We start from the raw sequence: 56,153 nt of genomic DNA on the forward strand, positions 1-56,153 counted from the left end.
GGCAGCCGTTGAGTGAGTTCACGCTTAGGCAGGCGGGCGGTCGCGATGTAGGCGCAGAGCCACCCACCAGCCGCATCGTCGACAGATGAAAGCGCGATCGTCTCCGAGTGCGTGCAGCTTCTTGCGTGGCAGATGTCGCCCGCAGCACGTGCACGCAACGTCCTCGTCAGTCGCCATGAGCGGAGAGCGCCTCTCGAATCTGTTCAACCGTTGGCATCCCGGCCAGCCCAGCAGGGGTGCTGTAAATACGGCAGGCGAGGTCATTGCTTCGCCCCGACCCCGGAAAGAGATCGTTGCCATCCAGGGTGATCGTGGGGGAGCCCGCGAACGAGACTGCGCCCGCGTCCTCCTCCGTCCGGATGAGTCGGTAGTGAACCTCCGATTCGTCGTGGCCTGTTTCTCGTAGCGCCTCAGAAACACGACGGCCAGCCTCAACCCAGCTGGGGCAACCGGCGATATAAAGCAGCTCAATCTCCACGACTCAATCATCCTCGACTTCGCTGTTGATGTCGTGCCCGGGCTACCACCGAAAACGATCGTTTGCGGCCGGGCACCCGTGGTGGTGCTGGGGAAGTGCGACACGCCGAGCGTCGCCCCGCCGTAACCCCCTGCCGAAACGTTAGGGCGCCGAAACGGGTGGTGTATGGGTTTCGGCGCAGGTTCTGCCGACCGCCAACCATCCGTATTCGGGGTCTGGATGTGCGCGCGTTTTGACCGTCGTCCTGCATGAGTCGGCCTGACGATCTGACTTTCCTCGCGACCGCAGCTGGCTTCATTGCCACTCCGAAGGGAGGCGGCCCCCAGCACTCTGCTTTAGATCGGACTCAGTCCGGCTCAGCCTCGGGTAGTCCGATGTAAAGCATCTAGTCCGATCTAAAGCCGCAAGTCACAAGGGGCTCTTGACGTGCGCCGAAGGCGGGTCTAACGTACAACCAAATGGTTGCACAAACGGAGTTGAGTGAAGCGGAGGTCGACCGTGTGTTCCATGCACTGGCGACGTCGACCCGGCGGGACATCCTGCGCCGGACGATCGAGCGGGAGCAGTCCGTCTCGACCCTCGCCTCCGAGTACGAGATGTCGTTCGCCGCGGTCCAGAAGCACGTGGCCGTGCTCGAGGCCGCGAACCTCATCGTCAAGCGCGCCGAGGGACGCGAGCGGCTCGTCCGCGCGAACCCCGAGATGATCGCCCGCGCCAGGGCGCTCCTCGCCCGATACGAAGAGCTGTGGCGGTCGCGCATCGCCCGGCTCGACGATCTCCTGGCCGAGCCGTCCCCGCCCGCGGGGAAGCGACCGGCCCCGACCGACCCCACCAGCAGTCAACGCAACGAATCGCAAGGAGACTGATATGCCTGTCACGGACATCATCACGGATGCCGAGAACCTCACCATGACCGTGGTCGCCGACCTCGCGGCTCCCGTAGAGCGCGTCTGGGCCGCGTACACCGACCCGCAGCAGCTCGAGCGGTTCTGGGGCCCTCCCGGCTGGCCGGCCACCTTCACCCAGTGGGACCACACCGTCGGCGGCCGGGCCGTCTACACGATGAACGGTCCGCGTGGGGAGAAGGCCTCCGGCACCTGGGAATTCCTGGAGATCGACGCGCCCCGCAGCTTCACGGTGCTCGATTCCTTCGCCGACGAGGACGGCACGCCGGATGCGAACCTCCCCTCCATGCGCATGACCTTCACGTTCGAGCCGACGGCCGAGGGCACGCGCATGGTCAACACGAGCCACTTCGCCTCGGCCGAGGCGCTCGAGCAGGTCGTCGCGATGGGCGCCGTGGAGGGCACCCGCATGGCGATGGCCCAGCTCGACGCGGTGCTGCAGGACCTCCGCGACTACGCGCAGGGCAAGGGCACGCGGGTGGAGCTGCTGGACGACACGCACGTGCGCATCACGCGGCTGGTCGAGGGTCCGCGCGAACTGGTGTGGCGCGCCCACTTCGAGCCCGACCTCATCCGGCAGTGGATGCTCGGCCCGGACGGGTGGGAGATGACCGAGTGCGTGTCGGCGACCGAGGTCGGCCAGTCGTACCGGAACTCCTGGGCCCCGGTGGGCGACACCGAGGGTGAGCCGTTCGGCTTCGAGGGGGAGGCGCTGCTGATCGACGCCCCGAAGCGCGCGGTCACCACGGAGCGCATGCAGGGCATGCCGACCGAGACGCTCAACGACCTCAACCTCTACGAGGAGGACGCCGCGACCCTCGTCACGGTGCTCATCGAGTACCCGGACAAGGAGACGCGGGACATGATCCTCGCCACCGGCATGGCCGACGGCATGGAGGCCTCGTTCGCGCGGCTGGAGCGGCAGCTGCTGTCCGTCTGACACGCAGGCACTCGCGCCGGAACAGGCGGTTCTCGTTGAGAGCCGCCTGTTCCGGCGCTTCTGCCTGTAGGAAAGCGGGATAAAGTGGCGGCACGATGAGGATCACGCGCCGTACCCTGCTCCTCGGCGCCGGAGCCGGTGTCGTCTCGGTGCTTCTCGCCTCCTGCACGCCGGAGCCGGAACCGACGCCGACCCCCACCCGCACGCGCGAACCCGAGCCGCCGCCCGGAGTCCCCGCCCCGAGCGGGAGCATCCGCAGCACGTGGACCACCGATCCGTTCGCCCGAGGCGCCGCGAGCTTCACTCCCGTGGGGGTGCTCGCCGCGACCCGCACGGCGCTCACCAAGCCCGTCGACGACCGGCTCTTCTTCGCGGGCGAGGCGACCGATGACGAGGCGCCGGGTACCGTCCGCGGTGCCCTGCGCTCAGGCCGCCGTGCCGCCCGCGAGCTCACCGTCGCCGCGGAGGACGGCGAGCGGGTGGCCGTGATCGGCGCCGGGATCGCCGGGGCGACCGCTGCCGCGCAGCTCGCGGAGGACGGCTTGCAGGTGACGGTGTTCGAAGCGCGCGACCGCGTCGGTGGCCGCATCCTCTCCCGGATGGACGACGACTGGCCGGTTCCGGTACAGCTCGGCGCCTGGCTGTTCGGCGAGGCCGACGCGGAGCTTCTCGAGACGATCGACGAGGGCGACGGGGACCTCGTCGACCTGGAGGGCGCACGGTGGCGATCCGCCGAGGGCGAGGTGGAGCCCGTCGATCAGCAGCCGGTGCAGGCCGCCGTGACCACGGCCCAGGCGGCCCCGCAGGACTCCTCGGTGGCGGACGCCCTGGTGGCCGCCGGCATCGACCCCGAGGATCCCGCGACCGCCGCGCTCCTCGCGCTCCTCGCCGCACGGACGGGTGCCGACGCCGCTGATCTGTCGAGCTGGTTCGCCCCGCCGCTGCCCGATACGGCGCTCCAGGGGGTCGGCGACGATCTGACCCCGTTCATCGAGAGCACCCTGGACGGGGTGAAGGTCGGACTCAGCTCTCCGGTCACCCGCCTCGCCTGGGACGACAGCGGCGTGAGCGTGCGCCTCGGCACCGGGGAGGCCCTCTCCTTCGACCGGGTGCTGCTGACGGTGCCCCTCGGGGTGCTGCAGGAGCAGGGTATCGAGTTCGATCCGCCGCTGCCGTTCGACAACCGTGGTGCCGTGTCCGCGCTCGGCATGGGTGCCATCGAGACGGTGTGGCTCCGATGGGACGAACCGTTCTGGGACGGCGACGAGTCCATCTGGCACGCGGTCGGTGCGGACATCGCGATCCCCACGTGGATCAACCTCCGCCCGTCAACCGGTGAGAACGTGCTCGTCGGGATCGTGGGCGGTGCGGCGGCGCGGGACTTCGCAGAGCTCGGGGACGCCGAGGCCGTCGAGGCGGCGCTCGCGTCCCTGGCTTTCTACGCCTGAACCGTCTCGCGCGGGGCCTCGGTCGGGGCGCTGTCCTCGGGTGACGGCTCCGAATGAGCACTGTCCCACGGGTCGGGCAGGCGGCTGATGAGCACGAGTGCGGTCGCCACAGCCGCGAAGACCGCCAGCGCGATGGCACAGGAGACCGTGAACTCGACCGGACCGCTCACCTGTCGCGGGTCGAGGAAGTAGTACGGGTACCAGCCGATCAGCGGTCCGCGGATGAGCGTCGCGACGCCCCACAGCACCGGGTAGGCCAGGGTCACCGGGATCACCCGCCACGGCACCGAGCGATGCCCGGGAGCCAGGGCCCAGGCGGCGACCGTCACCGCGGGGAGCCAGAAGTGCAGGACCTGGTCCGACCACGGCACGTCGATGCGGATCCCCCGGACGCCGGCCTGCCAGACGAGGATCGCGAACACGAGCCCTGCGGTGATGGTCCAGGTGAGGACGAGCGCGAGGGCCACGGTGAGCCAGCGCGGGTCCTGAGCCCGGCGCAGCGCGAGGACTCCGGCGACGGTCAGGAGAACGACGAAGGCGATGTTCGACTGATTGGTCAGGTACGCGAAGAAGTTCTGGCTCGCGATGGTGTTCGACGCGAGTCCCCACGCCAGGCGGTGGACGAGCGCGATGAGGCAGACGGCGGCGGCGGTGAGCCGGAGCAGGCCGAAGACGGTGCGCTTCTTCACCGTCGCCTCGTCCTCTCCGCCATCCGCCGAGTCTACGGAGCCGAGCCGTGCGCACGCCGCATCAGGCGGTCGCGCGGGGTCAGGAGCGGGCGGCCGTGGCGGCCTGGTCTCGCGTGGATGCCTGTTCTCGCGTGAGGGCCTGTTCTCGCGTGAGGGCCTGTTCTCGCGGGTGGGCCTGTTCTCGCGGGTGGGCCTGTTCTCGCGTGAGGGCTGATGGCGCGGGTGGGCCTGATGGCGCGGGTGGGCCTGTTCTCGCGTGGTGGGTCAGCGGCGCGGGGCGCGCGTGGACCACAGGGCCAATGCGATGAGGGCCGGCTGGAAGAACAATCGCACGAAGCGCTTCATGTCGGTGTCGAGACCGAAACCGTCCCGATGGTGCATCCACTGCGCCACGTTGCCGGGGAAGACCGCTGCGAAGAAGAGCGCGGCGACGGTGCCGACCGTACGACGGCGGCGGCGGCGGGCCAGGAGCAGAGCGGAGCCGAGCGCGACCTCGGCGACACCGGACGCGAGGACCGTGGTGTCCGGATCGAGCGGCAGCGATTCCGGCACCTGCGCCTGGAACTCCTCCCGGGCGAACGTGAGGTGGGAGATCCCCGCGAACACGAGCGAGGCGCCGAGGAAGATCCGGCCGATGGTGCGGGGAGTCGACATGGTGCGAGTGTACGCCTCGTACTCTCGGTCAGATCAGGCGGCGGAGCGCTTCTTCCAGCCCGACGCCCTGCGCCTCGGCGCGGTCCCGGAGACGGGCGTGCTCGTCGGGGGACAGCGGAACCCGGAGCACGATGGGGTCGTCCGGGGCGAGGTCGAGTCCGTCGAGGAGGTCGGAGGTCTCGGCCCACAGTGGCTGCGCGTCGTCCGCCTCAGCGAGGGTCGACGTGCGGGACGGGGCTGCCGTCGAGGGAGCGACCGGGGCCGCAGCGGCGACGGCGGCAGAGCCCGCGACGGCGGCGCCCGCATCGGTCGCGCGGGTGAAGCCGGGGCCTCGGCGCGGCTCCTGCTTCTGCTGGTAGGCCTTGGCGGCGGCGTTCGCGCGCTCGTCGGCGGCCTCGTTCAGGGGGTGTCCGGCATGACCTTTGACCCAGGAGAACTCGACGTCGCGCCCGCGCAGGGCTTCGTCGATGCCTTCCAGGAGGTCGCGGTTCAGCACGGGCCCGCCGTCGGACTTCCGCCAGCCGCGGCGCTTCCACCCCGGCATCCACTTCGTCACGGAGTCGATCACGTAACGGCTGTCGCACTCGATCAGCAGCTTCTCGTCGGTACCGGCCGTCGCCTGCAGCAGTTCGAGGACGGCGCGGAGCTCGCCCTGGTTGTTCGTGCCGTGCGGGGAACCGCCGGCCGCCCAGTTCGCGTCGTCGATGTACCAGGCCCAGCCGTTCGGGCCGGGGTTGCCCAGGGCGGAGCCGTCTGCGGCGGCGGTGATGGTCATCCGTCCACCGTATCGCTGCCCGCGGTCGGACTTTCGCGCCGCGGTCGCACCGAATCCCGGGAGTCCGGCGACGTGAGGGCGAGAGTGCGACGCCGTGCGGGGGTCAGTCCTCGGGATCGGAGTTCTCGGTGCTCTCGGCCTCGGGCGCGGGGGCGGCGACCGGGAACACGATGGAGCTCACCGAGGACGGGGAGTCGAGGCCGAGGCTCAGCGGGTCGAGCGCGGGCGCGGCGTCGAGCGTGTCGGCGGCCGACGTCTCGAGAGGCTCGGAGGGGAGTCCCCACTGCTTCTCTTCTTCCTCGGGTCGTTGCTGGAAGAGTCCCATGCGTCCATTCTCACCCCGGGGTGGCGTGAGGTCGCCGTTTCCCACCGAGGTCGCATCGATGCGGAGAGTTCGTGCGACGGGGGCGCGACTCTGCGACCGCGGGCTCAGGCGTCGCGCGCGGCCTCCCGCACGGCGTCGACGAGGGCGCGCCACGGGCCGTCCACGGCGGAGTCGGGTAGCTCTCGTTCCCGGCGCTCGGACGGGGTGCGGGCGCGGATGTTCCAGACGAACCGGTCGGCCCCGGGCTCGGTGTCGACGTCGTCGTCCCAGGGGCAGCTGTCGATGAGGCTGATCCACTCCTCGGCGTCCGGCGGCTCGGCCTCGACGCGCCACTGGCGACGGATGCCCGCGACGCCGCCCGAGCGCACGACCGCGATGATGACGGGGGCGTCAGGCGGAGTCGGGTCCTCGGTCATTCTCATAGACTCCCACGGCCGTCCAGGCGCGTCGAGCGGCGGCGACCGCCTCGTGGTCGACCGTGGCCGCCGCGGCGACCGTGGCGTCCGCGAAGTCCGTGAAGCTCGCGGTGCTCGACAGGCCGCCGGTGAGCGCCCGGTACCAGACCGTGCCGGCGCGCTCCCAGGCGTTGCCGCCGAGGTCGCGGGCGAAGAGGGCGAAGGCGCGGTTCGGGATGCCGGAGTTGATGTGCACGCCCCCGTTGTCCTCGGTGGTGCGCACGTACCCGCTCATGTGGTCGGGCTGCGGGTCTTTCCCGAGCTCGTCGTCGTCGTAGGCCGTGCCCGGCGCGATCATGGAGCGCAGCGCCGAGCCCTGCACCGCATCCGTGAAGATCTCCGCTCCGATGAGCCAGCTCGCCCGATCGGCGGACTGGCCCAGGGCGTACTGCTCGGTGAGGGCGCCGAACACATCGGCCACGGACTCGTTCAATGCGCCCGGCTGTCCCTGGTACTCCAGGTTCGCGGTGTGCTGCACGACACCGTGGGCGAGCTCGTGTCCGATCACGGTAAGGGAACCCGTGAAGTGCTGGAACACCTCGCCGTCGCCGTCTCCGAACACCATGCGCTCGCCGTCCCAGAAGGCGTTGTCGTAGTCGACGCCGTAGTGGACGGTCGCGTCGAGGCGGGCGCCGGCGTCGTCGAGCGAGTTGCGGCCGAACGCGGAGAGCAGCATCTCGAACGTCGCGCCCAGGCCGTCGAACGCCTCATTGACCGCGGTGTCCTCGACCGGCCCGTCGTCTTCCGTGCGGACCACGGCCCCCGGGAGCTGCTGCGTGTTGCCGGCGTCACTGATCGTGCGGTTCGGCGCATCGGAAAGCTGCGCGACGAGGTCGCCGTTCTCGTCGATCGAGAGGTCGATGCGGGCACGGAACGGCGGACGTCCGGCGGTGAGCGTCTGCCGGGCGGCGGCTGCGGCCTTCGGGAACCGGCCGGATGCCGCCAGGCGCGCGAGCAGGTAGGAGGGGACGACGCCGGGATGCGGGGAGGATTCTGCGCTGCTCATGCGTCGACCCTACGCCGGGGTGCGGACACGGCAGGAGACCCCCAGCGCACTCGCGTAAAATCGGCCCAATGACCGACGCGCCCGACGCCACCCCCGAGCTGGGCCCCGGCATCGACCCCGACGATCTCGCCACGACGCTGCGCGTCCTCGCCGAGCTGCACACGATCGACAACGAGCACCCCGACTTCGTGGCCGTGCGCCACGCGACCGCGGCGATGTTCAAGGCCGTCAAGCGCGTGCGCCGCAAAGAGATCCGGGATGCGATCGCCGAGGCCGACAAGGCCGTCGTCGCACGCACCGCGACCGGCGCCCCCGACCGCATCGACGACGAGACCCGCGGGCACGACCTCGCGTCGAGCGTGATCGACGCCCCCATCGCCGGCGAGCTGCTCAAGCCGCGCAACTGCTACATCTGCAAGCAGCCGTACACGATCGTCGACGCGTTCTACCACCAGCTCTGCCCGGACTGCGCCCGCTTCAGCCACGGCAAGCGCACCGCCCGCACCGACCTCACCGGCAAGCGCGCCCTGCTCACGGGCGGCCGCGCGAAGATCGGCATGCACATCGCGCTGCGCCTCCTCCGCGACGGTGCGCACACCACGATCACCACCCGCTTCCCGCGCGACGCCGTCCGCCGGTTCTCGGCCCTGCCCGACGCCGCGGACTGGCTGCACCGGCTGCGCGTCGTCGGCATCGACCTCCGCGATCCCGCCCAGGTGATCGGGCTCGCCGACTCGGTCGCGGCGCAGGGCCCCCTCGACATCCTCATCAACAACGCCGCGCAGACGGTCCGCCGCTCGCCGGGGGCCTATTCACTGCTCGCGGATGCGGAACTCCAACCGCTGCCGGACGGGCCGCTGCCGGAGATGGAGACCTTCGGGCATACCGTCGACCCGCACCCGCAGGCGCTGCAGGCGTCCGTCGACGCACACCCGCTGCTGTCGGTGGCCGCGCTCGGCGGCACGGTCGCCGAGCAGGGGGGCCAGGCGCTCACGGCCGAGGACCTCGCGCGCCTGGCGATGGCGCCCGGCTCCTCCTCGCTGGAGAAGCATGCTGATGGCACGGCGATCGACGCGGGCGGCCTCGTCCCGGATGTGAACCGCGTCAACAGCTGGGTGCAGTCCGTGGATCAGGTCGATCCGCTCGAGATGCTCGAGGTGCAGCTCGCCAACACCACCGCGCCGTTCCTGCTCATCAGCCGGCTGCGGGCGTCGATGGCCGCATCCCCCGCGCGCCGGAAGTACGTCGTGAACGTCTCCGCCATGGAGGGGCAGTTCTCTCGGCGGTACAAGGGCCCCGGCCACCCGCACACGAACATGGCGAAGGCCGCGCTCAACATGCTGACCCGCACGAGCGCGGGGGAGATGCTGGAGAAGGACGGCATCCTCATGACCGCCGTCGACACGGGCTGGATCACGGACGAGCGTCCGCATTACACGAAGGTGCGCCTGGCGGAGGAGGGTTTCCACGCCCCGCTCGACCTGGTGGACGGCGCTGCCCGCGTGTACGACCCCATCGTGCGCGGCGAGGCCGGCGAGGACATCCACGGCGTCTTCCTCAAGGACTACGAGCCCAGCCCCTGGTGACTCGCAGACTCGCCTCGACGTCGCAGGCACGGCTGCGGATCCTGCGACGCGCGTGCGAATCTGCGACCGCGGTCAGCTCGGGTAGGGGTGGGGGAACCAGACCGTCACGATGAGGCCGCCGCCGTCGCGGGGCGTCAGCACGAGCGTGCCGCCGTGGGTCTGGGTGATGCGCTGCACGATCGCGAGGCCGAGCCCGACCCCGGCGTGCTCCGTTCCCCGGACGCGGTCGGTGCCGCGCTGGAACGGCTCCACGAGGGTCGCGACCTGCGGGGCGGTGAGCTCCGCACCGGTGTTCTCCACCACGAGGGCCACCGCGTGCGGGAGCGCGTGCGTGCGCACCGCCACGGAGCCGCTGCCGTCGGTCCTGTTGTGGACGATCGCGTTCGCGACGAGATTCGTCACGAGCTGGGGCAGCAGCGCGGAGGAGCCGAGCACGGCCGCCGGGACCCCGCTCACCTCCACGGCGACCCCGAGGCGGTCGGCCAGGGGCACCAGCGCCTCGACGGACTCCTCCGCCAACAGCGAGAGGTCGACGAGCGTCCGCGGGAACGTGCGCTGTTCCGCCCTGCTCAGCAGCAGCAGCGCCTCGGTGAGGTCGATCGCGCGCGTGTTGACCTCGCGGAGCCGGTCGATCAAGGCATCGACGTCGCGGTCGGGGTCGGTGCGGGCCACGTCGAGCAGTGTCTGCGAGACCGCCAACGGTGTCCGCAGCTCGTGCGAGGCGTTCGCGGCGAAGCGCTGCTGCTCGGCGACGTGCGCCTCCAACTGCTCGAGCATCGTGTCGAAGACGTCCGCGAGGTCGCGGAACTCATCGCTCGGACCCTCCATGCGGATCCGGTGGGACAGAGAGCCCTGCGCCGCGAGCCGCGCCGCATCGCCGATGCGATCGAGCGGGGCCAGCATCCGGCCCGCGAGCAGCCATCCGCCACCCAGTCCGATCGCGAGCAGCGCGACCATCACCATCGCCGCGACGGGAACGAACGCCCGGATCAGGTCGGAGCGGTTCGGGACGAAGAACTCCACCACGGGGATCTGCACGTCCGGCACGTAGCGCAGCAGATAGAGAGCGACCGCGGCGAGCAGGAGCAGGCCAGACACGACGACGATCCCCGCATAGCTGAGCGTCAGCTTGAGCCGGGCGCTCATCCCGCGCCGCCTACGCATCCGCGTCCGTCCCGATGCGATACCCGACGCCGGGCACCGTGAGGATCAGCCCCGGATCGCCCAGGCGCTTGCGCAGCGACGAGACGGTGATGCGGACGGCGTTCGTGAACGGGTCGGCGTTCTCGTCCCACGCGCGTTCCAGCAGCTCCTCGGCGCTGACCACCCCGCCCTCCGCATCGACGAGCACCTCCAGCACCGCGAACTGCTTCCGCGTAAGGGCGACGTACCGGCCCTCGCGGTACACCTCCCGACGAAACGGGTCGAGGCGCAGACCCGCGAGCTCCAGCACGGGTGGTCGCACCCGCTGCCTGCGACGGTCGAGGGCACGCAGCCGCAGCACCAGCTCCCGCAGTTCGAACGGCTTGGTCAGGTAGTCGTCGGCGCCGATCTCGAAGCCGGACGCCTTGTCGTCGAGGCGGTCGGCTGCCGTGAGCATGAGGATGGGGATCCCGCTTCCCGAAGCGACGATCCAGCGCGCGATGTCGTCGCCGGACGGGCCGGGCACGTCGCGGTCGAGGACGGCGCTGTCGTACGTGTTGACGCTGAGGAGCTCCAGCGCGGTGTCCCCGTCGCCCGCGATGTCGGCGGCGATCGCCTCGAGCCGCAGCCCGTCGCGGACCGCCTCGGCGAGGTAGGGCTCGTCCTCGACGATCAGCACACGCATGGCAGCGATCCTACGCAGTGCGATATATCGGCGGTGTATCGAAAAAGCCATACGCCGTGGCAACCGCCCCCTCTCTTCACTGGAGGCATGAACGACCTCCGCAGTCCCCGAGCCGTCCGCGCACGGCGCCGCCGTCGGATCGCCACCACGGTCTCCGTGGCGGCGCTCGCCGTTGTCGGCGGGGTCGCCGTGCAGCAGTCGCTGTCGGCGGCATTCGCCGAGACCGCCCCGCACGTCGCCGGCCCCGCCCCTTCCTCCCATCCGCAGCCGCCGGCCGGGTCGGTGCTTGCCCGGAGCGACGCGGACGGCGTGGTCCGCGACGGCGACCAGCCGACCCCGTTCGACGTCGACAGGGTCGCCGTGGGCAACCTCGATGCGGCGCTGCTCGACGCCCTGCAGCGCGCCGCCGCGGATGCGGCGGCCGACGGGAGTCAGCGTCCTCGTGAACAGCGGATGGCGTTCGGCCGCGCTGCAGGACACCCTGCTCCGCGAGGCGATCGACGAGTACGGCTCGGAAGAGGAGGCGCGGCGCTGGGCGGCCACGGCCGAGACCTCGGCGCACGTCTCCGGGGAGGCGGTCGACCTCGGTCCCCTCCCGGCGCTCGACTGGCTCAGCCAGCGCGGCTGGCGCTACGGGCTGTGCCAGACCTATGCGAACGAGTCCTGGCACTACGAGCTGCGGCCGGAGGCCGTGGACAGCGGCTGCCCAGCGCCCTACGCCGATCCCACCGAAGACCCGAGGATGCAGCGATGACCACTCTGCTCACGGAAAGGACCACACCCTCCCGCCTGCAGGCTCCGACGCTGTGCACGATCACGGACTCCGTCGCCGAGAACCTGCGCCGGGTGCAAGCGGCCACCCCTGCGCCCGTCATGGCCGTGGTCAAGGCCGACGGCTACGGCCACGGGATGGTGACGGTCGCGACCGCCGCCGTGGACGCCGGGGCCGAATGGCTCGGGGTCACGGACGTCGCCGAGGGCGTCGCGCTGCGCGAGGCCGGGCTGCGCGTGCCGATCCTCGCCTGGCTGCACCCCGCGGGCATCGACGCGCCGCTCGCGGCCGCCGCCGGGATCGACGTCGCCGTCGGCTCCGTCGAGGAGCTGCGTCAGCTCGTGGCCGAGGCCGCGGCTCCCGTGCGGGTGCACCTGCAGCTCGACACCGGGATGACACGGGGAGGGTGCCCCGTGGACGACTGGAAGGACCTTCTGCGGACGGCGCGGGCGGCTCGCGGGCGCATCGAGGTCGTCGGGGTGATGGGTCACCTCCCCCGCGCCGACGCCGCCGACCCGCGAGCGAACGCGGCCGCGGTGCTGCGCATGCGCCAGGGGAGGGACGCGGTCCTGCGGGCCGGCTTCGGACCACTGCTCGTGCATCTCGCGGCGACATCGGGCGCCCTCACCGACCCGGCCACGCACTTCGATCTGGTGCGGGTCGGTGCGGCGCTCGTGGGGATCGACCCGTCGGGCACCGTGCCGCTGGTCGGCGCCTCCCGGTGGACGGCGCCCGTCGTGCACAGCGTCGCCGTGCCGCCGGGAACCGCGGTGGGCTACGGGGGGATGCACACGACGACGGCGGCCACGCATCTGAGCGTCATCGGTGTCGGGTACGCCGACGGCATCCCGCGTGAGCTCGCGCCGGAGGCGGGGGTGGAGATCGGCGGAGTGCGGCACCCGATCGTCGGCCGGGTGTCGATGGATCAGCTCGTCGTCGACACCGGGGGGAGGGCGTTCCCCCGAGGAGCGGTCGCGACGGTGTTCGGGCCGGACGGCGGCGCGGTGCCGTCGGTGCAGGAGTGGGCGCGGTGGGCGGGCACTATCCCGCACACCATCGTCACGGGCATCGGCCCGCGAGTGAAGAGGAGCGTGGCATGACGATGAAGGTCCTGGTCATCGGAGGGGGGCAGAATCCCGAGCACGAGGTGTCGCTCGCCTCGGCGGCAGCGGTCGCCGCGGCGCTGCGGTTGGGGGACACACCGTCACGACCGTGACGATCGACCGCGACGGCGTGTGGCGGGCGGACGGCATCCCGCCCGGCGCGAGTCCGGCGGCGTCGCTGCAGCACGCGCTCCCGCTGCTCGCGGCGAGCGATGTCGTGTTCCCTGCGGTGCACGGCGCGCTCGGGGAGGACGGCGCCCTCGCGGCGCTGTGTGCGCTCGCCGGGGTGCCGGTCGTCGGCTCCGCGCTGGGGGCGGGGGCGATCGGCATGGACAAGTGGGCCACGAAGCTCGTGGCCCAGGCTGTCGGGCTGCGGACCGCCCGCGGTCGGCTCGTCGCCGCCGACGACATCGGCGACGTGGAGTTCGACGGCGATGTCGTCGTCAAGCCAGTGACCGCCGGATCGAGCCACGGCGTGAGCCTCGTGACGGAGGAGCGCGACCTGCTCACGGCGCTGCGGGGGGCGGCCCGCCTCGATCGGAGGATCCTCGTCGAGGAGGTCGTGCACGCGCGGGAGATCGACGTCGCCGTGCTGCGGGAGAAGGGCGGGGTGCGGTGGGCCGCCCCACCCCTGGAGATCCACGCGCCCGGGTTCTTCGACACCGCGACGAAGTACGACGGCACGGCCCGGTTCACGGTTCCGGCGCAGCTCGATGCGGCGGCCACGACGGCGCTCAAACGCGCCGCGATCGCGATGTTCGACGCCCTGGGGTGCGACGGGGTCGCCCGCATGGACTTCTTCCTCACGGACGAAGGTCCGGTGCTCAACGAGGTCAACACGATGCCGGGGCTGACCGCCGCCTCCCAGGTGCCGCGGATGTTCGCGGCGGCCGGGGTGCACTACGTCGACCTCGTGGGCCGGCTCGTGCGCGCGGCCGTGTGAGAGGGGCTCGACACGGGGGGCGGACAGGCGGATGCTGGGGACATGGCAGCCTTCACAGCGGAGAATGCGTTCAGCGGTTTCAGCGTCGACGACATCGATGCGGCGAAAGAGTTCTACGGCACGACCCTGGGACTCGACGTCGAGGTCAATGCGATGGGGTTCCTCGAGCTGCGGTTGCCCCGCGGCGGGTCGATCCTCGTCTACGCGAAGCCGAACCACACCCCGGCGAGTTTCACGATCCTGAACTTCCCGGTGGCGGATGTCGACGCCGCCGTGGACGAGCTCAACGAGCGCGGGGTGCAGACGAAGATCTACGGCGACGACGAGTTCCCGTCCGACTCCCGCGGTATCGTGCGCGGGAACGGACAGGGGCCGGACATCGCCTGGTTCCGGGACCCGGCCGGAAACGTGCTCGCCGTCATGCAGGCGTGACGGGGCCCGTGGTCACAGCCGGTCGACCGCCGTCACCGTGACGACGGCTTCCCCCGCTTCGTCGGACGCGGCGAGGTCGACGGTGGCGCTGATACCCCAGTCGTGATCGCCCGCGGGGTCGTCGATGATCTGCCGCGCCGACCACTCGGCCGGGCCCTCGGTGAGCAGGAGCATACGGGAGCTGCGGGCGTCCGGTCCGATGCCGATGTCGTCGTGCTCGGCGAAGTACGCGTCCAGTGCGTCCGACCAGGCGTCGGCGCCGAACGTCGGGTCGAGTTCGGCCAGGGCGTCCACGTCCTCCCTGGCGGCGAGCTGCACACGCCGGAAGAGCTCGTTGCGCACGAGCGTGCGGAAGGCGCGGGTGTTGCTCGTCAGGCGCTTCGGCGCGGGCGGGACGATCGGCTCGTCCTCTTCTCCCCGCGCGCCCGGGCCGGCGGTCAGCTCGCTCCATTCGTCGAGCAGGCTGGAGTCGATCTGGCGCACGAGCTCGCCGAGCCACGCGATGAGGTCGTGGAGGTCTTCATCCTTCCGCTCCTCGGGGATCGTCTGGGAGGCGGCCCGATACGCATCCGACAGATACCGCAGCACGACGCCCTCGGAGCGGGCGATCCGGTAGAACGCGACGTACTCGCCGAACGACATGGCCCGCTCGTACATGTCCCGGACCACGGACTTCGGATGCAGCTCGAAGTCCCGGATCCACGGCTGCGCGGCGCTGAACGTCTCGAAGGCGGCGCCGAGGAGCTCCTCCAGCGGCTTCGGGTACGTGATCCCTTCGAGGAGCTCCATGCGCTCGTCGTACTCGATGCCCTCCCGCTTCATGGCGGCGACCGCCTCGCCCCGTGCGAGGAACTCCTGCTGGCTGAGCACGGCGCGAGGATCGTCGAGCGTCGCCTCCACGATCGAGATCATGTCCAGCGCATACGACCCGGTCCCGACTCCCTGGGCCTCCGCCCCCGCGTGGGTCCCTGCGCCTGTCGCGGGGTCCAGCAGGTCGAACGCCGCGAGGGCGAACGGCGACAGCGGCTGGTTGAGCGCAAAGTTCGGCTGCAGGTCGACCGTGAGGCGGACCCCCTTCGGCGCTCCGGGCAGGCCCGTGTCGAACGTCTCCACGACGCCCGACTCGCGGAGCGTCCGGAAGATCGCGAGGGCGCGGAGGGCGAGCGCGCGCTGGCGGGCCCTCGGCTCGTGGTTGTCGAAGACGAGCCGCCGGACGTTCCCGAACACATCGCCACCCCGGGCGATGACGTTGAGCAGCATCGCGCTGGTGATCTGCATGTGCGAGGTCAGCGTCTCCGGCGTCGCGTCGATGAGCTTCCGGAACGAGGGCTCGCCCCACGACACGAAGCCGTCCGGGGCCTTCTTGCGGATGATCTTCCGCTTCTTCTTCGGGTCGTCGCCGGCCTTGCGGATCGCAGCGAGGTTCTCGGTCTCGTGTTCCGGGGCCTGGGCGACGACCGTGCCCGCGGTGTCGTAACCCGCCCGACCGGCGCGTCCCGCGATCTGGTGGAACTCGCGGGCGTTGAGCTGGCGCATCCGCGTCCCGTCGAACTTCGTCAGCGCCGTGAGAAGGACGGTCCGGATGGGGACGTTGATGCCGACGCCGAGCGTGTCGGTTCCGCAGATCACTCGGAGGAGGCCGCGCTGGGCGAGCTGCTCCACCAATCGGCGGTACTTGGGCAGCATGCCGGCGTGGTGCACGCCGATGCCCGCCCGGAGGAAGCGGGAGAGCGTCTTGCCGAACGCCGTCGTGAAGCGGAAGCCGCCGATGAGGGCGGCGATCTCGTCACGCTGCTCCCGCGTCGCGACCTTCGTGCTCGACAGTGCCTGGGCCCGTTCCATGGCGGCCGCCTGCGAGAAGTGCACGATGTAGATCGGCGCCTGTCCCGTGTTCAGGAGGTCGTCGATGGTCTCGTGGAGGGGCGTCGTCTCATAGAAGAAATGCAGCGGCACCGGGCGCTCGACCCCGGTGACCGACGCGGTCTCCCGCCCGGTGCGCCGCGTCAGGTCGGCGGCGAGGGTGGTGACGTCGCCGAGGGTGGCCGACATCAGCACGAACTGGGCCTGCGGGAGCTCGAGGAGCGGCACCTGCCAGGCCCAGCCGCGGTCCGGGTCACCGTAGTAGTGGAACTCGTCCATGACGACGAGACCGACGTCGGCGCCCTCACCCTGGCGCAGGGCGAGGTTCGCGAGGATCTCGGCGGTACAGCAGATGATCGGGGCGTCGGCGTTCACGGACGAGTCGCCCGTCACCATGCCCACGTTCTCGGCGCCGAACACCTCCGCCAGAGCGAAGAACTTCTCGCTGACGAGAGCCTTGATCGGCGCCGTGTAGTAACTCCGGTGTCCGCCGACCATCGCCGCGAAGTGGGCGCCGACCGCGACGAGCGACTTCCCGGTGCCCGTCGGCGTGGACAGGATCACGTTCGCGCCGGAGACGATCTCGATGAGCGCCTCGTCCTGCGCGGGGTACAGGCGGATGCCGGTCGACTCCGCCCATTCCACGAAGGTCAGGTACACCGCGTCCGCGTCTGCCGCGTCGGGAACGAGAGAGGGTTCGAGCCGCGGCGTGGGTTTCATGGTGCTTCGATCATCCCATTGCGTCGGTCGGCCGAGGGGCCAGGCGCTCGCGCAGGATCAGGCCGAGGACCGCCGTGGCGCCTGTCGATGCGCGGGTGCCTGGTGCGGCGTGGACGAGCGCGCGTCAGCCCTCACGGCGGCGGACCATCTCGCCGATCCAGAGGGGCGCGAACGGGGACGTACAGCCCGGGGCCGTGGGGTAGTCGGCGAGGACCTGGAGCCGCTCGCCGATCTCCACCGCCCTGGCGCGCAGCTCGGGGTGGTCAATGCCGATGTTCGCGAGGGTCTCGTTCATCGCCCACTGCAGCCGCGGAGGGGCATCCGCGAGGTCGCGTTCGATGAGGTCGAGCAGGTGCGTCAGATCGAGGCCGCCCGGGTCCTTCGTCACGCGGACCGTGGTGAGGGACCAGGCCGCTGCGGCGACGGTGGGGTCGGCGTCGTCGAACCAGCGCAGCCGCAGCTCCTCCGCGAGGGGCGACTTCTTGAGCACGTAGTTCACGAACCAGTCGTTCACCTTGGGGGGCCGGGTGTCGCGCAGCATCGCGTCGAGCTCGTCCGCCGCGTAGTCCCGGGGGCGGCACACGAGCAGGGCCAGGAGTCGGGCGGACGTCTCCCCGGTCGCCCACAGCTCCCGCGCGAGGGGCTGGTCGGTCTTGCTGCGCTTCGCGACGGCGCGCAGCCGGCTCAGGTTGATGCCGTGGTCGTCCCCGCGCTTCTCGTTCGCCGCGCGCTGCTTCGGATCCTCGAGCGCCGCGAGTTCCGCCAGCGCCTCCTCCACTGTCATCCCGCCAGGGTAACCCTCGCCGACCCACCCCTTTCGGTGCGCCCCGGCCCGTTGCGGACGCCCGTACGGGGCCGGGAGGCGTGAAAGGGGTGGGACGGGTCGTCAGTCCTCGTCGAGGAGCTCGCCGCGGATCCGGCGGAGGTCCTCCATGAGGGAGCCGATGAGGATCCAGTGCTGCGAGGACGGCGGTCGAATCACGAGCGGAGCGGTCAGGGCGGGGATCGCGGAGGTCAGCGCCTCGGGCTCCGGGGCGGGCGCCGTGGTCTGCACGGCGAGGCGCACGTCGTGCCCTGCTCGACGGAGCTGCTCGGCGATGGCGGCGACGGCCGGCTCCTCGCCCAGGCGGTCGTCGTAATGGTCGAAGTAGGCCCGTGTCATGCCGATGGTCTGCGTGACGATGGGGGACAGCCGGTCGAGCAGCGCCTTGAGCTCCTGCAGATCCGCGCGATGGGTGGAGCGCCGGGGGTTCAAGGTCAGCGATTCCTCCCCGGCGGCGATCGCGGCGTCGGCGGCGTCCTTCATCGGACGAAGCAGCCGTACCTCGACCATGAGCTCCTGCAGCCGCGCCGGCGTCTGCGGGGCGGGCAGCGCGTCCGCGAGGCGGTCGAGACTCGCCGCGAGCTCCCTCCCGAGCAGCCCCACATTCCGCCGCGCCGGCTCCACGAGCACCGGCGGCACGATCAGCGCGTTCACGACGATGCCGATCACGACGCCGATGAGCGTCTCCACGATGCGGGCGACCGCGTACTCCGGACTCGACGACCCGAGCGCCAGGACGAGCATCGCCGAGATCGCCACCTGGTTGCCCGTGCCGGGGGAGGCCCGGAAGATCCACGCCACGAGCATCGCGACGACGATGGCCAGCAGCACGATCCAACTCGGCGAACCGAGGAGCAGCCCGAGGCCGACCGCGATGACGACGCCGACGATGACGCCGATGCTGCGCTCCAGCGCCTTCGACAGCGACTGGTTGACGCTCGGCTGCACGACCAGCAGGGCGGCGATCGCGGCGAAGACCGGCAACTGTCCGGGGAAGACCCAGCTCGCGATCAGCCACGCGGCGATCGTGGCCGCGGCCGACTTGACCACCTGCAGCAGCGGAGACCGCTGGGAGGCGCGGATCGCGGCGGGGATGCGCATGACCTCCACGGTAGTCGCGCAGATGTCAACCCCATCGCCCATCTCGCGGGCGCCGGGCTGAATGGAGGGACACGAACGACGAACAAGTGAGGAGCATCCCATGGTGCAGATCATCGAGACCATCGACGTCGACGTTCCCGTCCGCACGGCGTACAACCAGTGGACGCAGTTCGAGAGCTTCCCGAAGTTCCTCGACGAGGTCGTCTCCATCACGCAGATCGACGACACCCGCACGCACTGGAAGGTGAACGTGGGTGGCGCGGAGCGTGAGTTCGACGCCGAGATCACCGAGCAGCACCCGGATGAGCGCGTGGCGTGGAACAGCGTCGGCGGCGAGACCGAGCATGCCGGCGTCGTCACGTTCCACAAGCTCGACGAGTCCACCACCCGGGTCACGGTCCAGCTCGACTGGGAGCCGGAGGGCCTGCTGGAGAAGGTGGGTTCGCTGGTCGGAGCCGGATCGCACGCGGTGAAGAAGGACCTCAAGAACTTCAAGGAGTTCATCGAGAGCAGGGGCGTCGAGACCGGCGCCTGGCGCGGCGACGTGGACGCCTGACACAGCACGCAGGAGAAGGCCCGATGGCATCACGCCATCGGGCCTTCTCCGTGTCTGCGTCCGCGAGCCGCCGACGGCTCTTGCGCCGGCCGGATGCTCGCGGCTACGCTCTGCCTAACTAATAGTCGTTAGGCAGCCATGACCAAAGACACGATCCTCGCGCAGGCCCGGGCGATCTTCGCGCGTCGGGGCTACGCCGAGACGAGCCTGCGTGAGATCGCCGAGGCGGTGGGGATCAAGACCCCGTCGTTGTACGCGCACTTCCCGAGCAAAGAGGCCTTGTATGCGGAGGTCTACGCCTCCGTCTCGGTCGATCACACGGCGTACTTCGACGACCTCGCCCGCCGGAGCGCGGCGCTGGAGCCGCTCGCCCGACTGCGTCACCTCCTCGACGGCATCGAGGCGTACTATCGCGACCGCCCCGACCTCGCGGAGTTCAGCCTTCGCGCGGCCGTCACCGAGTACGGTCCGGCAGGCGGGCGCCTCCGACAGATCTTCCTCGACTCGGAGTCGACCCTCGCCGCCGCGGTCCGCCAGACCTACGAAGACGGTGTCACCGCCGGAGTCTTCGTCCCCGGCGATGTCGATGGGTTCACGGCACTGGTCTTCGTGATGATGGACGGCCTCTTCCTCCAGCTCACCCACTACACGCCCGAGGTCTACCGCGAACGGTTCGACCAGGCCTGGCGGCATCTCTCCGCCGTCCTCTCCCGATGACCGCCCGCCGCCTCCCCGCGGCGGGCGCCCTCACCCTTCCGCCGTCAGGAGCCACGAACCCCGAACCGGCGTGATGGGGCCGCACCGACAGGCCCCGCCCCCCGACCCGCCCTGCGAGCCCTCCGCACCCCCGGGAACCCGAATCCCCGTGGACCGGCTCGCAGGGCCACATCCAAGGAAGACAAGATGACCACCACCGACTACGAGCACGGGGTCGTGCCCCTGGACCAGCGCAAGAGCTGGCTGTCGATCGCGACGGTCTGGATCGCGATCGGCATCGACCTCTCCGGCGCATTCCTCGGGGTGTCGCTCGCCTCGGGGATGGCGTTCTGGCCGGCGATCGCGGCCACCATGCTCGGCTCCCTCCTCCTCGGCCTCCTCGCCATGGCCTGTGCGTATGTGGGCGCGGCGACCGGCCTGTCCACCGCGATGATCTCGCGCGCCGTCTTCGGCAGGATCGGCGGTGCCGTCCTCGCCCTCGCGATCGCGGTGAGCCTCGTGGGCTGGTACGCCGTGCAGGCCGGGTTCTTCGGCACGAACGCGCAGATCGCCTTCGCGGAGTTCACCGGCCTCGACGTACCGGTACAGGTGTTCACCGCGATCGGCGGGGTGCTGATGGCGATCACGGCGTTCTGGGGCTACCGGTCGATCAACCGCCTCAGCACCCTCGCCGTGCCGCTGCTGCTGCTCCTGCTCATCGTCGGGATCGTCGTCGCCTTCACGGTCAATGGAACCGCAGGCCTGGAGACGCCGGTCGAGTCGACGTTCACCTTCGGTGGTGCGGTGTCCCTGGTGATGGGCATCTTCATCCTCGGCGTGGTGCTCGCTCCCGATATGGCGCGATGGGCGAAGACGCCGAAGCAGGCGATGATCGCCGGGTTCGTCGGCTTCTTCTTCGGAAACTCGATCATCCTCGTCGTCGCGATCCTGCTGGCGCGCATCATGGACGGCACCGAGCTGATGGCGATCTTCTTCGCGCTCGGTCTCGGCGGCGTCGCGGTCATCGTGCTGATCCTCGCGCAGTGGACGACGAACACCACGAACCTGTACTCCTCCGGTCTCGCGTTCGCCTCGATCAGCGAGCGCCTGAACCGTCGGACCGTGACGATCGTCCTCGGGGTCATCGGAATCGTGGTCGGCGTGATCGGTGCGGCGGACTACTTCGTGCAGTTCATCCTCGTGATCGGCACCATCATCGCCCCGTACGGGGGTGTCTACCTGGCGTCGTACTTCAGCGGCCGTCGCACGGCGCGCTGGCAGCACGACGCGGACGTCCCCCTCGTTGACGGCTGGGCCATCGGGGCCTGGGCAGTCGGGATCCTGGTGGCCGTCGCCACGACGAATCCGGCGGACGGCCCCGGCTTCGGCTGGTTCACCCTGACCACGATCTCGGCTCTCGACGGGCTTCTCGCGGGCTTCGTCGCCTCCCTCGTGCTGCTCCCGTTGCGCCGACTTGGGCGCCCGGCGCGCGGCGCAGCCGTGGGCGACGAGGTGAAGGCATGACCGCCGCCATCACCGAGGCCGATGTCGACGAGATCGCGCTCGGCGCCGCAGTGCTCGGCACCGGTGGCGGAGGCGACCCGCATGTCGGGTCGCTCATCGCCAAGCGGCTCATCCGACTGCATGGGCCCGTACCGCTGATCGCGGTCGCCGACCTGACGGACGACGACTTCGTGCTCCCGATCGGCGGCATCGGCGCCCCGTCGGTGAGCGTCGAGCGGATCCAGGCGGAGTCGGAGTTGCTCGCCGCGGTGCGCGCGATCGAGCGCGCGGTGGGGCGCACGGCCACCGCCGTGATGCCGATCGAGGTCGGCGGAGGGAACTCGATGATCCCGATCGCCGCGGCCGCACTCGCCGGTCTGCCCGTGGTCGACGGCGACGCCATGGGGCGCGCCTTCCCGGAGGCGCAGATGGTCACCTTCCACCTGGCGGGCTACGGACCGGGCACGACGGTGCTCGTGGACCACCACGGCAACGAAGTGGTGAGCCGCCCCGTGGACGGTGGCTGGTCGGAGCGCATCGCCAGGGCCGTCACGGTCGAGATGGGGGGAGGGGCCACCATGATCGACTACGCGTACGGCGGCGACGTCGTCCGGGAGTGCGCCATCCCCGGCACCCTGGGTCTCGCCCAGCGCATCGGCCGCATCCTGCGCGGCCGGGACGCGGCGGGACGAGAACTCCGCGATGACGAGCGGATCGCCGCGCTGTGCGGCGACCTCGGCGCCGTGCGCCTGTTCGACGGGAAGGTCGCCGACCTGCAGCGGGCGGTCGACGGCGGATTCACGCGCGGGGCGGCCGAGCTGGCCGGAGTCGGCGCCGACCGGGGGAGCGCGTTCCGGCTGGACTTCCAGAACGAGATGCTGCTCGGACGGCGCGACGGTGTGCTCGCCGCCGTGACGCCGGACCTCATCGCGGTGCTCGACCTCGCCACCGGCATGCCTATCACGACCGAGTCGCTCCGCTACGGCGCCCGTGTCGCCGTCATCGCGATCCCCTGCCACGACAAATGGCGCACGCCGGTCGGACTGGAGACGGCGGGCCCTGCACACTTCGGCTACGACGTGGAGTGGGTCCCCGTGGAGGTCATCGCGCAGGGCTCCGGTCCGCGCACGACGGACGAGGAGGCCGCGTGATGGGTGGGTATCGGATCGGCATCGACGTGGGCGGCACGAACACGGACGCCGTGATCCTCGACGAGCGGCTCGAGGTCGTGGCCTCCGTGAAGCGCCCGACCACCGCCGACACCGGGGACGGGGTCGCCGCGGCGATCGATGCCGTGCTCGCGGCCTCCGGCGTCGACCCGGCACGGATCGGGCACGCGATGCTCGGCACGACGCACTGTACGAACGCCATCGTGGAGCGTCGAGGGCTGGGGCGCGTCGGAGTCCTGCGGCTCGGCGCGCCTGCCACCACCGCCGTCCCGCCGCTCGAGGGGTGGCCGGACGACCTGCGTGCCGCGATCGGCGGGCACACCTTCCTGCTCGACGGCGGGTTCGAGGTCGACGGCAGGGTGCTCTCGCCGATCGACGAGGAGGCCGTGCGCACGGCCTGCGCCCGCATGCGCGGAGAGGTCGATGCCGTCGCGGTCGTCGGCGTGTTCTCCCCGGTGGACGAGAGCCAGGAGGAGCGCGTCGCCGAGATCGTCGCCGACGAGCTGGGCGTTCCCGTCTCGCGGTCCGCGCGGATCGGCTCGCTCGGACTGCTCGAGCGGGAGAACGCGACGGTGCTGAACGCGGCGTTGATGAGCACCCTGCGGCAGATGGCCAGCGGCTTCGTTGCGGCCCTGCGCCAGCGCGGCATCCCCGCCACGCCGTACTTCGGGCAGAACGACGGCACGCTGATGCAGCTCGAGTACGCGCTGGAGTTCCCGGTGCTCACGATCGGCTGCGGACCCACGAACTCCATCCGCGGCGCCGCGCACCTCTCGGGCGCGACGGACGCCCTCGTCGTCGACATCGGCGGCACCACCACCGACATCGGCGTGCTCGTCGACGGGTTCCCGCGACAGTCCGCGCACGCGGTGGAGATCGGCGGCATCCGCACCAACTTCCGCATGCCGGACGTCCTGTCCGTCGGGCTCGGCGGCGGGACCATCGTCCGCGAGACCGCGTCGGGGACGACGGTCGGCCCGGACAGCGTCGGCTACCGCCTCCCCCAGGAGGCGCTGGCGTTCGGCGGGCGTACCCTCACCGCGACCGACGTGGCCCTCGCGGTCGGCGGCGCGCAGATCCCCGGTCTCACCGCCCCGACCGTGGACGGCCCGGTCGGCGCGGCGGCCTGGGCAGCGATGCGCGGGATCCTCGAGGATTCCATCGACCGGATGAAGCCCAACGCGGCGCCTGTGCCGGTGATCCTGGTCGGCGGAGGCGGCGTCATCGCTCCCGACCGGCTCGACGGTGTCGCCGCGCTGATCCGACCGGATCACTTCGGTGCCGCCAACGCCGTCGGGGCGGCTCTCGGCGAGGTCGCCGGTCAGATCGAGAAGATCTACCGTGTGGAGGCGTCCGAGCGACGCGCCGCCCGTGAGGACGCGGCTGCCGAGGCCACGGAGCGCGCGCGGCTCGCGGGAGCCGACCCGGCGACCATCGAGGTGGTCGCCGTGGAGGAACTTCCCGTGGCGTACTCCGACGGTACGGCGGTGTTGATCCGGGCGAGAGCCGTGGGACGCCTGGCCGCCTGACACGCGGCGTCCGCTCTTCCCGGCGTCCGAGGGGCGTGCTTGCATGGGCGCATGGAGCAGGCGGAGAGGCTGCGCGGCGAGACGGAGGCCGTCTGGGCGACCGTGGCCTGCTTCCTCGTCGGGGCGGTCGCCGGCTTCCTGTCTCTGGCCGGGACGACGCGGCGGCTCACGGGCGAGGGCGCGCTCGCGCCGACCCTGGCGGTCATCGCCGGCCTGGTCTCCTCGGCCGCGTTCGTCGCGAGCTCGCTCCGGCACCGACGGGGAGAGACGGCGCCGATGCCGCGGTGGCAGACGGCGGTGTCGCACTTCTCGTCGGGTGCTCTCACCCTCGCGTTCGGCGCCGTCGCGATGATGGGAGTCCTGCTCGCGGCCGAGGTCCTCGCGGCGGGGCTCGAGGGCATCGAACTCGATGCCCTCGGCGGTGCCGCCCTCTCGGGGGTCGCGGCGGCCGTCGGTGGCAGACTCGCCTTCGGCGCCGGCACCGGACTGCGCACGGCCGACCTCGCGGCGCTCCTGTTCGCCTTCCTCATCATCGGAACCCTCTTCGCCATGGTCACCGCGGCCGATCCGCGCTGGTGGGAGCAGAACTTCTCGCAGCTCGGGGTCGGGTGGGCGTTCAACGGCACCCTCGTCGTCGCCGGGCTCCTGGTGGCGACCGTCGGCGCCTACATCGGGCGCGATCTGCACCGGATGCTCGGGGACGGAGCACTCGGGCGCATCGCCCTGGTGGTCGGGCTCTGGGGGGCCGCCGGTGTCGCGCTCGCCGCGGTGGGGCTCCTGCCGCTGCACCGGGTGCCGGTCCCGCACGACATCGCGGCGTTCGCGACGCTCGTGCTGTTCCTGGCGGCCTCGGTGTGGACGACCGTCGTGGTGCCCGACACCCCGCGCGCGCTGCTGCTCACGTCGGTGGGGGTCGGCGTGCTCGTCGTCGTCGCCGTCGTCCTGTGGATCCCGTTCGAGCTGTACACGGCCACCGTGCTCGAGGCGGTGGTCGTGGGTCTCGGGCTGTTGTGGATGGCGACGCTGGTCCGGGTGCTGGCGATCCTCGCGCCGGATGACTCCCGCCCATCCGCCCGCGCCTCCCTCCTCCCCCGTCGCTCGTCCGTGCCGGGACAGGCGAACGCGGGGGAACAGGCAGCCGGGGACGGCCTGGCCTGATGCGGCGCGATCGCCTGCGCGGGGTAGGGAGGCGGAGGAGGAGAAGGCGCGGAAGATAGGGCATCCGTCCGATGTCGGGGGGCCACCTCAGAGCGGAGTGTAGGGATACGCCGAACCGATGAGGAGAGATCATGTTCGAGCACCCCTACTTCACCCAGCAGGTCACCGCCTTCGAGCAGGAGCGGATCGAGCGCGCGGTCGCCCGGCGCCGGATGATCCTCGAGCACGCGGATCAGATCGTGCCCCGGCCGGAGGGGCCGCTCCGTCGCTGGCTGCACCGCGGACGACGAGCGTCCGAGGGGCAGCGTGCGCCCCGCGGAGGAGCGTGCGATCCGGCCGTCGCCCGATGACCGGCGGCGTCGTGCTGCCCTTCCCGCTCAGCTCCCCGGATGTCCGGGGGGAGTGGGACGATGGGTCCATGCCCCCAGCCCCCGGTGCCGCGATGGTCGGTCGTGACGCTGAGCTCGCCGAGATGCGCCGCCTGTTCGACGGCGTCCGGGCGGGCGCGCCCGCCGCGCTCCTCGTGGAGGGCGAGGCGGGCATCGGCAAGTCGCGGCTGGTGCGGGAGTTCGGCACCGAGATCGCGAAGGCGGCGGACGTCCACGTCGGTTGGTGCCTCGACCTCGGCACCTCGCGCGCCCCGTTCGGGCCCCTCGCCGGCATCCTCCGCTCGATCGTGGAGCGGCTGGGGGTGGAGCGCGTGCGCGAGGCGGTCGGCGTGGGTGCCGAGGCGCTCGGCATGCTGCTGCCCGAGCTCGTCGAGACTCCCGCCGCCCGCGACCGCACAAGTCCCGAGCGCCTGCGCGACGCGATCGCCTCGCTCATCGAGGCAGCCACGGAGCTGGCGCCGCAGGTCATCCTCGTCGAGGACCTGCACTGGGCCGACGACTCCACGCTCGCGATCCTGTCCTTCCTGCTCCGCACGCTGGACCACGGACGGCTCCTGCTGCTCATCACGTGCCGCACCGACGACGTGCGCCGGGGCGACGCGGTGAGCCGGTTCATCGGCGAGGCCACCCGGGCGCGGCTGCTCGAACGGATGACCGTGCCGCGCCTCGACGACCACGCGGTCGGCGAGCTCGTCGCGCAGCTCACGGGACGCATGCCGACCGCGACCGCGTTGGAGCGGCTGCAGGTCCGCGCGGAGGGGGTGCCCTTCTTCGTCGAGGAGATCGCCGGGTGCGCGCAGGGTCCGTTGCCGGAGAGCCTGCGCGACCTCCTGCTCGCCCGCTTCGACCGTCTCGGCGACGATGCGAGGCGCGTGGTGCAGATCCTGTCCGGCGCCGAACGGCCGCTCACGGATCCGCTGCTCCTGCGCCTCGCCGAGCTTCCCGAGGACCGGGTCGACGACGCCGTGCGCGAGGCGGTGCGGAGCGGCATCATCGTCGTCGGCGACGACGACTACCGGTTCCGGCACGCCCTGCTGCGCGAGGCGGTGCACGACGACCTGCTGCCGGGGGAGCGCGCGCGGCTGCACCGCGCGTACGCCGAGGCGCTGGAGGAGGGCGGCGGCGACGACGCGGCGGCGCTGGCGTACCACTGGCAGCTCGCGCAGGACGACCGCCGGGCCATCACGTCCGCCGCCGACGCCATGCGGCACGCGAAAGCCCAGTACGCCTTCGCCAGCGCGGCACGGTTCGGCGAGCTCGTTCTCGAACTCTGGCCGCTCGTGCCGGACGCGGCGGAGGCGACGGGGTTCGCCCGCCTGGAGCTCCTGCATGTGCTCGGGTCGGTCCTGCGCAATGCCGGTGATGGCGAGCGCGCGCTCGCCGTCGCGAACCTCGCGCTGAGCGAGGCCGACCCGGCGACGGTCGATCCACGGTTGCATGCCCGGCTGCTGCGCAACAAGGCGCTGTACCTCGTCAACCTGGGGCGTCTCGGGGCCATCCCGCTGCTGCAGGAGGCGCTCGTGCTCGCGGAGCGTGTCGACGACGACGTGTTCCGCGCAGAGCTGCTCAATCAGCTCGCGAGCCGCCGCATGATCGCGGGCGACCGGGAGGAGGCCATCCGACTCGCCGACGAGGCGGAGCGTCGGGCGGCGGGGGCCGCGACGACGGATCAGCTCTCGATCGCAGCGAACGTCCGCGGCGCCTCGCTGGCCCACCTCGGCCGGGTCGCGGAGGGCGTGCGCGAGTACGAACGCGCGCGCGACCTGGCCGCCGGATCGACGGCCGAGATGCGCTACCGCGTCAACTACTCCGACCTGCTGACGCTGCTGGGCCGCTACGGCGAGGCGGTCGCCGTCGCCGAAGAGGGTTTGCGTCGGGCACGAGAGCTCCGCGTCGAGCGCACCTCGGGCTCGATCATGGCGCAGAACATGATTGTGCCTCTGCTCGAACTCGGGGAGATCGAGCAGGTCGAGGACATGCTGGCCCGTGACTTCCTGCAGGGCACGCTGCGGGTGTTCCGGATGTACGTGAGCATGACGCGGGTGCGTGTCCTGGCCTGGCGCGGCCGGGCGGCGGAGGCCGCGGAGACCCTGCAGGAGTGGCTGCCAGCGTTCGAGGAGACGGGGGTCTCGGAGCGGCAGATCTGGTACGACCGCATCACGATGACGGTGGCCGTCGCCGAGAGCCAGGGCGACCTTCGCCGGGCGCTCGACGTGATCCTGGACATGCTGCAGGACCCCGGCCCCGCTCTCCTGCATCAGAGACGGCTGCTCCTGGAGGCGGGGGCCTTCGTGTCCGAACTGCGGGCGGAAGGATCGCCCGTCGATACCGCGGTCGTGGCGATCCGGGCGGCCTGGGCCGTCCAGCCCCACGAGCTGCAGCACGACGCGTGGTCGGCGGTGCTCGACGCGCTCCTCGACCCGAGCGCCGCGGCGGTCGACGAGGCGCTGCTCCGTGCCGACGGGGGCGACGTGCCGGTGACCTTCCGGGTCGTGCTCCGTCTCGAGCGGGCCCGCCTCCACGTGGCGAGCGGAGAGCGCGCCGAGGCGGCGGACGTCCTGGCCACGGCCACCGCGATCGCGGACGGCCTCGGTCACGTCCCGCTGCAGCGGGCGCTCGCACGGTTCGGCGATGCGGCAGGGCTGCGACCGTCCGCTCCCCGGGAACGCGCGGAGACGGAGCAGCTGACGGCCAGGGAGCAACAGGTGCTCGCCCTCATCGCCGAGGGGCTGAGCAACCGGCAGATCGGGGAGCGCCTGTTCATCAGCGTGAAGACGGTCAGCGTGCACGTGTCGGCGGTGCTGCGGAAACTCGGTGTGAGCACGCGGACGGAGGCCGCGCTCGCCCATCGCGCGGCTGATGACGGGGCGTCCCGTCAGGCCGCCGTGATAGCGTGACCGAGCACGCGTGTCGGATCACCCGACGTGGTGCAGGTCGCGCGAGCGGCCGGTTCAACAGAAAGTAGAAAACACATGGCCACGGGCACTGTGAAATGGTTCAACGCGGAGAAGGGTTTCGGTTTCATCGCTCCTGATGACGGCACCGAAGACCTCTTCGCCCACTACTCGGCGATCGCCGGCTCCGGTTTCAAGGAGCTCCGCGAGAACCAGAAGGTCGAATTCGACGCTGAGCGTGGCCCCAAGGGCATGCAGGCGGCGAACATCCGCGCTCTCTGAGCGTGCGCTGACTTCCTGAAGCCGGCCGGATCCGTACGGATCCGGCCGGCTTTTCGCATGCCGGGACCGCAGTGCTGCGAAACGGGAGTGAGGTTGCCCTTACCTCCGTGTTAGATTAGGCCAGGCTTACCAAAGGCCAGACGCCTTCGCGTCGACACACCCCCGTCCCATCCCGAAGGGAACGCCTGTGCGCACCTCTCGACTCCTCGCCCTCGGCGCGGCCGCCGCGCTCGCCGTGACGCTGTCCGCCTGTTCGTCCTCCGCGCCGGAGTCGACCGCGACTGCCGGAGGCAACCCGGCCTCCGACGACGCGTTCCCCGTCACCATCGAGCACGCCTACGGCGAGACGACCATCGACGAGAAGCCCGAGCGTGTGGCCACGGTCGCCTGGGCGAACCACGAGGTGCCCCTCGCCCTCGGCATCGTGCCGGTCGGCATGAGCAAGGCGACGTGGGGAGACGACGACGGCAACGGCATCCTGCCCTGGGTCGAGGAGAAGCTCGACGAGCTCGGCGGCGAGACCCCGGTGCTCTTCGACGAGACCGACGGCATCGACTACGAGGCTGTGGCCGACACCGAGCCCGATGTCATCCTCGCCGCCTACTCCGGCCTCACGCAGGAGGAGTACGACACGCTCTCCAAGATCGCCCCGGTCGTCGCCTACCCCGGCGTCGCGTGGGGAACGTCCGTGGACGACATGGTGGAGATGAACGCGAAGGCCCTGGGGCTCGAGGACGAGGGCGAGGCCCTGATCGAGGACCTGCACACCGATGCCGACGCCGCTCTGGAGAAGAACAGCGCCCTGAAGGACAAGAAGGTGCTCTTCGCGTACTTCGACCTGAGCGACCTGAGCCAGATCGGGTACTACACCGCGGCCGACACGCGCCCCGGCTACCTGCACGGCCTGGGCCTGCCGCTCCCCGCGATCGTGGAGGAGAACAAGGACAGCGATCAGTTCTACCTCGAGGTGAGCGCCGAGGAGGCGCAGAAGTTCGACGACGTCGACGTGCTCGTCACCTATGGCGACGACTCCACCCTCGCCACGCTGCAGGCCGACCCGCTGCTGTCGAAGATCCCCGCCATCGCGGAGGGCCGCGTCGCGATCCTGCCCGATGCCACGCCCATCGCCGCATCCGCGAACCCGTCGGCGCTGTCGATCCCGTGGGGTCTCGACGACTACCTGGCCATCCTCGCCGCCCCGCTCGCGAAGTAACCCCCGCATCCGCCCCCCAGCGGAGAGTCGTCGTGATCTCAGCACCCGCCCTCGTTCCGGACGCCGCCACCCTGCGGCGCCCGGCGCTGGTGCGCACCCTCTGGCTGCTCGCCGGCCTCGGGGTGGTCCTGGTGCTCGTCGTGCTCTCGGTCTCGTTCGGGGTGCGGGCCGTCACGATCGACGACATCGTCGCGGCGCTCTCCGGCCAGTCGGACACGATCGAGCAGGCCGCGGTCGTCAAGCGCATCCCTCGCACGGTGCTCGCGCTCCTCGTGGGGGCGGCGCTGGCGCTGGCCGGAGCCACCATGCAGGCCGTCACCAGGAACCCCGTCGGCGACCCCGGCATCCTGGGCGTCTCGAACGGCGCCTCCTTCGCGGTCGTGCTCGGAATCGCGTTCTTCGGCCTGAGTAACCCCTACGGGCAGATGGCCTTCGCGATCGCCGGGGCCGCGGCGGCCGCCGTGTTCGTCTACACGGTCGGATCGCTCGGCCGTGGCGGGGCCACGCCGCTCAAGCTGGCCCTCGCGGGGGCGGCGACCTCCGCCGCGTTCGCCTCGCTCATCAGCGCCGTCATGCTGCCGCGGGTCGACCTGCTGCAGACGTTCCAGTCGTGGCAGATCGGCGGCGTCGGCGGGGCGGAGTGGCCGCGCATCGCGCTCACGGCTCCCGTCCTCGCGGCCGGTGCCCTCATCTGCTTCGTGTGCGCGCGGGGTATGAACTCCCTCGCGCTCGGCGACGACATGGCCACGGGGCTCGGTGAGCACGTGCTCCGGACCCGGATGCTGTCCGCGCTCGGCGCCGTGATCCTGACCGGCGCGGCGACGGCGATCGCCGGGCCGATCGGATTCGTCGGGCTGATCGTCCCCCACATGTGCCGGCTGCTCGTGGGAACCGACCACCGGTGGCTGCTGCCGTTCTCGGCCCTGGCCGGCGCCGCGCTGCTCACCGCCAGCGACATCGTCGGGCGCGTGATCTCGCCGTCGTCGGAGGAGATCCAGGTGGGCATCATCACCGCGATCATCGGGGCGCCGTTCTTCATCTGGATCGTCCGCCGACAGAAGGTGCGGGAGCTGTGAGCACGACAGAGCACACCCTCGTCCGCGTCGACGAGTCCGCCGCCGCCCGCACCGCGCGCGTCATCGCCGGGCGTCGGGCACGCCATCGCCGTCATGCGGTGGTCACCGTCGCCCTCGCGGCCGTCGTCCTCGTGCTGTTCGTCGTCGCGCTCATGGTCGGCAACACGTTCTACCCCCTGGACGAGGTGATCCGCGTGGTGTGGGGGGAGACCGTGCCCGGCGCCTCGTTCACGGTCGGCGACCTGCGCCTGCCCCGCGCGGTCCTCGCGGTCCTCAGCGGTCTCGCCTTCGGCATGGCGGGGGTCACCTTCCAGACCATGCTGCGCAATCCCCTCGCCTCGCCCGACATCATCGGTATCTCGAACGGCGCCGGAGCCGCTGCGGTCTTCGGGATCGTCGTCCTCTCGCTCAACGGCCCCGCGGTCTCGCTGCTCGCGCTCGTCGGCGCCCTCGTGACGGCACTGGCGATCTACCTCCTCGCCATCAAGGGCGGATTCGCCGGCACCCGCCTGATCCTCATCGGGATCGGCGTCGCCGCGATGCTGCAGAGCGTCATCTCCTATCTGCTCTCCCGAGCCGCGAACTGGGACATCCAGACCGCGATGCAGTGGCTCACCGGCAGCCTCAACAACGCGTCGTGGGAGCGCGTGCTGCCGATGGCGATCGCCGCCGCGATCCTCGTGCCGCTCCTGCTGTCGCAGGGCCGGGCGCTGGGGACGCTGCAGCTCGGTGACGACTCCGCCGCGGGCCTCGGCGTGCGGGTCACGGCCACGCGTCTGATCTTCATCCTCGGGGCCGTGGCGCTCCTCGCCTTCGCGACCGCCGCCACCGGACCGATCGCGTTCGTCGCCTTCATGGCCGGCCCCATCGCCGCGCGACTCACCGGCCCCGGAGCCACGCTGCTGCTGCCCAGCGGCCTCGTCGGCGCCGTCCTCGTGCTCGGCGGCGACCTCATCGCTCAGTTCGCCCTCGGTGCGCGCTACCCGGTCGGCGTCGTCACCGGCGTCGTCGGCGCGCCGTACCTCATCTACCTGCTCATCCGCACGAACCGCACCGGAGGCTCCCTGTGACCGCCGCCCACCGCCTGTCCGCCGAGGGGGTCACCCTCTCCTACGGCGACCGCACCGTGGTCGAGGGCCTCGACCTGCAGCTCGCCCCCGGGAAGATCACGACCATCGTCGGGGCGAACGGCTGCGGCAAGTCCACGCTGCTGCGCTCCCTCGCCCGCCTGCTGTCCCCGGTGGACGGCGAGGTCGTCCTCGACGGGAAGTCCATCCACGCCCGTCCGACGAAGGAGGTCGCGCGCGTCCTCGGTCTGCTGCCGCAGTCACCCGTGGCTCCCGAGGGCATCGCCGTCGCCGACCTCGTCGGCCGCGGCCGTCACCCCCACCAGCGCGCGCTGTCGCGATGGAGCGCGCACGACTACGAGGTCGTCGCCGACGCGCTGGACGCCACCGGCATCAGCGACCTCGCCGACCGCAGCGTCGACGAACTCTCCGGCGGGCAGCGGCAGCGCGTCTGGATCGCCATGGCCCTCGCCCAGGAGACCGACATCCTGCTGCTGGACGAACCCACGACCTTCCTCGACGTCGCCCACCAGGTCGAGGTGCTCGACCTGCTCACCGACCTGAGCGTCGCCCGCGGCACCACGATCGTCATGGTGCTGCACGACCTCAACCTCGCCGCGCGCTACGCGGACGAACTCGTCGCCATGAAGGACGGCCGCGTGCACGCGATCGGCGCCCCCCAGGACGTCGTCACCGCCGAGCTCGTGCAGGAGGTCTTCGGCCTCCCCAACCAGATCACCATCGACCCGGTCTCCGGCAAGCCGATGGTCACCCCCATCGGAAGGCATCATGTCCGCTGAGTCCACCACGACCGAGCGCCCCACCTACATCCTCACCCGCGCGGAGGTGCGGGCCGTCGACCGCGTCTCCCCGTCGTTCGTGCGCGTGACCCTCGGCGGCGAGGAGCTGGGCGAGCTGGGGACGCCCGGCGCCGTGTACGACAGCCGCGTCAAGCTCGTCTTCCCGCCGGCGTCCGGCGTGCTCGCGGAGATCGACCGCTCGACGCACGACTGGTGGGGCTCGTACCTCGCCGTCCCGGAGGAGGAGCGCGGTTCGATGCGCACCTACTCCGTCCGGGATTTGCGAGTCGCCGACGACGGCAGCACCGAGGTCGACATCGACTTCGTGCTGCATCTGGAGCCCGGCCTCACCGGTCCGGCATCGCGCTGGGCGAGCACCGCGGCGGCGGGACAAGAGCTGTGGCTGGTCGGTCCGCGGCGGGGCGTCGTCGCACACGGCGGGGCGGAGTACGCGCCGGGGGCGGCCACCTCGGTGATCCTCGTCGGGGATGAGACGGCGGCCCCGGCCATCGCCCGCATCCTGGAGGACGCCCCGCGCGACCTCCGCGGCACGGCGTTCATCGAGGTGCCGTCGCCCGCCGACGTGCTCGCCATCGACGTGCCGGCCGGGGTGGACGTGCACTGGCTGCCGCGCGATGCCGGAGAGCCGCACGGGCTCCGCCTCATCCCGGCGGTGCTCGAGCACCTGGGCGACGACGACGCCGGGGACGAGATCCGCGTCACCGACATCGAGGGCGAAGACCTGCTCTGGGAGACGCCCGAGTACTCGAGCCTGGGGGAGGAGATCGCGTCCGACGACGCCGCCGGCCGCTACTTCTGGATCGCGGGCGAAAGCGGCGTCGTGACCACGCTCCGGCGGCACCTCGTGAAGGACCTCGGGATCGACCGCGCGCAGGTCGCGTTCATGGGCTACTGGCGCCGCGGCGTCGCGATGCGAGGCTGAGATGACCGACACCGACGGACGCCACGCACTGGAGGGCGAGTCCCTCGCCCTCGGCTACGGACGCACCCGCGTCGTGCACGATGTCTCGCTGCGCCTCGCCCCGGGCCGGGTCACCGCACTGATCGGCCCGAACGGCAGCGGCAAGTCCACCGTCCTCCGTGCCCTCGCGCGGCTGCACCGCATCGACGGGGGAACCGTGCGCGTCGGCGGGGACGAACCGCGAGACGTCGCCGCTCTCTCCGCCAAGGAGTTCGCGAAGATCGTCGCCATGCTGTCGCAGTCCCGACCGCATCCGTCCGGGATCGAGGTCGCCGACGTGGTCGCGTACGGACGGCACCCGCACCGCGGACGCTTCTCCGGCGTGAGTGACGCCGACCGTGCCGCCGTGTCGCGCGCCCTCGCCCTCACCGGACTCTCCGCCATGGCAGGACGCCCCGTCGACCAGCTCTCCGGCGGGGAGCTGCAGCGCGTGTGGCTGGCGACGGCCCTCGCGCAGGACACCGAGGTGCTGCTGCTGGACGAGCCGACGAATCACCTCGACCTGCGTTATCAGGTCGAGACCCTCGACCTCGTCCGCGAGCTCGCGGACGACCACTCCACCGCGCTCGGGGTCGTCCTGCACGACCTCGACCACGCCGCCTCGGTCGCCGACGACGTCGTGCTGATGCACCGCGGGCGCGTGCACGCGGCCGGGACGCCGGAGACGGTGCTCACCGGCGAGAACCTGTCGCACGTGTACGGCCTGCGCATCGACACCGCCCTCGACGCGGAGACCGGCCTGGTCCGGGTCCGTCCCCACGGCCGCCACCACGGCCGTCACCGCGCTCGCTCCGCATCCTGACCCCCTCACCCCGAAGGAACCACCGATGAAGAAGACCCCCCTCGCTGTGCTCGCCCTCGGCGGCGCCCTCACCCTCGCGCTCGCCGGCTGCGGCACCACGCAGACGCCGTCCGCTGAGGGGTCCGGCGCCCCGACCTCGACGAGCGCGGGCTGCACGGACGACACCACGAGCACCTCGACCGGGGCGGTCTCCGTCACCGACGACCTCGGTCGCACGGTCGAGCTCGACAAGCCGGCCGAGCGCATCGCGGTACTCGAGTGGCAGCAGATCGAGGATGCGCTCTCGCTGTGCGTGACACCGGTCGCGGTGGCCGACGCCGAGGGGTACAGCACCTGGGTCACGGCCGAGGAGCTGCCGGAGGACGTCGTCGACGTGGGGACCCGCCAGGAGCCGAACCTGGAGACGTTGTTCGGCACGGATCCCGACCTCGTGATCGTCGAGGTCAGTGCCGCGGACGATCCCATCGTCGCGCAGCTCGAGGCCTACGACGTGCCGGTGCTCGCGACGGTCGGCGCCGACGCGAAGGATCCCATCGCCAAGATGCTGAACACGTTCGACCTCATCGCCCAGGTCACGGGTCGGGAGGAGCGGGCCGAGGTCGTCGCGGAGGAGTTCCAGGAGCACCTGGACGCCGCGAAGGCCGAGCTCGCGGACCTCGACCTCGCCACCACCGACTTCGTGTTCTTCGACGGCTGGGTCGACGGCGGCAACGTGGCACTGCGTCCGTTCGGGCAGGGCTCGCTCGTCGGCGAGGTGGGCGAGGAGCTCGGGCTGACGAACGCCTGGACCGGCGAGGTCGACCCCGTGTACGGTCTCGGCCAGACCGACGTCGAGGGCATGACCACGGTGGGCGACGCCAACCTCTTCTACACCGGTACCGAGGACCCGGAGTCCGAGAGCTTCGTCGACGCCCTCGCGGACAACCCCGCCTGGACCTCGCTCCCCGCGGTGGCGGACGACCGCCTGACCGCGTTCCCGGCCGGTATCTGGACCTTCGGCGGCCCGCGCTCGACCGAGCAGATCGTCGACGGCTACGTCGAGGTGCTCTCGAAGTGACGGAGACCCTTCGCCTCGACGACACGACGGCGGCGCCGCAGTCCGGCGCCCCGACGTCCGTCGTACCCGTCGAGGCGGAGGGTCGCGGACCGCGTGCGGCCTGGACGGGGCTGGGCGTGCTCATCGCCCTCGCCGCGGTCCTGCTCGCGGTCGCCGGCTGGCATCTCACCCAGGGGACGAGCGGCGCCGTGTTCGCCGACGCCGACGTCCTCTGGGGCTCGCGCGTCCCGCGGCTCGCCGCGGGGGTCGCGGTGGGGGTCGCGCTCGGGGTCGCCGGAATCCTGCTGCAGTCCCTCGCCCGCAACGCCCTCGCCTCGCCGGACACGCTGGGCGTCACCGCCGGGGCCTACCTCGCCGTCACGGCGCTCGCCGCGTTCGGGATCGCCGTGCCGGTCTGGGCTTCGGGTGCGGTGGCGTTCGCGGGAGGCATCGTCGCGGCGGGCATCGTGCTCGGGATCGCCGGCGGGGCGGGGTCGTCCACGACACGCCTCATCCTCGCCGGCACCGCGCTGGCGCTCGCGTTCCAGGCCGCGACCTCGACCCTGCTCATCCTGTTCGACGAGGAGACCAAGGGGCTGCTCGCGTGGGGGAGCGGAAGCCTGTCTCAGCTCGGGTTGACCGCGTTCCTTCAGGCGGCGCCGGTCGTGCTCGTCGTCACCGGACTGGCCCTGCTGCTCGGACGGCGCCTGGACATCCTGGCGCTCGGCGACGACACCGCGTCGTCGCTGGGGGTGCCGATCCGCTCGACACGCGCGATCGGCATCGTGCTCGCCGTGGTGCTCACGGCGGTCGCGGTGACGCTCGCGGGGCCGATGGGCTTCGTCGGTCTGTGCGCGCCCGTTCTCGCGCGGCTGCTGGCGCGCGTGGTGCCGGGCCTCAACCGGCACCTGCTGCTGGTCCCCGCGTCCGGGCTGCTGGGCGCGATCGTCGTGATCCTCGCCGACGCCCTGCTGCGCGCCCTCATCGGCGCCGAGGCCGCGATCCTCATCCCGACGGGCGTCGCCACCACGCTGCTCGGTGCCATCGTGCTGGTGCTGATGGCCCGACGCCTGCGCGACGCCGGACCGACGCGCGAGCCGCCTCGCGTGCGCTTCGGGGTGCGCAGCCGCCTGCGCTTCCGCATCACGATCGCCGTGGTCGCGGCCGGGGTCGTCTCGGTCCTGCTCCTCGGGCTGCTCGCCGGGCACACCTGGCTGCTCACCGGCGACATCGCGCTGTGGCTGCAGGGGGAGGCCCCCGCGCCCATCGCCTTCGCTCTCGACGAGCGGGCGCCGCGGATCGTGGCTGCCGTGGTCGCGGGCTCGGCGCTCGCCCTCTCCGGCAGCATCATCCAGGGCGTGAGCCGCAACCCGCTGGCCGATCCGAGCATCCTCGGCGTCACGGGCGGCGGTGGTCTCGGCGCCGTGCTGGTGATCACGAGTGTCACGTCGTCGGTCGGCGGGATGATCGTGGGGGCCGTCGCCGGCTCGCTGCTGGCGTTCGCGCTCGTCTACCTGCTGTCGTGGCGCGGAGGGCTGAACGCGGACCGGTTCCTGCTGATCGGCATCGGGGTCTCGTACTTCACGGTCTCGCTCACGACCTTCTTCCTGCTGCGGTCGAACCCGTGGGACACCCCCAGGATCTACACCTGGCTGTCCGGCACGACCTATGGGCGGGTGTGGGAGCAAATCGTCCCGCTCGCGATCGTCCTCGCGATCGCGGTGCCGTTCGTGGTTCTGAGCCGCCGGGAGCTCGACGTGATGTCGCTCGACGAGGACACGCCGCGGCTGGTCGGCATCCGCTTGGAGCCCGCTCGGCTGACGCTGCTGCTGGTCGCGGCCGTCCTCGCGGCGCTGAGCGTGACCGCGATCGGGGTCATCGGTTTCGTGGGGCTGGTGGCGCCGCACGCCGCGCGGGCGCTCGTGGGGGCGCGGCACTCGCGGGTGATCCCGACGGCGGTGCTCCTCGGGGGGCTGCTCGTCGGTGTCGCGGACACGATCGGCCGGACGGTCATCGCCCCCGCGCAGCTTCCGGCGGGCCTCGTGGTCGCGCTGATCGGCGCCCCGTACTTCGTCTGGCTGCTCTGGCGCTCCCGCTGACCTGCCTCGAATCGCGCAAATGGCCCCATTCCCCGGGGGAAATGGGGCCATTCCGGCGATTCGAACGGGGTTACCGGGCCAGGAACTGTGTCAGCGCGGCGTTGACCTCGTCGGCGTGAGTCCAGAGGAGGCCGTGCGGGGCCCCCTCGACCTCGACGTACTCGGCCTCGGGCACGGCCTGGTGGAAGCGGCGCGCGGTCGCGTCGATCGGCAGGATGTTGTCCTTGGTGCCGTGCAGGATCAGGGTGGGCTTGGCGGCGGCGGCCACGGCCTTCACGTCGTCGCGGAAGTCCTCGATCCAGCTGGGGACCACGGCGTAGGCGGCGACCGGAGCGCTGGTGACCGAGAGGTTCCAGTTGGCGTCGACGACCTGCTGGCTGATGCGCGTGCCGAGGTTCTCGTCGAGGTTGTAGAAGTCCTGGTAGAACTGGGTGAACCAGGAGTACCGGTCGTCCTTGGCGGCGGCCTCGATCCCGTCGAAGACCTCCTGCGGCACGCCCTCGGGATTGTCGTCACGCTGCACGAGGAACGGCTCCAGCGACGCGAGGAAGGCGAGCTTCGCGACCCGCTCGTGGCCGTAGCGACCGACGTAGCGGGCCAGCTCGCCGGTGCCCATCGAGAAGCCGACGAGCACGACGTCGCGGAGGTCGAGGGTCTCGAGCACCGTGTTGAGGTCGGCCGCGAAGGTGTCGTAGTCGTAGCCGGAGCCGACCTTGGAGGACTGGCCGAATCCGCGCCGGTCGTACGTGATGACGCGGTAGCCCTGGGCGAGGAGTTCGCGCGTCTGGCGCTCCCAGCTGTGGCCGTTGAGCGGGTAGCCGTGGATGAGGACGACGGGCTGGCCGCTGCCCTGGTCTTCGTAGTACAGCTCGATCGGGCTGGTGTTCTCGGTGCCGACAGTGATGTAACCCATGATCCTGTTCCTTTCGATGCCGGTGAGAACGATCGTTCTCGCCTGATGTCATCAATCTAGAGAACGTTCGTTCTCACGTCAAGTAAACTCTTCGGTATGACCGAAGACGAGGCGCGCGAACGCATCCTCTCCGCCGCGGAGGACCTGTACTACCGCAAGGGCTACGCGGCGGTCGGCATGGACGAGCTGCGCTCCGCCGCCGGGGTGTCGCTGCGGCGCCTGTACTCGCTGTTCCCCGCGAAGACCGACATCGTCGCGGCGGTGCTCCTGCGGAAGCACGCCGAGTGGGAGCAGGGGCTCACAGCCGCCGTGGCGCGGAGCGGCGACGACCCGCGCTCCCGCCTCCTCGCCGTCTACGGCTACCTGGAGGACTGGTTCTGCAGCGACGGCTTCCGGGGCTGCGCGTTCATCAACGCGTTCGGCGAGCTCGGGGGCACGAGCCCGGAGGTCGCGGACATCGTCCGCACGCACAAGGCCTCGTTCCAGGCGTACATGGCGGGGCTCGTCGCCGCGACCGGTGCCCCGGTGGGTCTGGCGGCTCAGCTCTCGCTCCTGGCGGAAGGGGCGCAGAGCACCGCCGCGATCGGCGCTGACCCGGACGCCGCCGTGCATGCGCGCCGTGCCGCGGAAGTGCTGATCGACGCCGCCCTCGCCCCCGCCTGAGGCCTGTGGTCACACTCGCTAACCTGGTTAGCGAAGCCGTCCCGACCTGTCAAGGCCACTGCCTTCCGCTCCCGTCGCGCGTAGGGTGCGGGCATGGAGACCTCGACGAAGGGCGTCGCCCGACAGAGCCTCGTGATCGCTGCCGCCGTGTTCATGCTGATCGCCGCGGCCATCGGCGCCGGAGCATTCGGCGGTGACTCCGTCGACGAGCTGCAGAACGGTGCGCTCTCGGCCCAGGGCTCGTACCTCGCCCCCGCGGGACCGGCGTTCTCGATCTGGTCGCTCATCTATGCGGGATTGCTGGCCTACACCGTGTGGCAGGCTCTCCCCGCGCAGCGTCAGGACGAGCGTCAGCAGGCGGTCGGCGGCTGGATCGCGCTCTCGATGATCCTCAACGGCCTCTGGCTCGTCACCGCACGCTACCTGACCCTGTGGCTCACCGTGCTCGTCATCGCACTCCTGCTCGCCGCGCTCGCCCGGATCATCGTGCTCCTCGGTCGCTTCCCCGCCCGCACCCTCGCCGATCGCCTCCTCACGGACGGCGCGAACGGCCTGCACCTGGGCTGGGTCACGATCGCGACGGTCGCGAACATCGCGGCGTGGCTCACCCAGACGGTTCCGGAGATCGGGGCGGACGCCCCCGAAGTCTGGGCCGTGGGGGTCCTCGTCGTCGTCCTGGTGATCGGCGCCGCATCCGCCTGGTTCACCGGACGCCTCGCGCCCGCGCTGGCGACGGCCTGGGGCCTGAGCTGGCTCGCGGTCGGTCGCCTCACCGGAGAGCCGGAGAGCGCGCCCACCGCCGTCACCGCGGTCATCGTCGCCGTTCTGCTGGTCGTCGCCGGCATCGTGGCCATGCTCCGTCGGCGGCGCTCCGCCGGCTCGCACGACCGCGCGCCGCTCGGTCGCTAGACGACGAGCCGGTAGCCCATGCCCGACTCGGTCAGCAGGTGGACGGGCGCAGAAGGCTCCTGTTCGAGCTTCTTCCGGAGCTGGGACATGTACAGCCGCAGGTAGCCGGAGTCGGACACCTGCGCACTGCCCCAGATCTCCTTGAGGAGATCTTGCCGGGTGACCAGGGCGCCGGGGTGCCGGGCGAGGTGCTCCAGCATCCGCCACTCGGTCGGGGTCAGGTGCACTCGGCTTCCCGCGCGGGTCACGGTCTTCGTCGCGAGATCCACCACGACGTCGCCGAACCCGACGACCGACTCCCCGTTCGCCACGACCGCGCGTCGGGAGAGCGCTCGGAGCCGGGCCAGCAACTCGTCCACCTGGAAGGGCTTCGTGACGAAGTCGTCGGCGCCCGCGTCCAGCGCCTCGACCTTGTCCGCCGACCCCGTGCGACCGGACACGACGATGATCGGCACGCTCGTCCAGCCGCGGAGGGCCTGGATCACCTCGATGCCCTCGAGCCGCGGCATGCCGAGGTCGAGCATGATGAGGTCGGGATGGCTCTGCGCGGCGGCGGCGATCGCGGCGGCACCGTCGGCGGCCACGACGACCTCGTAGCCATGTGCGGCGAGCGTGATCCGCAGCGCCCGCACCATCTGGGGGTCGTCGTCGGCGATGAGGAGCTTCACTCCATCCCCTCCGTGTCGGAAGTCCCTGCGGCGAGCGGCAGGGAGATGACCATGGTGAGGCCACCCCCTGGGGTGTCCTCCGGAGTCAGGCTACCGCCCATGCCCTCCGTGAAACCGCGCGACAGGGCGAGCCCGAGTCCCAGTCCGGTCGTGTTGTCGGTGTCGCCGAACCGCTGGAAGGGCTGGAAGATGCGGTCGCGCCGCTCCGGGGCGATGCCCTCGCCACGGTCGATGATCCGGATCTCCGCGCGGTCGCCCAGGCGGCTGCTCGACACGAGGACGCGGCTCCCGGCCGGGGCGTGCCGGTGCGCGTTGGCGAGCACGTTCACGAGGACCCGCTGCAACAGCACGGGGTCGGCGTACAGCGGCGGGAGGTCGGGGTCGAGCGCGAGCTCGACGTCCGACGGGCCGAGGGCGAGCTCGTCCACCGCGGCGAGCACGGGGCCGGCCGCATCGATGCGCGAAGCCGAGACGGCGAGGACTCCCGCTTCGACGCGGCTCACGTCGAGCAGGTCGGTGACCAGAGTCGACAGGGTGGCCAGGCTCTCGTCCGCCGTCTCCAGCAGCTCGGCGCGGTCCGTGGCCGACAGGCCGTGCGCGCCGCGAAGCCCGCCGATCGCCGCGACCGCCGAGGCCAGCGGCCGCCGCAGGTCGTGGCTGACGGCCGAGAGCAGGGCGCTGCGTACCTGGTCGGTCTCGGCGAGGGCCTCGGCCTCGCGCGCCGTCGCCCGCAGGTCGGTGTGCTCGATGGCCGCCGCGAGCTGGGCGACGATCGCATCCAGCAGTCGTCTCTCGGGACCGGCGATCGGCTCGCCGTTGAGCTCCAGCAGCGCGCGGGGCCCGCCGCCGGTCGTCGCTCCCACCGGGATGGTCGTGGCGCGTCCGTCCGGCACCGGCTCGCCGTCGCTCGCCAGTACGTCTCCGGACGGGGTGAGCAGCCGCACGCCGCTCAGCCCGAACGCCTCGCGCGTGCGACTGACGAGGGCGAGTACGGCGTTGTCGCCGCGGAGCACGTTGCCCGCGACCGCGGCGAGCAACTCGGCCTCGGCGGTCGCTCGCTGCGCGGTCCTGGCGCGGCGGGCGGCCTGGTCGACGATGATGCTCACGAGGATCGCGATGATGACGTAGAGGGTGAGGGCGAGCACGTGCAGCGGATGCGCGATCGTGATCGTGAACTGCGGGGCGACGAAGAGGAAGTCGAGGGTGATCCCTGACAGGACGGCGGCGAACACGGCGGGCCGGATGCCGCCGATCAGGGCGACGACCACCACGAGGAGCTGATAGGCGAGCACCTCCGCCGTGATCGACTCCGGGCTCCGGAACGCGAACATCAGCCAGGAGAGCAGTGGGCCGAACACGAGGGCCACGCCGAAGCCGAGTGCCTGTCGTCGCCAGCCCAGCGCCCCGCCGGTGACGCGGGGGAGCGCGAGCCGGCCGCCGGCCGCGGCGTGGGTGACGATGTGTACGTCGATGTCGCCCGATCGGCGGATGACCTCGGCGCCGATCCCCGGCCCGGTGAGCGCGGCGGCGAGACGGCTCCGGCGGCTCACGCCGATCACGAGCTGGGTGGCGTCGGCGCCCTGCGCGAACTCCACGAGCGTCGCGGGGATGTCGTCGCCGACGACCTGATGGTACGTCCCGCCGAGCGACTCGACGAGGGAGCGCTGCGCGGCGAGCGCGCCGGGGGCCTCACCGCGCAGCCCGTCCTGCGCGGTGACGTGCACCGCGAGCAGCTCGCCGCCGGCGGAGCGCGCCGCGATCCTGGCCCCTCGGCGGAGCAGCGTCTCGCCCTCCGGGCCGCCGGTGAGGGCGACCACCACCCGCTCGCGCGCCTGCCAGGCCCCGGCGATGCCCTGCTCGGCGCGGTAGCTGCGGAGGGCGCTGTCCACCTCGTCCGCGAGCCACAGCAACGCGAGCTCCCGCAGGGCGGTGAGGTTGCCGAGCCGGAAGTAGTGTGACAGGGCGGCGTCGATGCGCTCCGCGGGGTAGACGAGACCGGCGGCGAGCCGGTCGCGAAGGGTCTGCGGGGCGAGGTCGACGACCTCGATCTCGTCGGCGGCGCGGACCACGGCATCCGGGATGGTCTCCCGTTGGGCGATCCCGGTGATCTTCTCCACGACCGCGTTCAGCGACTCGATGTGCTGCACGTTCACCGTGGTGACGACGTCGATTCCCGCGTCCAGCAGCTCCTCGACGTCTTGCCAGCGCTTGGGATTCCGGGACCCGGGGGCGTTCGTGTGCGCGAACTCGTCGACCAACGCGATCTCCGGGCCGAGGGCGAGCACCGCGTCGAGATCCAGCTCCGTGAGGGTCACCCCGCGGTGTGCGTCCTCCCGTCGTGGCACCTCCGGCAGCCCGGTGGTCAGCGCCGCGGTGGCCGCGCGGCCGTGGGTCTCGACGATCGCGATGACCACGTCGCGGCCCTCCTCGCGGAGTCTGCGGCCCTCGGCGAGCATCTCGAAGGTCTTCCCGACGCCCGGCGCAGCGCCGAGGAGGACGCGCAGCCGACCGCGGCGGTTCCGGTCCGTCGCGGTGCGCGGCGTCCGCTCTGCGCTCATGCACCCTCCCGGTCGTCGAGTGCGAGATTCAGCTCCACGACGTTGATGCGCTCCTCGCCGAGGAACCCCAGGTCCCGCCCTTGAATCCTAGACTCCACGAGGGCCAGGACGTCGTCCTCGGGCAGGCCGCGGGCGGCAGCCACCCGCGGCACCTGGAGCACGGCGTACGCGACGCTGATGTGCGGGTCGAGGCCGGAGCCGGACGCGGTGACGGCATCCGCGGGCACCGCGGACGGATCGACGCCTTCCCTGGCGGCGATCTCGGCCTTCCGCTCGGCGATGGCGGCGACGAGCTCGGGGTTCTCCGGCCCGAGGTTGCTGCCGCTCGACGCCGCTCCGTCGTACCCGTCGCCGGCCGCAGACGGGCGGGACTGGAAGTACTCCGCGAGCGCCTCGCCGTCGGCGTCGGTGAAGGACTGGCCGATGAGCGCGCTGCCGCGGTCGCCGGAGAGCATCGAGCCGTTCGCCTGCGCCGGGAGGAGGAGCTGGCCGATGCCGGTGACGAGCAGCGTGTAGCCGACGCCGAGGACGAGGGTGAGGACGAGCATCGCGCGGACGGCGACACCCGCGGTGCGCACGGTGGTGCGGGTGGTGGACGACATGGCGTTCCTTTCGGGCCCGGTCAGAAGCCGGGGAGGAGGCTGACGAGGAGGTCGATGAGCTTGATGCCGACGAACGGGGCGATCACCCCGCCGAGGCCGTAGACGAGCAGGTTCCGCTGCAGGATCTGCGAGGCGCTGGCCGGCCGGTAGCGCACACCGCGGAGCGCGAGCGGGATGAGGAACACGATCACGATCGCGTTGAAGATGATCGCGCTGGTCACGGCCGAGGCCGGCGAGTGCAGCTGCATGATGTTCAGCGCCGCGAGCCCGGGGAACACGCCCATGAACATCGCCGGGATGATGGCGAAGTACTTCGCGATGTCGTTCGCGAGCGAGAACGTCGTCAGCGCTCCTCGCGTGATGAGCAGCTGCTTGCCGATACGCACGATGTCGATGAGCTTCGTCGGGTCGGAGTCGAGGTCGACCATGTTGCCGGCCTCCTTCGCCGCCGACGTGCCCGTGTTCATCGCCACGCCGACGTCGGCTTGAGCGAGTGCGGGGGCGTCGTTGGTGCCGTCCCCTGTCATCGCGACGAGTCGCCCGCCCTGCTGCTCACGGCGGATGAGGTCGAGCTTGTCCTCCGGTGTGGCCTCGGCGAGATAGTCGTCGACGCCGGCCTCAGCCGCGATGGCCTTCGCGGTGAGGGGGTTGTCGCCGGTGATCATGACCGTGCGGATGCCCATGCTGCGCAGCTCGTCGAACCGTTCCCGCAGGCCGTCCTTGACGATGTCCTTGAGGTGCACGACCCCGAGGATCCGCGCTTCGACGGACTCGGTCCCTGAGTCCGTCGAAGGGCCGGAGCCGGTCGAAGGACGCTGCACCGCCACGACGAGGGGCGTCCCGCCGCTCGAGGCGACGTCGTCGGTGAGGGTCGTGAGCTCCTCGCCCGCGGCCTGCCCGAGCCACGCCGCCACGGCGGAGGCGGCGCCCTTGCGGATCTGCGTGCCGTCGGCGAGGTCGAGCCCGCTCATGCGGGTCTGAGCGGTGAACGGGACGACCACGGCGTCCGTCGGAGCGGTCACCTGGGTCCCGCGGGCGGCGGCGAGCTCGACGATCGAGGCGCCCTCCGGTGTCGGATCGGCGAGGGAGGAGAGGGCGGCGGTGCGCAGCAGCTCGTCCGCGTCCACCCCGGTGAGCGGCAGCACCGCGTGGGCGCGACGGTTGCCGTGGGTGATGGTGCCGGTCTTGTCGAGGAGCAGCGTGGTCACGTCGCCGGCGGCCTCGACCGCACGCCCCGACATCGCCAGCACGTTGCGCTGCACGAGCCGGTCCATGCCCGCGATGCCGATGGCGGACAGGAGCGCGCCGATCGTGGTCGGGATCAGGCAGACGAGCAGGGCGATGAGGACCGGGATGCTCACCGGCGACGCGGCGTACGAGGCGATCGGGTTCAGCGCGAGGACCACCACGACGAACACGATCGACAGGCTCGCGAGGAGGATGTTCAGGGCGATCTCGTTCGGGGTGCGTTGCCGGCTCGCCCCCTCGACGAGCGCGATCATCCGATCGACGAACGTCTCGCCGGGCTTCGACGTGATGCGGACCACGATCTCGTCGGACAGCACGCGGGTGCCTCCCGTGACAGCGCTGCGGTCACCCCCGGACTCGCGGACGACCGGGGCGCTCTCGCCGGTGATGGCCGACTCGTCGACCGTGGCGATCCCCGCGACGATGTCGCCGTCGCCCGGGATCAGCTCGCCTGCGGAGACGACGACGAGATCGTCGCGCTGCAGGTCCGCCGACGACACTGTCTCCGTCGGTGCTTCGGCGAGCCCAGCGAGCCGCTCCGCGCCCCCCTGGGTCCCAGAGCCGGGGCGCTGGGGCACTGAGCCTGTCGAAGGGCCGACCACCCGCCGCGCCGTCGTGTGGGTGCGGGTGTTTCGCAGGCTCGCGGCCTGGGCCTTGCCGCGCCCCTCGGCGACCGACTCCGCGACGTTGGCGAAGAGCACGGTCAGCCAGAGCCAGATCGCGATGCCCCAGGTGAACGCGGCGGGGACGGCGGTGCCGCCGGACTCCGCCGGTCCTCCGAGGAAGGGCTCCGCGATCGCGAGCACGGTCGTGAACGCGGCGCCGACCCAGACGAGGAGCATCACCGGGTTGCGGACGAGCGTCGCGGGGTTGAGCTTGCGCAGTGCCCCGGGGAGCGCCTGCACGAGCTGCGCGCCACCGAACGAGCGCGGCGGCCGGGCGGGGGCGGACGCCGTGGCGTCCTGCTGTTCGGGAGGGGTGGTGAGGAGGGTCATGGTCAGAGTCCTTCGGCGAGCGGTCCCAGTGCGAGCACGGGGAAGTAGGTGAGGGCCGTGACGACGACGGTCACGGTGAGGAGGAGGCCGACGAACTGCGGCCGATGGGTGGGGAGCGTCCCGGTGGTGGCGGGGACGCGCTCCTGCGCGGCGAACGACCCCGCGAGGGCGAGCACGAGAACGATCGGCAGGAAACGCCCGAGGAGCATCGCGACGCCAAGGGCGGTGTTGAACCACGGGGTGTTCGCGGTGAGCCCGGCGAAGGCGGAGCCGTTGTTGTTCGCGGCGGAGGTGAACGCGTAGAGCACCTCGCTCATGCCGTGTACCCCCGGGTTCAGGATGCTGGTGGACTCCACGTCCTCGCGGATGCCGGGGATCGCGAAGCTCAGAGCGGTACCGCCGAGGACGAGCACGGGGACGACGAGGATGTAGAGGCTCGCGAGGGTCATCTCCCGCGGTCCGATCCGCTTGCCCAGCCACTCGGGGGTGCGGCCGACGAGCAGCCCGCCCACGAAGACCGCGACGATCGCCAGCACGAGCATCCCGTACAGGCCGGAGCCGACACCGCCCGGAGCGACCTCGCCGAGCATCATGTTGAGCAGGGGCATCAGGCCGCCGAGGGCGGTGTAGGAGTCGTGCATCGAGTTCACGGCCCCGGTCGAGGTCAGCGTGCTCGCGCTGCCGAACAGCGTGGAACCGAGGATGCCGAAACGCTGCTCCTTGCCCTCCATCGCCGCGCCGGCGAGCTCGGGGGCGGCCCCGCGTCCCGCCAGTTCCAGGGCGGAGAGTGCGGCGAGCGAGGCGAGGAACAGGGTGCCCATGACGGCGACGATCGCGTAGCCCTGGCGGTGGTCGCCGACCAGTCGGCCGAACGTGCGGGGGAGCGCGAACGGGATCACGAGGATCAGGAGCACTTCGAGCAGGTTGGTCCACCCGGTGGGGTTCTCGAAGGGGTGGGCCGAATTGGCGTTGAAGAACCCGCCGCCGTTGGTGCCGAGCAGCTTGATGGCCTCCTGCGAGGCGACCGGACCGCCGGGGATCGTCTGCGTGCCGCCGGAGACCGTGACGACGTCGGTGAAGCCGTTGACGTTCTGGATCACGCCACCCGCGAGGAGAGCGACCGCGCCGATCAGGGCGAGCGGGAGGAGCAGGCGCCCCAGACCGCGGGTCAGGTCGACCCAGAAGTTGCCGATCGTGGCGGAGCCGCGTCGGGCGAGACCGCGGATGAGGGCGATGGCGATGGTGAGGCCGACTGCGGCGGAGACGAAGTTCTGCACCGTGAGGCCCGCGAGCTGCACCGTGTAGCCCATCGTCTGTTCGGGCGAGTACGACTGCCAGTTGGTGTTCGCGACGAACGACGCGGCGGTGTTGAACGCGAGTCCCTCCGGCACGGCGGGGAGTCCCAGCGACGCGGGGAGGAAGGCCTGCAGCCGTTGCAATCCGTAGATGAGCAGCAGTCCGACGAGCGAGAACAGCAGCACGCTGCGGGCGTAGGCGCGCCATGTCTGCTCGGAGCGCGGGTCGACGCCGATCACCCGGTACAGCCCGCGCTCGACGCGCAGGTCCCGTCCGGAGGTGTACACGTGGGCGATGTAGTCGCCGAGCGGGCGGTAGAGGAGCACGAGCACGACCACGACGGCCGTGATCTGGAGGATTCCGTACAGGATCGTCGCGTCCATCAGAAGCGCTCCGGGGCGACGAGCGCCGCGACCAGGTAGACGACCGCGGCGACGGCGAGGACGGTGGCGAGGATCTCGAAGACGATCATGCGCGGTCCACCGCCTTGGCGACGAGGGACACGAGGGCGAACAGCGCCAGGGTCAGCGCGAGGTAGATGATGTCGAGCACGTCCTCGATCCAACTGCGCCGTCCGGCCGCGGCCGCCGATCCTCACGGTTCCCCTACGCGGTCCCGCCGAATGCATGCGGGTTGCTCACGCCTTCCGCTTCCGACTCGCGCACCGGGTCGCAGACCCGCGCCGGGGGCCCGGTGCGCGCTTTGCAGGGCGGCGACGGCCCTATGCTCACGAGGTGGGGATCAGGAGCATGCGGATCGGCGTCGGCGCGGTGATCGTCGCCGTGCTGGTGGCGGTCGCGCTCGTGTGCGTGCTCACGGGATTCCTGCCGCGAGCGGACGCCGGTGCTCTCGGGGAGCGGATCGCGCCCGTGCTGGGGTTCGTCGTCGCGATCACGATCGTCGCCGAGCTCGCCCGCGACGCGGCAGTGTTCGACGTCGTCTCCCAGCGCCTCGCGCGGTGGGGTCGAGGCCGCGTGGTGGTGCTGTGGGCCCTCGTCGTCGTACTCGCGGTGGTGAGCACCGTGTTCCTCTCGCTTGACACCACCGCCGTGATCGTCACGCCGGTCGTCGTCGTCCTGGCGCAGAGCATCGGCGTCTCCCCGTTGCCGTTCGCCCTGGCCACCGTCTGGCTCGCCAACACGGCGTCGCTCGCCCTCCCGGTGTCGAACCTCACGAACCTGCTCGCCGCGCAGGGGGCCGGGCTCGGGCCCGGGGCGTTCATCGCGCTGAGCTGGGCGCCCACGCTCGTGGGGATCCTGGTGCCCGTCGCGATCCTCACCGTCCTGCATCGGCGCACGATCCTCGCCACGTACGCGACGCCCGTGCCCCGCCGCCCCGCCGACCCCACGCTGTTCTGGAGCGCCACCGGCATCCTCCTGGTGCTGATGCCCCTGCTCGCGCTGACCCCGGACGTGTGGATCCCCGCCACGGTCGCGGCTCTGGCCTTGATCGGGCTGTTCGCCGTCCGCCGTCGCCATGCCCTGCGCCTGTCGCTCGTCCCGTGGCAGGCGCTCGCGCTCGCCACGTCGCTGTTCGTGCTGGTCGAGACCGCGCACGCGCAAGGACTCCTCGATTTCCTGACCTCACCGACCCTGGCCGGCGACTCTCCCGGCGACCTGTTCCGGCTGGCCGCGCTCGGGGCCGTGAGCGCGAACGCGATCAACAACCTCCCCGCCTACCTGGTCCTCGAACCCGCGGCCGGGGATCCGGCCGCCCTGATGGCACTGCTGATCGGCGTGAACCTCGGGCCGCTCGTCACGCCGTGGGCCTCGCTCGCGACGCTCCTCTGGCACCACCGCGTGACGGCGCTCGGGGTGGAGGTCCGCTGGGGGCGTTTCGCGCTCTGGGGAGTCGTCGCCGCGGTCCCCACCGTCGGCCTCGCAACGCTGAGCCTGGCCCTCTGATTCGAGCGGGGGTCAGCCGCGGCGCATCTCGGCGGCCAGCGCGGGGTGGGCGGCGTCGAAGCGGGCGGCGATGCGCTCCCGCACCTCGGGGGCCTTGTTCTGGCTGAGCTTCGCGCGGGCGTCGAAGCGGGAGACGCGGAGGCGGAGCCCCACGGTGCCCTTCGCGGCTCGCCGGGTTCCCGCTTCGTCCTCCGCGAGGCGCCGCCCGTGCGGCTGCCCGCTCTCGAAGTGGTCGGTGAGCCGTGTGAGCATGGCGTAGTTCTCCTCCTCGGAGAGGATCTCCGGGGTGCCGAAGAGGTGCGCGGTCACGTGGTTCCAGGTCGGGACGAGGTCCCCCGGCTCGTACAGGCTCGATGACACGTAGTCGTGCGGGCCCTGGATGATCACCAGGATCTCGTGTCGCCCGAGCTCATGCAGCTCGTCGTCCGGGCGGCCGAAGTGGCTCGCCAGCACGATGTCCTCCTCCTCCTCGATCAGCAGGACCGGGTAGTGCGAGGCGACGAGGCCGGTCGAGCTCGGCGAGACGAACGTCGCCCACGGGTGGGCACGGATGAGGCGCTTCACCTCGTCGGGATCGGTCATGAGGTAGCGGGGGTGTGACGCATGGCGCCTCCTGTCGGGTGGGGTCGGGGCGGAGGTGGGAAGCGTGCTGCGGGTCCGCACGGCGAGCCCGGCGCACACGACGACGGTGAGCCCGCCGAGGACCGTGGCCGGACCGACGTCCTCGTGGAAGAGGAAGGCTGCCCAGGTGATGCCCATCACGGGCTGCACGAGCTGGATCTGGCTCACCTGCGCCATCGGGCCGATCGCGAGGCCGCGGTACCAGGCGAAGAACCCGAGGAACATGCTGACCGCGGCGAGGTACGCGAACGCCAGCCAGGCAGTGGGGGTGGCGACGGGCGGTGCGGCGACCCCGGCAGCGACGGCGATCGCGAGCATGACGGGAGCGGCGAGCACGAGCGCCCAGGAGATGGTCTGCCACGCGCCGAGCTCACGCGCGAGCAGACCGCCCTCCGCATAGCCGATGGCGGCGAGGATCACGGCGCCGAACAGCTGAAGGTCGGCGGGGCGGAGGGCGCCGGGTGTGCCGTTCTGCAGCGTCGCGAAGACGAGGGCTGCCGCGGACCCGAGGAGCGCGAACACCCAGAACGAGGGGGAGGGGCGTTCCCGGGTGCGCAGCACGACGGCGACCGCGGTCGCAGCGGGGAGGAGGCCGATCACGACCGCGCCGTGACTCGCGGGTGTCGTGGTCATGGCGAACGAGGTCAGCAGCGGGAAGCCGGCGACCACACCGAGCGCGACCACTGCCAGGCGCGCCCACTGGACGGAGTTCGGCGGCTGCTGGCGGGTCACGAGGAGGACGACAGCCGCGAGCGCGGCGGCGACGACCGCGCGGGCGGAGCCGATGAACAGCGGCGACAGTCCGCCGCCGAGCGCGATCCGCGTGAACGGGAGCGTGAACGAGAAGGCGGCGACGCCCAGGAGCCCCCAGGCGGGGCCGGCGGCACGGGATAGCGGTGTTCCGTCCGGGCGGATAACGCTACTGTGTTCTTTCATGAGTCAGGATAGCACTGAGCGGATCGTCTCCGGTCTCCGGACGTGGATCGCCACCGCCGCGCCCGGAGCGCGCATCCCCTCGAACCGGGCCCTGACGGCGGAGTACGCGGCAAGCCCCGTGACCGTCCAGAAGGCCGTCCAGCGGCTCGTCCGCCTCGGCCTCGTCGAAGCGCGTCCCGGCTCCGGGACCTTCGTCCGCGCGGCCCGCACCCTCGCCCCCGCGGACTACGGCTGGCAGGCCGGAGCACTCGGGGCCGCTGCCGTGCGGCTCGACGGTCTCTCCTCGGCGCAGCGCCCCACCTCGCCGGACGCGATCGGGCTGCATTCCGGGTACCCGGCCCCTGACCTCCTCCCCGAGCGCCTCGTCCGGCAGGCCCTGGTGCGCGCGTCGCGGACCCCCTCCGCGCTCACCCGGTCTCCAGCGGCCGGAGAGCCCGCGTTGCAGGAGTGGTTCGCGGCGGAGCTGGCCTCGGCGGCCCCGGCCGGGACCACGGTGCCGTCCGCGCGCGACGCCGTCATCATCTCCGGGAGCCAGAGCGGACTGAGCTCGATCTTCCGGGCGGTCGTCGGGGTGGGGCGCCCGTTGCTCATCGAGTCGCCGACCTATTGGGGCGCCCTCCTCGCGGCGGAGCAGGCGGGGGTCGTGCTCGTGCCCGTCCCCTCCGGCCCGCACGGCCCGGATCCCGATGCGGTCGACAGGGCGCTCGTCGAGACCGGGGCCAGGGCCTTCTACGCGCAGCCCACGTTCGCGAATCCGACCGGCGCGCAGTGGCCGGTGGCGACCGGGGAGGCGGTCCTCGAGGCGGTCCGTCGTCACGGTGCCTTCCTCATCGAGGACGACTGGGCGCACGATCTGGGCATCGACGCGGTTCCCCGCCCCGTCGCCGCCACCGACCACGACGGTCACGTCGTCTACCTGCGTTCGCTGACGAAGAGCGTGTCCCCGGCGCTGCGCGTCGCGGCGGTGATCGCCCGCGGTCCCGCCCGTGACCGCATCCTCGCGGATCGCGCGGCGGAGTCGATGTACGTCAGTGGCCTCCTGCAGGCCGCCGCCCTCGACGTGGTCACGCAGCCGGCCTGGCGGACACACCTCCGCGGCTTCCGGGAGCAGCTGCGCTCGCGGCGCGACCTGCTGTTGTCGTGCCTGGCGGACGAGGCGCCGACCGCGCTGGTGGAGGCCGTGCCGGTCGGCGGGCTCAATCTGTGGCTCCGGCTGCCGGACGGCACCGACGCCGCGGCCGTCGTCCGCGAGTGCGCGGCGCGCGGGCTCGTCATCGCGCCGGGGAGCGAGTGGTTCCCCGCCGAGCCGTCCGGGTCGTACGTGCGGCTGAACTATGCGAGCGCCGACCCGGCCCGTTTCCCGGAGGCGGCGACGATCCTCGGTTCGGTCCTCGCCGGAGCGTGACCGTCGCGGCCGGTCAGGACTCGGACGGCGGCCCGGCGGGGCGGTGCGCGCGGCGGCCCGCCACCACGACGGGCCGTCCCGCCCGCTCCTGACCCGGCAGCGGGCGGGAGCGACGCCCGTAGATGAGCTCGGACGAGTCGAGCAGCCACGGCACCAGGGTGATCGACACCCCGTGCACGAGCATGAGCTGGTTCGCGAGACGGCGGGCACGCCGGTTGTGCAGGAAGCTCTCCCACCAGTGACCCACGATGTACTGGGGCAGGTACACCGTGACGACGGAGGAACCGTGCTTCTCGCGGTACTGCCGGATGAACTGCGTCACGGGCTGTGCGAACGACCGGTACGGTGACTCCACGATGACGAGGGGCACCGGCACGAGGTGGTCCGCCCACTCCTGCTGCAGGTGCGCGGCGTCCTCCTGCGAGACGGCGACGTGCACGGCGAGGGTCTTGTCGTGCTTCGCCGCGATGGCGTAGTCGATGGCCTTCATGACGGGCTTCTGCAGATGGTTCACGAGGACGATGGCGACGTCGCCCGAGGCGCCGAAGCGGGTGGTGTCGTCGATGGCGATCTCGTGCTCGACGTCGCGGTAGTACCGCTTGACGCCGATCATGAGGAAGGCGAGCACGGGGATGGCGAAGAACACGAGATAGGCGCCGTGCGTGAACTTCGTGATCGTCACGATCACGAGCACGAGCACGGTCAGCGTCGCCCCGGCGGAGTTGATGAGCAGCCCGACCCGCGCCGAGCGCCGGTCCGCGGCGCCGTCGCGTGTCGCGGGCGCGGGCTCTCGCAGCACCCGCCGCCAGTGCCGCACCATGCCGATCTGGCCCAGGGAGAAGGAGACGAAGACGCCGATGATGTAGAGCTGGATCAGCGTCGTCAATCGTGCCTGGAACACCACGAGCACGGCGATCGCCGCGATCCCGAGGAGGATCATGCCGTTCGAGAACACGAGCCGGTCGCCGCGGGTGTTCAGCGACTTCGGGGCGTAGCCGTCGCGGGCGAGCACAGCGCCGAGCAGCGGGAAGCCGTTGAAGGCGGTGTTCGCCGCGAGCAGCAGCACGCAGGCCGTGGCCGCCTGCACGATGAAGAACGGGATGCTGCCGCCGCCGAACGTGGCCGCGGCGATCTGCGCCATGAGGCTCGGCTGCGGGGTCGTGCAGTCGAAGCCGATGAGGTCGCAGGGGTTCTCGGCGTAGTGCACGCCGGCGATGAGGGCGAGGGCGGTGAGGCCGGAGAACAGGCAGATCGCGATGGTGCCCATGAGGACGAGGGTGGATTGCGCGTTGCGCACCTTCGGTGCCCGGAACGCGGGAACCCCGTTCGACACCGCCTCGACTCCGGTCAGCGCGGAGCAGCCGCTCGAGAACGCGCGGAGGATGAGGAGCAGCACGGCCGCCTGGCTCAGGCTCTCGGCCTGCACGGCGAAGTCCGCACTGGAGGCGACCGGAGCGTCGCCGAGCGCCGTGCGGACGAGCCCGCTGACGATCATGACGCCGACCGAGCCGATGAACACGTACGTGGGGATGGCGAACACGAGCGACGCCTCGCGCACGCCGCGGAGGTTCACGATGATGATGAGCACGACGAAGCCGACCGCGAGCTCCACGCGGAGCGGGTCGAGACCCGGCACCGCCGAGATGATGTTGTCGACGCCGGACGCCACCGACACCGCCACCGTGAGCACGTAGTCGACGAGGAGGGCCGCGGCCACGATCACGCCGGGGACCTCTCCGAGGTTCTTGGACGCGACCTCGTAGTCGCCGCCGCCGGACGGGTAGGCCTTGATGAGCTGTCGGTAGCTCAGCACCACCACGAGCAGCAGCACCACGACCGCCGCCGCGACGAGCGGCGTGAAGGACAGGAAGGTGAGGCCGCCGATGAGCAGGATCATCACGAGCTCCTGGGGCGCGTAGGCCACCGAACTCAGTGCGTCGGAGGCGAAGATCGGCAGCGCCATGCGCTTGGGGAGCAGCTGCTCGTCGACCTGTGCGCTCGTCAGCGGTTCGCCGAGGAGGATGCGCTTGGCGCGCGGCGGCGCGTCCGGGGTCGGCTTCGTTTGTTCTGACACGTCCGGCGACACTACGCCGGGCGACGCCGTCCTCACGCGATCCTCACGGAATCCCTACGGCCCGGTGGCTCTCCCTCACGGAATCCTCACGGCCAGCCGGTATCCTTGCGTCGGTGGGGGATCAGGTGGTTCTGGGCATCATCGCCGTGGCGATCGGGCTGGCCGTCGGCGTCGTCCTCTTCGTGCCCTTCGTCGCGATCAGCTACCGGCGACGAGGGCGGCTCACGCTGGGTCGTACGCTGCTCTGGCTCGCGGCGCTCGTCTACTTCTGGGCCATCTGGACGTACACGCTGCTGCCGCTCCCCGATCCGGACGCCATCCGCTGCGTGGGGGCGATCACCGACCCGATGTCCGTCGTGCGGGACGTGCGGAAGGCGTTCGCCGCTCCGGGGAGCCCGCTGAGCCAGCCCGGCCTGCTCCAGCTCGTGTTCAACGTGCTGCTGTTCGTCCCCCTCGGGGCCTTCCTCCGCGTGCTGGGCGGCCGTGGTCTCCCGACCGCCCTCGTCACCGGGTTCGGGCTTTCGCTGCTCGTCGAGACTACGCAGCTCACCGGCGTCTGGGGCCTGTACCCGTGCGCCTACCGCTTCTTCGATGTGGGCGACCTGATGACGAACACGACCGGAGCCGTCGTCGGGTCGGTCCTCGCCCTGATGGTGCCACGGTCGCTGCGCGGGCTCCAGGCCCGCCCCGATGCCGACGCGCCCCGCCCCGTCACCCGTGGACGGCGGGCGTTGGCGATGCTCTGCGACGGGCTCGCGAACGGCTTCGTCGTCGCCGCCGGTGGTGTCGCCGTGCAGCTCTGGCTCGCATACGTCGTGCAGGATCGTCAGGCCGTGCTCGACGGCACCCTCGCCAGCACGGTCAGCACGGTCGTCGCCTGCGCGCTGTGGCTCATCGTCATCCTCGCCACCGGGAGGTCGGTCGGCGATCTGGCCGTGCAGCTCCGGTACACCGGTTCCCGTCTGCCGATCGCGCTCAGCCGGTCGCTGCGGTGGGCGGGTGGCATCGGCGGGCTCACGGCGCTCGGGCTGCTCGGCGGCGTGTTCGGCACGCTCTCCTCGGTGTTGATCCTCGTCGCGATCGTGCTGCTGTTCACCACGCGCCACGGCCGCGGTCTCCCCGGACTCCTCTCCGGCCAGCACCTGGAGGACGCCCGCGTCACGCTCTCGAATCCACAGGCGTTTCCGATCACGGATCGATAACGTCGTCCGCATGAGCGTGATCCCCGTCGACGAGCACCTGATCTCCGAGGCGAAGGAGCTCCGCG

General features: G+C 71.5%; 52 protein-coding genes and 1 pseudogene (1 of these 53 only partly in view). 31 read left to right on the forward strand and 22 right to left on the reverse strand.

Annotated features, from left to right (window positions below; translation table 11 throughout):
* Positions 1 to 166: 166 nt before the first annotated feature.
* Positions 167 to 478, reverse strand: a complete 312-nt coding sequence (locus FY549_RS05865; RefSeq protein WP_029153956.1) for a hypothetical protein — start codon at positions 476 to 478, stop codon at positions 167 to 169.
* A gap of 458 nt (positions 479 to 936) precedes the next feature.
* Between FY549_RS05865 and FY549_RS05870 the strand changes: the two genes are divergently transcribed.
* The 3 genes from FY549_RS05870 (at position 937) to FY549_RS05880 (ending at position 3,771) form a co-directional block, all read left to right on the forward strand.
* Positions 937 to 1,344 carry an ArsR/SmtB family transcription factor gene (locus tag FY549_RS05870; RefSeq protein WP_149084214.1) on the forward strand — a complete coding sequence of 136 codons (408 nt, stop codon included), beginning with the start codon at positions 937 to 939 and terminating at the stop codon, positions 1,342 to 1,344.
* Position 1,345: 1 nt separating this feature from the next.
* Entirely contained in the window at positions 1,346 to 2,323 is a 978-nt protein-coding gene (locus FY549_RS05875; RefSeq protein WP_149084215.1) for an SRPBCC family protein, read from the forward strand.
* Between the two features lie 95 nt (positions 2,324 to 2,418).
* The gene (locus FY549_RS05880) at positions 2,419 to 3,771 is read left to right on the forward strand and encodes a flavin monoamine oxidase family protein (protein WP_149084216.1); all 1,353 of its coding nucleotides are present in this window, start codon (positions 2,419 to 2,421) and stop codon (positions 3,769 to 3,771) included.
* On the opposite strand, the gene FY549_RS05885 is transcribed toward FY549_RS05880, so the two are convergent.
* The 6 genes from FY549_RS05885 to FY549_RS05910 all read right to left on the reverse strand — a co-directional run bounded on the left by FY549_RS05885 (position 3,762) and on the right by FY549_RS05910 (position 7,675).
* Positions 3,762 to 4,460 (reverse strand): Pr6Pr family membrane protein, encoded by a 699-nt coding sequence (locus FY549_RS05885; protein WP_200838875.1) that lies wholly within the window; start codon positions 4,458 to 4,460, stop codon positions 3,762 to 3,764. The genes FY549_RS05880 and FY549_RS05885 overlap by 10 nt on opposite strands.
* 264 nt (positions 4,461 to 4,724) lie before the next feature.
* Positions 4,725 to 5,114: a MauE/DoxX family redox-associated membrane protein gene (locus tag FY549_RS05890; protein WP_149084217.1), complete on the reverse strand. Its 390-nt coding sequence runs from the start codon at positions 5,112 to 5,114 to the stop codon at positions 4,725 to 4,727.
* 28 nt (positions 5,115 to 5,142) lie between these two features.
* Positions 5,143 to 5,889, reverse strand: coding sequence for a ribonuclease H (locus FY549_RS05895; protein ID WP_149084218.1), 747 nt, complete (start codon positions 5,887 to 5,889; stop codon positions 5,143 to 5,145).
* 103 nt (positions 5,890 to 5,992) lie between these two features.
* Positions 5,993 to 6,214 carry a hypothetical protein gene (locus FY549_RS05900; RefSeq protein WP_149084219.1) on the reverse strand — a complete coding sequence of 74 codons (222 nt, stop codon included), beginning with the start codon at positions 6,212 to 6,214 and terminating at the stop codon, positions 5,993 to 5,995.
* A 104-nt stretch (positions 6,215 to 6,318) separates the two neighbouring features.
* On the reverse strand, positions 6,319 to 6,630 hold the full coding sequence (locus tag FY549_RS05905) for a protealysin inhibitor emfourin (RefSeq protein WP_149084220.1): 312 nt from the start codon (positions 6,628 to 6,630) through the stop codon (positions 6,319 to 6,321).
* Entirely contained in the window at positions 6,605 to 7,675 is a 1,071-nt protein-coding gene (locus FY549_RS05910) for a M4 family metallopeptidase (protein WP_149084221.1), read from the reverse strand. The genes FY549_RS05905 and FY549_RS05910 overlap by 26 nt, the downstream gene beginning before the upstream one ends.
* 68 nt (positions 7,676 to 7,743) lie before the next feature.
* Here FY549_RS05910 and FY549_RS05915 point away from each other — a divergent pair, with 68 nt between their 5' ends.
* The gene (locus FY549_RS05915; protein WP_149084222.1) at positions 7,744 to 9,261 is read left to right on the forward strand and encodes an SDR family NAD(P)-dependent oxidoreductase; all 1,518 of its coding nucleotides are present in this window, start codon (positions 7,744 to 7,746) and stop codon (positions 9,259 to 9,261) included.
* Between the two features lie 72 nt (positions 9,262 to 9,333).
* On the opposite strand, the gene FY549_RS05920 is transcribed toward FY549_RS05915, so the two are convergent.
* Positions 9,334 to 10,407: a sensor histidine kinase gene (locus FY549_RS05920; protein ID WP_149084223.1), complete on the reverse strand. Its 1,074-nt coding sequence runs from the start codon at positions 10,405 to 10,407 to the stop codon at positions 9,334 to 9,336.
* Between the two features lie 10 nt (positions 10,408 to 10,417).
* Complete coding sequence (locus FY549_RS05925; protein WP_149084224.1) at positions 10,418 to 11,089, reverse strand: response regulator transcription factor; 672 nt, start codon at positions 11,087 to 11,089, stop codon at positions 10,418 to 10,420.
* 412 nt (positions 11,090 to 11,501) lie between these two features.
* On the opposite strand from FY549_RS05925, the gene FY549_RS16705 reads away from it, so the two are divergent.
* The 4 genes from FY549_RS16705 (at position 11,502) to FY549_RS05945 (ending at position 14,339) form a co-directional block, all read left to right on the forward strand.
* Complete coding sequence (locus tag FY549_RS16705; RefSeq protein ID WP_262381143.1) at positions 11,502 to 11,843, forward strand: D-alanyl-D-alanine carboxypeptidase family protein; 342 nt, start codon at positions 11,502 to 11,504, stop codon at positions 11,841 to 11,843.
* Entirely contained in the window at positions 11,840 to 12,961 is a 1,122-nt protein-coding gene (gene alr, locus FY549_RS05935; protein ID WP_149084225.1) for an alanine racemase, read from the forward strand. Before FY549_RS16705 ends, alr begins: the two co-directional genes overlap by 4 nt.
* A gap of 112 nt (positions 12,962 to 13,073) precedes the next feature.
* Complete coding sequence (locus FY549_RS05940) at positions 13,074 to 13,907, forward strand: ATP-grasp domain-containing protein (protein WP_262381144.1); 834 nt, start codon at positions 13,074 to 13,076, stop codon at positions 13,905 to 13,907.
* A gap of 42 nt (positions 13,908 to 13,949) precedes the next feature.
* A complete protein-coding gene (locus FY549_RS05945; RefSeq protein WP_149084226.1) occupies positions 13,950 to 14,339 on the forward strand; it encodes a VOC family protein in 390 nt (129 codons plus the stop codon).
* Positions 14,340 to 14,351: 12 nt separating this feature from the next.
* On the opposite strand, the gene FY549_RS05950 is transcribed toward FY549_RS05945, so the two are convergent.
* From FY549_RS05950 to FY549_RS05960, 3 genes are all read right to left on the reverse strand, one after another.
* Positions 14,352 to 16,919 (reverse strand): DEAD/DEAH box helicase, encoded by a 2,568-nt coding sequence (locus FY549_RS05950; protein WP_149084227.1) that lies wholly within the window; start codon positions 16,917 to 16,919, stop codon positions 14,352 to 14,354.
* Positions 16,920 to 17,043: 124 nt separating this feature from the next.
* Positions 17,044 to 17,703, reverse strand: coding sequence for a DNA alkylation repair protein (locus FY549_RS05955; protein ID WP_149084228.1), 660 nt, complete (start codon positions 17,701 to 17,703; stop codon positions 17,044 to 17,046).
* A gap of 102 nt (positions 17,704 to 17,805) precedes the next feature.
* Positions 17,806 to 18,843, reverse strand: coding sequence for an FUSC family protein (locus tag FY549_RS05960; protein WP_149084229.1), 1,038 nt, complete (start codon positions 18,841 to 18,843; stop codon positions 17,806 to 17,808).
* Positions 18,844 to 18,943: 100 nt separating this feature from the next.
* Between FY549_RS05960 and FY549_RS05965 the strand changes: the two genes are divergently transcribed.
* From FY549_RS05965 to FY549_RS06040, 17 genes are all read left to right on the forward strand, one after another.
* Complete coding sequence (locus FY549_RS05965) at positions 18,944 to 19,399, forward strand: SRPBCC family protein (RefSeq protein WP_149084230.1); 456 nt, start codon at positions 18,944 to 18,946, stop codon at positions 19,397 to 19,399.
* Positions 19,400 to 19,537: 138 nt separating this feature from the next.
* The gene (locus FY549_RS05970; protein ID WP_149084231.1) at positions 19,538 to 20,116 is read left to right on the forward strand and encodes a TetR/AcrR family transcriptional regulator; all 579 of its coding nucleotides are present in this window, start codon (positions 19,538 to 19,540) and stop codon (positions 20,114 to 20,116) included.
* Positions 20,117 to 20,302: 186 nt separating this feature from the next.
* Positions 20,303 to 21,619, forward strand: coding sequence for a cytosine permease (locus FY549_RS05975; protein WP_149084232.1), 1,317 nt, complete (start codon positions 20,303 to 20,305; stop codon positions 21,617 to 21,619).
* Positions 21,616 to 22,749 (forward strand): DUF917 domain-containing protein, encoded by a 1,134-nt coding sequence (locus FY549_RS05980; protein WP_149084233.1) that lies wholly within the window; start codon positions 21,616 to 21,618, stop codon positions 22,747 to 22,749. The genes FY549_RS05975 and FY549_RS05980 overlap by 4 nt, the downstream gene beginning before the upstream one ends.
* On the forward strand, positions 22,749 to 24,296 hold the full coding sequence (locus tag FY549_RS05985; protein WP_149084234.1) for a hydantoinase/oxoprolinase family protein: 1,548 nt from the start codon (positions 22,749 to 22,751) through the stop codon (positions 24,294 to 24,296). The genes FY549_RS05980 and FY549_RS05985 overlap by 1 nt, the downstream gene beginning before the upstream one ends.
* Before the next feature lie 51 nt (positions 24,297 to 24,347).
* Entirely contained in the window at positions 24,348 to 25,454 is a 1,107-nt protein-coding gene (locus FY549_RS05990; protein ID WP_259614093.1) for a DUF998 domain-containing protein, read from the forward strand.
* Between the two features lie 131 nt (positions 25,455 to 25,585).
* Entirely contained in the window at positions 25,586 to 25,804 is a 219-nt protein-coding gene (locus FY549_RS16475) for a hypothetical protein (protein WP_159463880.1), read from the forward strand.
* 68 nt (positions 25,805 to 25,872) lie between these two features.
* On the forward strand, positions 25,873 to 28,740 hold the full coding sequence (locus tag FY549_RS16845; protein ID WP_187614936.1) for a helix-turn-helix transcriptional regulator: 2,868 nt from the start codon (positions 25,873 to 25,875) through the stop codon (positions 28,738 to 28,740).
* 75 nt (positions 28,741 to 28,815) lie between these two features.
* Positions 28,816 to 29,019: a cold-shock protein gene (locus FY549_RS06000; protein WP_025104028.1), complete on the forward strand. Its 204-nt coding sequence runs from the start codon at positions 28,816 to 28,818 to the stop codon at positions 29,017 to 29,019.
* A gap of 187 nt (positions 29,020 to 29,206) precedes the next feature.
* Positions 29,207 to 30,232: an iron-siderophore ABC transporter substrate-binding protein gene (locus FY549_RS06005; protein WP_149084236.1), complete on the forward strand. Its 1,026-nt coding sequence runs from the start codon at positions 29,207 to 29,209 to the stop codon at positions 30,230 to 30,232.
* Between the two features lie 32 nt (positions 30,233 to 30,264).
* A complete protein-coding gene (locus tag FY549_RS06010; protein ID WP_149084237.1) occupies positions 30,265 to 31,308 on the forward strand; it encodes a FecCD family ABC transporter permease in 1,044 nt (347 codons plus the stop codon).
* Entirely contained in the window at positions 31,305 to 32,378 is a 1,074-nt protein-coding gene (locus FY549_RS06015; RefSeq protein WP_149084238.1) for a FecCD family ABC transporter permease, read from the forward strand. Before FY549_RS06010 ends, FY549_RS06015 begins: the two co-directional genes overlap by 4 nt.
* The gene (locus tag FY549_RS06020) at positions 32,375 to 33,175 is read left to right on the forward strand and encodes an ABC transporter ATP-binding protein (RefSeq protein ID WP_149084239.1); all 801 of its coding nucleotides are present in this window, start codon (positions 32,375 to 32,377) and stop codon (positions 33,173 to 33,175) included. The genes FY549_RS06015 and FY549_RS06020 overlap by 4 nt, the downstream gene beginning before the upstream one ends.
* Positions 33,165 to 34,118 carry a siderophore-interacting protein gene (locus FY549_RS06025; RefSeq protein ID WP_149084240.1) on the forward strand — a complete coding sequence of 318 codons (954 nt, stop codon included), beginning with the start codon at positions 33,165 to 33,167 and terminating at the stop codon, positions 34,116 to 34,118. Before FY549_RS06020 ends, FY549_RS06025 begins: the two co-directional genes overlap by 11 nt.
* Position 34,119: 1 nt before the next feature.
* Positions 34,120 to 34,959, forward strand: coding sequence for an ABC transporter ATP-binding protein (locus FY549_RS06030; protein ID WP_149084241.1), 840 nt, complete (start codon positions 34,120 to 34,122; stop codon positions 34,957 to 34,959).
* A 25-nt stretch (positions 34,960 to 34,984) separates the two neighbouring features.
* The gene (locus tag FY549_RS06035; RefSeq protein WP_149084242.1) at positions 34,985 to 36,016 is read left to right on the forward strand and encodes an iron-siderophore ABC transporter substrate-binding protein; all 1,032 of its coding nucleotides are present in this window, start codon (positions 34,985 to 34,987) and stop codon (positions 36,014 to 36,016) included.
* Complete coding sequence (locus FY549_RS06040; RefSeq protein WP_149084243.1) at positions 36,013 to 38,094, forward strand: iron ABC transporter permease; 2,082 nt, start codon at positions 36,013 to 36,015, stop codon at positions 38,092 to 38,094. The genes FY549_RS06035 and FY549_RS06040 overlap by 4 nt, the downstream gene beginning before the upstream one ends.
* A gap of 70 nt (positions 38,095 to 38,164) precedes the next feature.
* Here FY549_RS06040 and FY549_RS06045 read toward each other — a convergent pair whose 3' ends face one another.
* Complete coding sequence (locus FY549_RS06045; protein WP_149084244.1) at positions 38,165 to 39,007, reverse strand: alpha/beta fold hydrolase; 843 nt, start codon at positions 39,005 to 39,007, stop codon at positions 38,165 to 38,167.
* Between the two features lie 96 nt (positions 39,008 to 39,103).
* Here FY549_RS06045 and FY549_RS06050 point away from each other — a divergent pair, with 96 nt between their 5' ends.
* Both FY549_RS06050 and FY549_RS06055 read left to right on the forward strand, forming a co-directional pair.
* On the forward strand, positions 39,104 to 39,670 hold the full coding sequence (locus tag FY549_RS06050; RefSeq protein WP_149084245.1) for a TetR/AcrR family transcriptional regulator: 567 nt from the start codon (positions 39,104 to 39,106) through the stop codon (positions 39,668 to 39,670).
* Between the two features lie 93 nt (positions 39,671 to 39,763).
* Positions 39,764 to 40,579, forward strand: coding sequence for a tryptophan-rich sensory protein (locus FY549_RS06055; protein ID WP_149084246.1), 816 nt, complete (start codon positions 39,764 to 39,766; stop codon positions 40,577 to 40,579).
* Here the strand turns inward: FY549_RS06055 and FY549_RS06060 are convergent.
* From FY549_RS06060 to FY549_RS06085, 6 genes are read right to left on the reverse strand one after another with little or no spacing between them, the layout of a single operon-like run.
* The gene (locus tag FY549_RS06060; protein ID WP_149084247.1) at positions 40,576 to 41,247 is read right to left on the reverse strand and encodes a response regulator; all 672 of its coding nucleotides are present in this window, start codon (positions 41,245 to 41,247) and stop codon (positions 40,576 to 40,578) included. The genes FY549_RS06055 and FY549_RS06060 overlap by 4 nt on opposite strands.
* Positions 41,244 to 43,805, reverse strand: coding sequence for an ATP-binding protein (locus FY549_RS06065; protein WP_149084248.1), 2,562 nt, complete (start codon positions 43,803 to 43,805; stop codon positions 41,244 to 41,246). The genes FY549_RS06060 and FY549_RS06065 overlap by 4 nt, the downstream gene beginning before the upstream one ends.
* Complete coding sequence (kdpC, locus tag FY549_RS06070) at positions 43,802 to 44,407, reverse strand: potassium-transporting ATPase subunit KdpC (RefSeq protein WP_149084249.1); 606 nt, start codon at positions 44,405 to 44,407, stop codon at positions 43,802 to 43,804. The genes FY549_RS06065 and kdpC overlap by 4 nt, the downstream gene beginning before the upstream one ends.
* Positions 44,408 to 44,427: 20 nt before the next feature.
* Positions 44,428 to 46,650 carry a potassium-transporting ATPase subunit KdpB gene (kdpB, locus tag FY549_RS06075; RefSeq protein ID WP_149084250.1) on the reverse strand — a complete coding sequence of 741 codons (2,223 nt, stop codon included), beginning with the start codon at positions 46,648 to 46,650 and terminating at the stop codon, positions 44,428 to 44,430.
* 2 nt (positions 46,651 to 46,652) lie between these two features.
* Complete coding sequence (gene kdpA / locus FY549_RS06080; protein ID WP_149084251.1) at positions 46,653 to 48,329, reverse strand: potassium-transporting ATPase subunit KdpA; 1,677 nt, start codon at positions 48,327 to 48,329, stop codon at positions 46,653 to 46,655.
* The gene (locus FY549_RS06085) at positions 48,329 to 48,418 is read right to left on the reverse strand and encodes a potassium-transporting ATPase subunit F (protein ID WP_149084252.1); all 90 of its coding nucleotides are present in this window, start codon (positions 48,416 to 48,418) and stop codon (positions 48,329 to 48,331) included. Before FY549_RS06085 ends, kdpA begins: the two co-directional genes overlap by 1 nt.
* A gap of 277 nt (positions 48,419 to 48,695) precedes the next feature.
* On the opposite strand from FY549_RS06085, the gene FY549_RS06090 reads away from it, so the two are divergent.
* Complete coding sequence (locus tag FY549_RS06090; protein WP_149086013.1) at positions 48,696 to 49,850, forward strand: SLC13 family permease; 1,155 nt, start codon at positions 48,696 to 48,698, stop codon at positions 49,848 to 49,850.
* A gap of 12 nt (positions 49,851 to 49,862) precedes the next feature.
* On the opposite strand, the gene FY549_RS06095 is transcribed toward FY549_RS06090, so the two are convergent.
* Positions 49,863 to 50,432: an FMN-binding negative transcriptional regulator gene (locus FY549_RS06095; RefSeq protein WP_149086014.1), complete on the reverse strand. Its 570-nt coding sequence runs from the start codon at positions 50,430 to 50,432 to the stop codon at positions 49,863 to 49,865.
* Positions 50,433 to 50,501: 69 nt separating this feature from the next.
* Positions 50,502 to 51,407, reverse strand: a pseudogene (locus FY549_RS06100) (DMT family transporter); the annotation flags it as partial.
* Between FY549_RS06100 and FY549_RS06105 the strand changes: the two are divergent.
* Positions 51,406 to 52,812 (forward strand): PLP-dependent aminotransferase family protein, encoded by a 1,407-nt coding sequence (locus tag FY549_RS06105; RefSeq protein ID WP_149084253.1) that lies wholly within the window; start codon positions 51,406 to 51,408, stop codon positions 52,810 to 52,812. The pseudogene FY549_RS06100 and the gene FY549_RS06105 overlap by 2 nt on opposite strands.
* 13 nt (positions 52,813 to 52,825) lie before the next feature.
* On the opposite strand, the gene FY549_RS06110 is transcribed toward FY549_RS06105, so the two are convergent.
* On the reverse strand, positions 52,826 to 54,775 hold the full coding sequence (locus tag FY549_RS06110; RefSeq protein WP_276545465.1) for an APC family permease: 1,950 nt from the start codon (positions 54,773 to 54,775) through the stop codon (positions 52,826 to 52,828).
* Positions 54,776 to 54,999: 224 nt separating this feature from the next.
* On the opposite strand from FY549_RS06110, the gene FY549_RS06115 reads away from it, so the two are divergent.
* Entirely contained in the window at positions 55,000 to 56,088 is a 1,089-nt protein-coding gene (locus FY549_RS06115; RefSeq protein WP_149084254.1) for a VanZ family protein, read from the forward strand.
* Between the two features lie 10 nt (positions 56,089 to 56,098).
* Positions 56,099 to 56,153, forward strand: the beginning of a protein-coding gene (locus FY549_RS06120) for a GTP pyrophosphokinase family protein (RefSeq protein ID WP_149084255.1). Its footprint extends 650 nt past the window's final position; only the first 55 of its 705 coding nucleotides appear in the window; the start codon lies at positions 56,099 to 56,101; the stop codon falls past the right edge of the window.

The sequence above is a fragment of the Microbacterium sp. 1S1 genome (genome assembly GCF_008271365.1).
GTDB lineage: Bacteria > Actinomycetota > Actinomycetes > Actinomycetales > Microbacteriaceae > Microbacterium.

Excerpts from the sequence above, each read along its gene's own strand:
- FY549_RS05870 (WP_149084214.1), top strand. The coding sequence starts at position 937 with ATGGTTGCACAAACGGAGTTGAGTGAAGCGGAGGTCGACCGTGTGTTC.
- FY549_RS05875 (WP_149084215.1), top strand. The coding sequence starts at position 1,346 with ATGCCTGTCACGGACATCATCACGGATGCCGAGAACCTCACCATGACC.
- FY549_RS05880 (WP_149084216.1), top strand. The coding sequence starts at position 2,419 with ATGAGGATCACGCGCCGTACCCTGCTCCTCGGCGCCGGAGCCGGTGTC.
- FY549_RS05890 (WP_149084217.1), bottom strand. The coding sequence starts at position 5,114 with ATGTCGACTCCCCGCACCATCGGCCGGATCTTCCTCGGCGCCTCGCTC.
- FY549_RS05895 (WP_149084218.1), bottom strand. The coding sequence starts at position 5,889 with ATGACCATCACCGCCGCCGCAGACGGCTCCGCCCTGGGCAACCCCGGC.
- FY549_RS05900 (WP_149084219.1), bottom strand. The coding sequence starts at position 6,214 with ATGGGACTCTTCCAGCAACGACCCGAGGAAGAAGAGAAGCAGTGGGGA.
- FY549_RS05905 (WP_149084220.1), bottom strand. The coding sequence starts at position 6,630 with ATGACCGAGGACCCGACTCCGCCTGACGCCCCCGTCATCATCGCGGTC.
- FY549_RS05910 (WP_149084221.1), bottom strand. The coding sequence starts at position 7,675 with ATGAGCAGCGCAGAATCCTCCCCGCATCCCGGCGTCGTCCCCTCCTAC.
- FY549_RS05915 (WP_149084222.1), top strand. The coding sequence starts at position 7,744 with ATGACCGACGCGCCCGACGCCACCCCCGAGCTGGGCCCCGGCATCGAC.
- FY549_RS05920 (WP_149084223.1), bottom strand. The coding sequence starts at position 10,407 with ATGAGCGCCCGGCTCAAGCTGACGCTCAGCTATGCGGGGATCGTCGTC.
- FY549_RS05925 (WP_149084224.1), bottom strand. The coding sequence starts at position 11,089 with ATGCGTGTGCTGATCGTCGAGGACGAGCCCTACCTCGCCGAGGCGGTC.
- FY549_RS16705 (WP_262381143.1), top strand. The coding sequence starts at position 11,502 with ATGCGGCGGCCGACGGGAGTCAGCGTCCTCGTGAACAGCGGATGGCGT.
- alr (WP_149084225.1), top strand. The coding sequence starts at position 11,840 with ATGACCACTCTGCTCACGGAAAGGACCACACCCTCCCGCCTGCAGGCT.
- FY549_RS05945 (WP_149084226.1), top strand. The coding sequence starts at position 13,950 with ATGGCAGCCTTCACAGCGGAGAATGCGTTCAGCGGTTTCAGCGTCGAC.
- FY549_RS05950 (WP_149084227.1), bottom strand. The coding sequence starts at position 16,919 with ATGAAACCCACGCCGCGGCTCGAACCCTCTCTCGTTCCCGACGCGGCA.
- FY549_RS05955 (WP_149084228.1), bottom strand. The coding sequence starts at position 17,703 with ATGACAGTGGAGGAGGCGCTGGCGGAACTCGCGGCGCTCGAGGATCCG.
- FY549_RS05960 (WP_149084229.1), bottom strand. The coding sequence starts at position 18,843 with ATGCGCATCCCCGCCGCGATCCGCGCCTCCCAGCGGTCTCCGCTGCTG.
- FY549_RS05965 (WP_149084230.1), top strand. The coding sequence starts at position 18,944 with ATGGTGCAGATCATCGAGACCATCGACGTCGACGTTCCCGTCCGCACG.
- FY549_RS05970 (WP_149084231.1), top strand. The coding sequence starts at position 19,538 with ATGACCAAAGACACGATCCTCGCGCAGGCCCGGGCGATCTTCGCGCGT.
- FY549_RS05975 (WP_149084232.1), top strand. The coding sequence starts at position 20,303 with ATGACCACCACCGACTACGAGCACGGGGTCGTGCCCCTGGACCAGCGC.
- FY549_RS05980 (WP_149084233.1), top strand. The coding sequence starts at position 21,616 with ATGACCGCCGCCATCACCGAGGCCGATGTCGACGAGATCGCGCTCGGC.
- FY549_RS05985 (WP_149084234.1), top strand. The coding sequence starts at position 22,749 with ATGGGTGGGTATCGGATCGGCATCGACGTGGGCGGCACGAACACGGAC.
- FY549_RS05990 (WP_259614093.1), top strand. The coding sequence starts at position 24,348 with ATGGAGCAGGCGGAGAGGCTGCGCGGCGAGACGGAGGCCGTCTGGGCG.
- FY549_RS16475 (WP_159463880.1), top strand. The coding sequence starts at position 25,586 with ATGTTCGAGCACCCCTACTTCACCCAGCAGGTCACCGCCTTCGAGCAG.
- FY549_RS16845 (WP_187614936.1), top strand. The coding sequence starts at position 25,873 with ATGCCCCCAGCCCCCGGTGCCGCGATGGTCGGTCGTGACGCTGAGCTC.
- FY549_RS06000 (WP_025104028.1), top strand. The coding sequence starts at position 28,816 with ATGGCCACGGGCACTGTGAAATGGTTCAACGCGGAGAAGGGTTTCGGT.
- FY549_RS06025 (WP_149084240.1), top strand. The coding sequence starts at position 33,165 with ATGTCCGCTGAGTCCACCACGACCGAGCGCCCCACCTACATCCTCACC.
- FY549_RS06030 (WP_149084241.1), top strand. The coding sequence starts at position 34,120 with ATGACCGACACCGACGGACGCCACGCACTGGAGGGCGAGTCCCTCGCC.
- FY549_RS06035 (WP_149084242.1), top strand. The coding sequence starts at position 34,985 with ATGAAGAAGACCCCCCTCGCTGTGCTCGCCCTCGGCGGCGCCCTCACC.
- FY549_RS06045 (WP_149084244.1), bottom strand. The coding sequence starts at position 39,007 with ATGGGTTACATCACTGTCGGCACCGAGAACACCAGCCCGATCGAGCTG.
- FY549_RS06050 (WP_149084245.1), top strand. The coding sequence starts at position 39,104 with ATGACCGAAGACGAGGCGCGCGAACGCATCCTCTCCGCCGCGGAGGAC.
- FY549_RS06055 (WP_149084246.1), top strand. The coding sequence starts at position 39,764 with ATGGAGACCTCGACGAAGGGCGTCGCCCGACAGAGCCTCGTGATCGCT.
- FY549_RS06065 (WP_149084248.1), bottom strand. The coding sequence starts at position 43,805 with ATGAGCGCAGAGCGGACGCCGCGCACCGCGACGGACCGGAACCGCCGC.
- kdpC (WP_149084249.1), bottom strand. The coding sequence starts at position 44,407 with ATGTCGTCCACCACCCGCACCACCGTGCGCACCGCGGGTGTCGCCGTC.
- kdpB (WP_149084250.1), bottom strand. The coding sequence starts at position 46,650 with ATGACCCTCCTCACCACCCCTCCCGAACAGCAGGACGCCACGGCGTCC.
- kdpA (WP_149084251.1), bottom strand. The coding sequence starts at position 48,329 with ATGGACGCGACGATCCTGTACGGAATCCTCCAGATCACGGCCGTCGTG.
- FY549_RS06085 (WP_149084252.1), bottom strand. The coding sequence starts at position 48,418 with ATGATCGTCTTCGAGATCCTCGCCACCGTCCTCGCCGTCGCCGCGGTC.
- FY549_RS06090 (WP_149086013.1), top strand. The coding sequence starts at position 48,696 with ATGCGGATCGGCGTCGGCGCGGTGATCGTCGCCGTGCTGGTGGCGGTC.
- FY549_RS06095 (WP_149086014.1), bottom strand. The coding sequence starts at position 50,432 with ATGACCGATCCCGACGAGGTGAAGCGCCTCATCCGTGCCCACCCGTGG.
- FY549_RS06105 (WP_149084253.1), top strand. The coding sequence starts at position 51,406 with ATGAGTCAGGATAGCACTGAGCGGATCGTCTCCGGTCTCCGGACGTGG.
- FY549_RS06110 (WP_276545465.1), bottom strand. The coding sequence starts at position 54,775 with ATGGCGCTGCCGATCTTCGCCTCCGACGCACTGAGTTCGGTGGCCTAC.